The 56,792-nt window shown below is 64.7% G+C and carries 56 protein-coding genes and 1 pseudogene (1 of these 57 running past the window's edge); 40 read left to right on the forward strand and 17 right to left on the reverse strand.

Annotation, left to right across the window (positions count from 1 at the left end):
* The first annotated feature begins 247 nt into the window (after window positions 1–247).
* The 4 genes from A1D30_RS18155 to A1D30_RS18165 all read left to right on the forward strand — a co-directional run bounded on the left by A1D30_RS18155 (window position 248) and on the right by A1D30_RS18165 (window position 4,639).
* The gene (locus A1D30_RS18155) at window positions 248–1,447 is read left to right on the forward strand and encodes a threonine ammonia-lyase (protein ID WP_063462271.1); all 1,200 of its coding nucleotides are present in this window, start codon (window positions 248–250) and stop codon (window positions 1,445–1,447) included.
* 74 nt (window positions 1,448–1,521) lie between these two features.
* Window positions 1,522–1,668 carry a hypothetical protein gene (locus A1D30_RS26075; RefSeq protein WP_199866012.1) on the forward strand — a complete coding sequence of 49 codons (147 nt, stop codon included), beginning with the start codon at window positions 1,522–1,524 and terminating at the stop codon, window positions 1,666–1,668.
* Between the two features lie 98 nt (window positions 1,669–1,766).
* Window positions 1,767–2,477, forward strand: a complete 711-nt coding sequence (gene queC / locus A1D30_RS18160; protein WP_063462134.1) for a 7-cyano-7-deazaguanine synthase QueC — start codon at window positions 1,767–1,769, stop codon at window positions 2,475–2,477.
* A 290-nt stretch (window positions 2,478–2,767) separates the two neighbouring features.
* Window positions 2,768–4,639, forward strand: a complete 1,872-nt coding sequence (locus A1D30_RS18165) for a phosphoenolpyruvate carboxykinase (GTP) (RefSeq protein WP_063462135.1) — start codon at window positions 2,768–2,770, stop codon at window positions 4,637–4,639.
* Between the two features lie 196 nt (window positions 4,640–4,835).
* Here A1D30_RS18165 and A1D30_RS18170 read toward each other — a convergent pair whose 3' ends face one another.
* Entirely contained in the window at window positions 4,836–5,276 is a 441-nt protein-coding gene (locus A1D30_RS18170; RefSeq protein WP_063462136.1) for a hypothetical protein, read from the reverse strand.
* A 125-nt stretch (window positions 5,277–5,401) separates the two neighbouring features.
* Here A1D30_RS18170 and A1D30_RS18175 point away from each other — a divergent pair, with 125 nt between their 5' ends.
* The 4 genes from A1D30_RS18175 (at window position 5,402) to A1D30_RS18190 (ending at window position 8,882) form a co-directional block, all read left to right on the forward strand.
* Window positions 5,402–6,370 (forward strand): LysR family transcriptional regulator, encoded by a 969-nt coding sequence (locus A1D30_RS18175; RefSeq protein WP_063462137.1) that lies wholly within the window; start codon window positions 5,402–5,404, stop codon window positions 6,368–6,370.
* 12 nt (window positions 6,371–6,382) lie between these two features.
* The gene (locus tag A1D30_RS18180; RefSeq protein ID WP_063462138.1) at window positions 6,383–7,228 is read left to right on the forward strand and encodes a metallophosphoesterase; all 846 of its coding nucleotides are present in this window, start codon (window positions 6,383–6,385) and stop codon (window positions 7,226–7,228) included.
* A 114-nt stretch (window positions 7,229–7,342) separates the two neighbouring features.
* The gene (locus A1D30_RS18185) at window positions 7,343–7,765 is read left to right on the forward strand and encodes a universal stress protein (RefSeq protein ID WP_063462139.1); all 423 of its coding nucleotides are present in this window, start codon (window positions 7,343–7,345) and stop codon (window positions 7,763–7,765) included.
* Window positions 7,766–7,943: 178 nt separating this feature from the next.
* On the forward strand, window positions 7,944–8,882 hold the full coding sequence (locus tag A1D30_RS18190) for a fasciclin domain-containing protein (RefSeq protein ID WP_063462140.1): 939 nt from the start codon (window positions 7,944–7,946) through the stop codon (window positions 8,880–8,882).
* A gap of 88 nt (window positions 8,883–8,970) precedes the next feature.
* Here the strand turns inward: A1D30_RS18190 and A1D30_RS18195 are convergent, their stop codons facing one another.
* Together A1D30_RS18195 and A1D30_RS18200 are read right to left on the reverse strand one after the other, a co-directional pair.
* Window positions 8,971–9,585, reverse strand: coding sequence for a TetR/AcrR family transcriptional regulator (locus A1D30_RS18195; protein WP_063462141.1), 615 nt, complete (start codon window positions 9,583–9,585; stop codon window positions 8,971–8,973).
* Between the two features lie 128 nt (window positions 9,586–9,713).
* Window positions 9,714–10,625 carry a LysR family transcriptional regulator ArgP gene (locus A1D30_RS18200; protein ID WP_063462142.1) on the reverse strand — a complete coding sequence of 304 codons (912 nt, stop codon included), beginning with the start codon at window positions 10,623–10,625 and terminating at the stop codon, window positions 9,714–9,716.
* A 119-nt stretch (window positions 10,626–10,744) separates the two neighbouring features.
* Here A1D30_RS18200 and A1D30_RS18205 point away from each other — a divergent pair, with 119 nt between their 5' ends.
* Entirely contained in the window at window positions 10,745–12,082 is a 1,338-nt protein-coding gene (locus tag A1D30_RS18205; protein WP_063462143.1) for a D-amino acid dehydrogenase, read from the forward strand.
* 55 nt (window positions 12,083–12,137) lie between these two features.
* On the opposite strand, the gene A1D30_RS18210 is transcribed toward A1D30_RS18205, so the two are convergent.
* Entirely contained in the window at window positions 12,138–12,824 is a 687-nt protein-coding gene (locus A1D30_RS18210; protein ID WP_063462272.1) for a hypothetical protein, read from the reverse strand.
* Between the two features lie 92 nt (window positions 12,825–12,916).
* Between A1D30_RS18210 and A1D30_RS18215 the strand changes: the two genes are divergently transcribed.
* Window positions 12,917–13,567 carry a TetR/AcrR family transcriptional regulator gene (locus A1D30_RS18215; protein WP_063462144.1) on the forward strand — a complete coding sequence of 217 codons (651 nt, stop codon included), beginning with the start codon at window positions 12,917–12,919 and terminating at the stop codon, window positions 13,565–13,567.
* Complete coding sequence (locus A1D30_RS18220; protein WP_063462145.1) at window positions 13,564–14,139, forward strand: NAD(P)H-dependent oxidoreductase; 576 nt, start codon at window positions 13,564–13,566, stop codon at window positions 14,137–14,139. The genes A1D30_RS18215 and A1D30_RS18220 overlap by 4 nt, the downstream gene beginning before the upstream one ends.
* 167 nt (window positions 14,140–14,306) lie before the next feature.
* On the opposite strand, the gene A1D30_RS18225 is transcribed toward A1D30_RS18220, so the two are convergent.
* Both A1D30_RS18225 and A1D30_RS18230 read right to left on the reverse strand, forming a co-directional pair.
* A complete protein-coding gene (locus A1D30_RS18225) occupies window positions 14,307–15,065 on the reverse strand; it encodes a YdcF family protein (protein ID WP_063462273.1) in 759 nt (252 codons plus the stop codon).
* Window positions 15,066–15,141: 76 nt separating this feature from the next.
* A complete protein-coding gene (locus tag A1D30_RS18230; protein ID WP_063462146.1) occupies window positions 15,142–15,930 on the reverse strand; it encodes an alpha/beta hydrolase in 789 nt (262 codons plus the stop codon).
* A 109-nt stretch (window positions 15,931–16,039) separates the two neighbouring features.
* Between A1D30_RS18230 and A1D30_RS18235 the strand changes: the two genes are divergently transcribed.
* Complete coding sequence (locus tag A1D30_RS18235; protein WP_063462274.1) at window positions 16,040–16,561, forward strand: flavin reductase family protein; 522 nt, start codon at window positions 16,040–16,042, stop codon at window positions 16,559–16,561.
* Window positions 16,558–17,148: an MOSC domain-containing protein gene (locus A1D30_RS18240; RefSeq protein ID WP_082836519.1), complete on the forward strand. Its 591-nt coding sequence runs from the start codon at window positions 16,558–16,560 to the stop codon at window positions 17,146–17,148. The genes A1D30_RS18235 and A1D30_RS18240 overlap by 4 nt, the downstream gene beginning before the upstream one ends.
* 22 nt (window positions 17,149–17,170) lie before the next feature.
* Here the strand turns inward: A1D30_RS18240 and A1D30_RS18245 are convergent, their stop codons facing one another.
* The 4 genes from A1D30_RS18245 to minC all read right to left on the reverse strand — a co-directional run bounded on the left by A1D30_RS18245 (window position 17,171) and on the right by minC (window position 19,658).
* A complete protein-coding gene (locus A1D30_RS18245) occupies window positions 17,171–17,563 on the reverse strand; it encodes a VOC family protein (RefSeq protein ID WP_063462147.1) in 393 nt (130 codons plus the stop codon).
* Between the two features lie 197 nt (window positions 17,564–17,760).
* Window positions 17,761–18,027, reverse strand: a complete 267-nt coding sequence (gene minE, locus A1D30_RS18250) for a cell division topological specificity factor MinE (RefSeq protein WP_015011987.1) — start codon at window positions 18,025–18,027, stop codon at window positions 17,761–17,763.
* A gap of 3 nt (window positions 18,028–18,030) precedes the next feature.
* On the reverse strand, window positions 18,031–18,849 hold the full coding sequence (minD, locus tag A1D30_RS18255; protein WP_063462148.1) for a septum site-determining protein MinD: 819 nt from the start codon (window positions 18,847–18,849) through the stop codon (window positions 18,031–18,033).
* A gap of 44 nt (window positions 18,850–18,893) precedes the next feature.
* Window positions 18,894–19,658 carry a septum site-determining protein MinC gene (gene minC, locus A1D30_RS18260; RefSeq protein WP_063462149.1) on the reverse strand — a complete coding sequence of 255 codons (765 nt, stop codon included), beginning with the start codon at window positions 19,656–19,658 and terminating at the stop codon, window positions 18,894–18,896.
* A 170-nt stretch (window positions 19,659–19,828) separates the two neighbouring features.
* Here minC and A1D30_RS18265 point away from each other — a divergent pair, with 170 nt between their 5' ends.
* Window positions 19,829–20,752, forward strand: a complete 924-nt coding sequence (locus A1D30_RS18265) for a DMT family transporter (RefSeq protein ID WP_063462150.1) — start codon at window positions 19,829–19,831, stop codon at window positions 20,750–20,752.
* Between the two features lie 480 nt (window positions 20,753–21,232).
* Window positions 21,233–22,513: a hypothetical protein gene (locus tag A1D30_RS18270; protein WP_063462151.1), complete on the forward strand. Its 1,281-nt coding sequence runs from the start codon at window positions 21,233–21,235 to the stop codon at window positions 22,511–22,513.
* 153 nt (window positions 22,514–22,666) lie between these two features.
* On the opposite strand, the gene pssA is transcribed toward A1D30_RS18270, so the two are convergent.
* Together pssA and A1D30_RS18280 are read right to left on the reverse strand one after the other, a co-directional pair.
* The gene (gene pssA / locus A1D30_RS18275) at window positions 22,667–23,293 is read right to left on the reverse strand and encodes a CDP-diacylglycerol--serine O-phosphatidyltransferase (RefSeq protein WP_063462152.1); all 627 of its coding nucleotides are present in this window, start codon (window positions 23,291–23,293) and stop codon (window positions 22,667–22,669) included.
* A 40-nt stretch (window positions 23,294–23,333) separates the two neighbouring features.
* The gene (locus tag A1D30_RS18280) at window positions 23,334–24,251 is read right to left on the reverse strand and encodes a LysR family transcriptional regulator (RefSeq protein ID WP_063462276.1); all 918 of its coding nucleotides are present in this window, start codon (window positions 24,249–24,251) and stop codon (window positions 23,334–23,336) included.
* Window positions 24,252–24,367: 116 nt separating this feature from the next.
* Here A1D30_RS18280 and A1D30_RS18285 point away from each other — a divergent pair, with 116 nt between their 5' ends.
* A complete protein-coding gene (locus A1D30_RS18285) occupies window positions 24,368–26,332 on the forward strand; it encodes an acyl-CoA synthetase (RefSeq protein ID WP_063462153.1) in 1,965 nt (654 codons plus the stop codon).
* Between the two features lie 90 nt (window positions 26,333–26,422).
* Window positions 26,423–27,418: a tripartite tricarboxylate transporter substrate binding protein gene (locus A1D30_RS18290; RefSeq protein WP_063462154.1), complete on the forward strand. Its 996-nt coding sequence runs from the start codon at window positions 26,423–26,425 to the stop codon at window positions 27,416–27,418.
* 306 nt (window positions 27,419–27,724) lie between these two features.
* On the opposite strand, the gene A1D30_RS18295 is transcribed toward A1D30_RS18290, so the two are convergent.
* Both A1D30_RS18295 and A1D30_RS25870 read right to left on the reverse strand, forming a co-directional pair.
* Entirely contained in the window at window positions 27,725–29,833 is a 2,109-nt protein-coding gene (locus A1D30_RS18295) for an acetoacetate--CoA ligase (RefSeq protein ID WP_063462155.1), read from the reverse strand.
* Between the two features lie 151 nt (window positions 29,834–29,984).
* Window positions 29,985–30,506, reverse strand: coding sequence for a hypothetical protein (locus A1D30_RS25870; RefSeq protein WP_063462156.1), 522 nt, complete (start codon window positions 30,504–30,506; stop codon window positions 29,985–29,987).
* Window positions 30,507–30,544: 38 nt separating this feature from the next.
* Here A1D30_RS25870 and A1D30_RS25295 point away from each other — a divergent pair, with 38 nt between their 5' ends.
* From A1D30_RS25295 to ubiM, 7 genes and pseudogenes are all read left to right on the forward strand, one after another.
* Complete coding sequence (locus A1D30_RS25295; protein WP_242421935.1) at window positions 30,545–31,732, forward strand: fibronectin type III domain-containing protein; 1,188 nt, start codon at window positions 30,545–30,547, stop codon at window positions 31,730–31,732.
* Window positions 31,733–32,145: 413 nt separating this feature from the next.
* Entirely contained in the window at window positions 32,146–33,435 is a 1,290-nt protein-coding gene (locus A1D30_RS18310) for a fibronectin type III domain-containing protein (protein WP_063462158.1), read from the forward strand.
* Window positions 33,436–33,554: 119 nt separating this feature from the next.
* Complete coding sequence (locus tag A1D30_RS18315; RefSeq protein WP_063462159.1) at window positions 33,555–34,166, forward strand: TetR family transcriptional regulator; 612 nt, start codon at window positions 33,555–33,557, stop codon at window positions 34,164–34,166.
* A 238-nt stretch (window positions 34,167–34,404) separates the two neighbouring features.
* The gene (locus A1D30_RS18320) at window positions 34,405–35,385 is read left to right on the forward strand and encodes an alpha/beta hydrolase (RefSeq protein WP_063462160.1); all 981 of its coding nucleotides are present in this window, start codon (window positions 34,405–34,407) and stop codon (window positions 35,383–35,385) included.
* Window positions 35,386–35,858: 473 nt separating this feature from the next.
* Window positions 35,859–37,392 (forward strand): annotated as a pseudogene (locus A1D30_RS18325) (BCCT family transporter).
* 118 nt (window positions 37,393–37,510) lie between these two features.
* Complete coding sequence (locus A1D30_RS18330) at window positions 37,511–37,942, forward strand: hypothetical protein (RefSeq protein WP_063462161.1); 432 nt, start codon at window positions 37,511–37,513, stop codon at window positions 37,940–37,942.
* Window positions 37,943–38,186: 244 nt separating this feature from the next.
* The gene (gene ubiM, locus A1D30_RS18335) at window positions 38,187–39,503 is read left to right on the forward strand and encodes a 5-demethoxyubiquinol-8 5-hydroxylase UbiM (protein ID WP_063462162.1); all 1,317 of its coding nucleotides are present in this window, start codon (window positions 38,187–38,189) and stop codon (window positions 39,501–39,503) included.
* Window positions 39,504–39,513: 10 nt separating this feature from the next.
* Here ubiM and A1D30_RS18340 read toward each other — a convergent pair whose 3' ends face one another.
* A complete protein-coding gene (locus tag A1D30_RS18340) occupies window positions 39,514–40,317 on the reverse strand; it encodes a class I SAM-dependent methyltransferase (RefSeq protein ID WP_242421936.1) in 804 nt (267 codons plus the stop codon).
* Window positions 40,318–41,133: 816 nt separating this feature from the next.
* Here A1D30_RS18340 and A1D30_RS18345 point away from each other — a divergent pair.
* The 16 genes from A1D30_RS18345 (at window position 41,134) to A1D30_RS26230 (ending at window position 55,975) form a co-directional block, all read left to right on the forward strand.
* Window positions 41,134–45,309, forward strand: a complete 4,176-nt coding sequence (locus A1D30_RS18345) for an RHS repeat-associated core domain-containing protein (RefSeq protein ID WP_131798485.1) — start codon at window positions 41,134–41,136, stop codon at window positions 45,307–45,309.
* Window positions 45,310–45,321: 12 nt separating this feature from the next.
* Window positions 45,322–45,840: a tetratricopeptide repeat protein gene (locus A1D30_RS24895; RefSeq protein WP_082836521.1), complete on the forward strand. Its 519-nt coding sequence runs from the start codon at window positions 45,322–45,324 to the stop codon at window positions 45,838–45,840.
* 114 nt (window positions 45,841–45,954) lie between these two features.
* Complete coding sequence (locus A1D30_RS26080; RefSeq protein ID WP_063462165.1) at window positions 45,955–46,572, forward strand: hypothetical protein; 618 nt, start codon at window positions 45,955–45,957, stop codon at window positions 46,570–46,572.
* The gene (locus A1D30_RS24905; protein ID WP_199866013.1) at window positions 46,481–47,206 is read left to right on the forward strand and encodes an RHS repeat-associated core domain-containing protein; all 726 of its coding nucleotides are present in this window, start codon (window positions 46,481–46,483) and stop codon (window positions 47,204–47,206) included. The genes A1D30_RS26080 and A1D30_RS24905 overlap by 92 nt, the downstream gene beginning before the upstream one ends.
* Window positions 47,207–47,211: 5 nt before the next feature.
* On the forward strand, window positions 47,212–47,568 hold the full coding sequence (locus A1D30_RS18355; RefSeq protein WP_063462166.1) for a DUF1493 family protein: 357 nt from the start codon (window positions 47,212–47,214) through the stop codon (window positions 47,566–47,568).
* Window positions 47,569–47,641: 73 nt separating this feature from the next.
* Window positions 47,642–47,806 (forward strand): hypothetical protein, encoded by a 165-nt coding sequence (locus A1D30_RS25875; protein WP_157891345.1) that lies wholly within the window; start codon window positions 47,642–47,644, stop codon window positions 47,804–47,806.
* 77 nt (window positions 47,807–47,883) lie between these two features.
* Window positions 47,884–49,014, forward strand: coding sequence for an RHS repeat-associated core domain-containing protein (locus A1D30_RS24910; protein WP_082836524.1), 1,131 nt, complete (start codon window positions 47,884–47,886; stop codon window positions 49,012–49,014).
* Between the two features lie 3 nt (window positions 49,015–49,017).
* Window positions 49,018–49,434 (forward strand): hypothetical protein, encoded by a 417-nt coding sequence (locus tag A1D30_RS25580; RefSeq protein ID WP_131798486.1) that lies wholly within the window; start codon window positions 49,018–49,020, stop codon window positions 49,432–49,434.
* A 117-nt stretch (window positions 49,435–49,551) separates the two neighbouring features.
* Window positions 49,552–49,800 carry a hypothetical protein gene (locus A1D30_RS26225; protein WP_131798487.1) on the forward strand — a complete coding sequence of 83 codons (249 nt, stop codon included), beginning with the start codon at window positions 49,552–49,554 and terminating at the stop codon, window positions 49,798–49,800.
* 46 nt (window positions 49,801–49,846) lie between these two features.
* A complete protein-coding gene (locus A1D30_RS18360; protein ID WP_063462167.1) occupies window positions 49,847–51,154 on the forward strand; it encodes an RHS repeat-associated core domain-containing protein in 1,308 nt (435 codons plus the stop codon).
* Window positions 51,155–51,163: 9 nt separating this feature from the next.
* A complete protein-coding gene (locus A1D30_RS25590) occupies window positions 51,164–51,535 on the forward strand; it encodes a hypothetical protein (protein WP_131798488.1) in 372 nt (123 codons plus the stop codon).
* A gap of 356 nt (window positions 51,536–51,891) precedes the next feature.
* Window positions 51,892–53,049 carry an RHS repeat-associated core domain-containing protein gene (locus tag A1D30_RS18365; RefSeq protein ID WP_063462168.1) on the forward strand — a complete coding sequence of 386 codons (1,158 nt, stop codon included), beginning with the start codon at window positions 51,892–51,894 and terminating at the stop codon, window positions 53,047–53,049.
* A 10-nt stretch (window positions 53,050–53,059) separates the two neighbouring features.
* The gene (locus tag A1D30_RS25595; RefSeq protein WP_131798489.1) at window positions 53,060–53,533 is read left to right on the forward strand and encodes a hypothetical protein; all 474 of its coding nucleotides are present in this window, start codon (window positions 53,060–53,062) and stop codon (window positions 53,531–53,533) included.
* A 256-nt stretch (window positions 53,534–53,789) separates the two neighbouring features.
* Complete coding sequence (locus A1D30_RS18370; protein ID WP_063462169.1) at window positions 53,790–54,878, forward strand: RHS repeat-associated core domain-containing protein; 1,089 nt, start codon at window positions 53,790–53,792, stop codon at window positions 54,876–54,878.
* Window positions 54,879–54,900: 22 nt separating this feature from the next.
* A complete protein-coding gene (locus A1D30_RS25600; RefSeq protein WP_131798490.1) occupies window positions 54,901–55,470 on the forward strand; it encodes a hypothetical protein in 570 nt (189 codons plus the stop codon).
* 139 nt (window positions 55,471–55,609) lie between these two features.
* Window positions 55,610–55,975 (forward strand): hypothetical protein, encoded by a 366-nt coding sequence (locus tag A1D30_RS26230; RefSeq protein ID WP_063462170.1) that lies wholly within the window; start codon window positions 55,610–55,612, stop codon window positions 55,973–55,975.
* Window positions 55,976–55,995: 20 nt separating this feature from the next.
* On the opposite strand, the gene A1D30_RS18380 is transcribed toward A1D30_RS26230, so the two are convergent.
* Entirely contained in the window at window positions 55,996–56,199 is a 204-nt protein-coding gene (locus A1D30_RS18380) for a hypothetical protein (protein ID WP_063462171.1), read from the reverse strand.
* A gap of 457 nt (window positions 56,200–56,656) precedes the next feature.
* Window positions 56,657–56,792, reverse strand: partial view of a zf-TFIIB domain-containing protein gene (locus A1D30_RS18385; RefSeq protein WP_063462172.1) — the final stretch only. It continues 608 nt past the right edge of the window; the window shows 136 of its 744 coding nt (coding positions 609–744); its start codon lies off the right edge, out of view; the stop codon is at window positions 56,657–56,659.

Genomic DNA, 56,792 nt, shown 5'->3' on the forward strand with positions numbered 1-56,792 from the left:
GCTATGGCACCACCGACCACTTCATCGCCATGGCGTTCCTGATCGCTGGAAAGCTCACTCACCTGCCGGGCAGTCCTTTGCAAAAAGCAAGGGCCTGACCATGGCTATGGTGGGGAATGTGGCTTTCCACCCGAAACGGAAGAGAGCCTTTTTCTTGTACATGCACCACAAGGCCACCCCAGCGCCACGCCACGTCCTCCGTGCAACCCTGTGGCGGCCCCCCACAAGCCTGCGCCACAATGGCGCCATGCTGACCCTCCAAGACATCCGTGACGCCGCCACCCGCCTACAAGGCCAGGTGCTGGACACCCCCTGTGTCGAATCCAAGACACTCTCGCAGATCGTGGGCGCGCAGGTGTTCCTCAAGTTCGAGAACCTGCAGTTCACCGCTTCGTTCAAGGAACGGGGCGCCTGCAACCGGCTCACGCTGCTGTCTGAGGACGAACGCGCCCGGGGCGTGGTGGCCATGAGCGCAGGCAACCATGCGCAGGGCGTGGCCTACCACGCGCAGCGCCTGGGCCTGCGCGCGGTGATCGTGATGCCGCGCTTCACGCCCGCCGTGAAGGTGGAACGCACCCGTGGCTTTGGCGCCGAGGTGGTGCTGCACGGCGACACGCTGGAAGAAGCCCGCCAGCATGCCTACGCGCTGGCCGACGCGCAGCGCCTGACCTTTGTCCACCCCTATGACGACGAGGGCGTGGCTGCGGGCCAGGGCACGCTGGGCCTGGAGATGCTGCAGGCCGTGCCCGACCTGGACACGCTGGTGATCGCCGTGGGCGGCGGCGGGCTGATCTCGGGCGTGGCCACGGCCGCCAAGGCGATCAAGCCGGGCATCGAGGTCGTGGGCGTGCAGACCACACGCTTCCCGGCCATGGTCAACGCGGTGAAGGGCACGCACCACCCGCAGGGCACCTCCACCATTGCCGAAGGCATTGCCGTGGGCACGCCGGGCAAGATCACGCAGGAAATCGTCAAACGCCTGGTGGACGACCTGGTGCTGGTGGACGAAGGCGACATCGAGCAGGCCGTGCTGATGCTGCTGGAGATTGAAAAGACGTTGGTCGAAGGCGCAGGGGCTGCAGGCCTGGCGGCACTGGTGCGCTACCCCGAACGCTTCCAGGGCAAGCGCGTGGGCCTGGTGCTGTGCGGCGGCAACATCGACCCGCTGCTGCTGGCGGCCATCATCGAGCGCGGCATGGTGCGGTCGGGCCGCCTGGCGCGCATCAAGGTCAGCGCGCGCGACGTGCCGGGTGTGCTGGCGCGCATCACCGCCACCGTGGCCGACGCGGGCGCCAACATCGGCGAGGTGCACCACCAGCGCGCCTTCACCCTGCTGGCCGCACAGAACGTGGAGATCGAACTGGTGCTCCAGACCCGCAGCAAGGCCCATGTGGCCGAGGTGCTGGAGCAGCTGCGCACGGCGGGCATGGAAGCCGCGCTGATGTGAACCCCACGCCCCGCTGGCCGCCACGGCGCACAGGCGGCTAGAATTGCGCAAGTTTTCAGCATCTGGAGCCCCCCATGTCCGACCACAACACTTCTCACGCCCCTCAGACCGCAGCGCACGACCCCGTGGAAAACGTCGTGCCCATGATGCCCGTGGTGCTGCCCGTGGTCGGCGGCGTCCTGATCTTCCTGCTGGCCTTCATCGCCGTGTTCATGGCCTGATCCGCCCGCAACGCTGCCAAACGCCCCGCGCTGCGGGGCTTTTTTTTTGCCCCGCCTTTCCCGCCGTCCCCATTTCCATCTTCCGACCAGGAGCCCCCATGCGACCCGGACACGCCCTCGTTCTTTTTTCTGGAGGCCAGGACTCCACCACGTGCCTGGCCTGGGCGCTGGAACACTTTGCCCATGTGGAAACCATCGGCTTTGACTATGGCCAGCGCCACCACATCGAGCTGCAGGCACGCCAGACGGTGCTGGCATCGCTGCGCGCCCGGTTTCCGCAGTGGGATGCACGGCTGGGCGACGACCACATGCTGGACCTGGCGGTGCTGGGCCACATCAGCGACACCGCGCTGACCAGCGACACCGAGATCCAGATGACCGCCGCCGGCCTGCCCAACACCTTCGTGCCGGGGCGCAACCTGCTGTTCTTCCAGCTCGCGGCTGCGGTGGGCTACCGGCGCGGCCTGCACACCCTGGTGGGCGGCATGTGCGAGACCGACTTCTCGGGCTACCCCGACTGCCGCGACGACACGCTCAAGGCCCTGCAGGTGGCCGTGTCGCTGGGCATGGGCCAGCGCTTCACCTTCGACACCCCGCTCATGTGGCTGGACAAGGCCGAAACCTGGGAGCTGGCCCGGTCCCTGGGCGGACAGGCGCTGGTGGATCTGATCGTGAACGACTCGCACACCTGCTACCACGGCGTGCGCGACACGCTACACGCCTGGGGTTACGGCTGTGGCACCTGCCCGGCCTGCGCACTGCGCAAGAGTGGTTACGAGCGGTGGAAAGGCACCCCGTCCAACCCGTGAGGGATTGGCCCCAGTCACGCATAACCCCATGCATTTTTTGCATGGTTTTACCCCCTGTCTGACAGACAAACGGGCGGTAGATTCATAAAATTGACATCCCAGCCGACCCGCGGAATCCGTGGAATAGCCTCCACCCCGTGGGGCTGACACACGCTCCCGCCCGCCGACTGAGCAAGAAAGCCGTTTTTTCAAAGGCAGCGCTCAGCACCGCAACTGCGCCAGGCCTTGCCGCGTTCCGCCCGGTCCGCTTCCTTTGAAAAAACTGTTTTTCAACTTAGGAAGCTCCCCCGATGAACGCACCCACCATGCAGGGCCTGAATCTCAACGCCCCCAGTTACGTCAAAAACGCCCGGCTGCTCGCCTGGGTGGCCGACATGGCCGCCCTGTGCAAGCCCGAGAGCATTTACTGGTGCGACGGCACGAAGGAAGAGTACGACCGCCTGTGCCAGCAACTGGTCGATGCAGGCACCTTCAAGAAGCTCAACCCCGCCAAGCGCCCCGGCAGCTTCCTGGCTTGGTCCGACCCGTCGGACGTGGCCCGTGTGGAAGACCGCACCTACATCTGCTCGGCCGCCAAGGAAGACGCTGGCCCCACCAACAACTGGATGGCGCCCGCCGAAATGCGCGCCACGCTGCAGCCCCTGTTTGACGGCTGCATGAAGGGCCGCACCATGTACGTGGTGCCCTTCAGCATGGGCCCGCTGGGCAGCCACATTGCCCACATCGGCGTGGAGCTGACCGACAGCGCCTACGTGGCCGTGAATCAGCGCCTCATGACCCGCATGGGCAAGGCCGTGTACGACGTGCTGGGCGTGGAAGGCGAGTTCGTGCCCTGCATGCACACCGTGGGCGCCCCGCTGGCTGAAGGCGAGAAGGACACGACGAGCTGGCCCTGCAACCCCAAGGTCAAGTACATCGTCCACTACCCCGAAACACGCGAGATCTGGTCCTACGGCTCGGGCTACGGCGGCAACGCGCTGCTGGGCAAGAAGTGCCTGGCCCTGCGCATCGCCTCCACCATGGGCCGCGACCAGGGCTGGCTGGCCGAGCACATGCTCATCCTGGGCGTGACCAACCCCGCTGGCAAGAAGTACCACGTGGCAGCGGCCTTCCCCAGCGCCTGCGGCAAGACCAACTTCTCGATGCTGGTGCCGCCCGAGGCTGGTTTTGCGGGCTGGAAGGTCACCACCATCGGTGACGACATCGCCTGGATCAAGCCCAGTGCCGACGGCAAGATGGTCGCCATCAACCCCGAAGCCGGCTACTTTGGCGTGGCCCCCGGCACCAACATGCACACCAACCCCAACTGCATGCGCAGTCTGGACCGTGACGTGATCTTCACCAACGTGGCCCTGACGGACGACGGCGACGTGTGGTGGGAAGGCATGGAAAAGGACACCGGCAAGCTGCCGGACCACCTGATCGACTGGCAAGGCAAGGACTGGACGCCCCAGATCGCCAAGGAAACCGGCGCCAAGGCCGCCCACCCCAACTCGCGCTTCACCGTGGCTGCCGCCAACAACCCGGCGCTCGATGCACAGTGGGACGACGCCAATGGCGTGGCGATCGATGCGTTCATCTTCGGTGGCCGCCGCTCGACCACCGTGCCGCTGGTCACCGAAGCCCGCACCTGGACGGAAGGTGTGTACATGGCCGCGACCATGGGTTCGGAGACCACCGCCGCCGCCTTCGGCGCCCAGGGCGTGGTGCGCCGCGACCCCTTCGCCATGCTGCCATTCTGCGGCTACAACATGAGCGACTACTTCCAGCACTGGCTCAGCATGGAAGGCAAGATTGCCGCCACCGGCAAGGCCGTGCCCAAGGTGTTCTGCGTGAACTGGTTCCGCAAGGACGAGGCGGGCAAGTTCGTCTGGCCCGGTTATGGCGACAACATGCGCGTGCTCAAGTGGATGATCGACCGCATCGAAGGCCAGGCCCAAGGCCAGGAAACCATGTTCGGCGTGGCTCCACAGTACGCTGAAATCAACTGGACGGGCCTGGACTTCAGCGCCCAGAAGTTCGACGCCGTGACCAGCATCGACAAGGCCGCTTGGGCCGAAGAGTTCAAGCTGCACGATGCGCACTTCGAACAGCTGGCCTACCACCTGCCCCAGGCGCTGCTGGACACCAAGGCCGCGCTGGAAAAGCGCCTGGTAGCCTGATGCTGCCGTCCTGAGATCTGAGAAGCTTTCCCTTCAAAGCCGCTCCGCCTTCTGGCGGGGCGGCTTTTTTTTTGCGCTGGCTCGCAGTGCACGGCAAGCCCCCGCTCACCAGAAAAGGGCATAAAAAAAGCCGTGGCATGCCACGGCTTTCAATCGATTGCGCCCCCGCCGCCCACCAGCGCGGCGGGTTCAGCGGTCAGTAGTACTTGCGGATGTCGTCCACCGTGGCGATGCCCATCGCATGGTTCAGTTCGGCCATGATGCGGGGGTCCTTCATGGCGACTTGCCAGGTGCGCTCGTCTTCAGCGACGCGGCGGCGGCTTTCTGCCCAGGCCTGGACACCACTGCGCAGGGCCACACCAGCGCGGCGTGCGGGGGCGGTGAGCAGGGCCAGAGCGGCAAACGCCACCAGCCACAGCACCATCCAGGCGGCCAGCAGGTGGCCTTCGCTCCAGGTGTCGATCACCTGGTTGGCCACCACCAGCAGTGCGGACACCACGGCCGCCAGCAGGAGGGAGGCAGCGCCACGGGCGCCATCAAAGCGGGCGGCAGCGCCCTTCAGGGCTGCGGCGGCGTTTTCGGCGCGGACAACGCCGGGGTGTTCGGTGGGGTATTCAACGTGTGCAAAGGCGGTCATTTCGGTTTCCCTTTTCTAACGCTTGTGGCGAGATTGCCGGGCGATGGGGTGATATTAGGGTTTACCCTTTGCGTGTTCAAGTTTATATTTTGAATCATGGATATTCATAACGGTGATAACCAGCCATGACACCCCTGAACTTCCGCTCCCTCGACCTGAACCTGCTGCGCGTTTTTGACGAGGTGATGGCGGAGCGCAGCCTCACGCGTGCGGCACACAAGCTTTCGATCACCCAGCCCGCCGTGAGCAACGCCATGCGGCGCCTGCGCGAGGTGCTGGGGGATGAGCTGCTGGTGCGCAGCGGCCAGGGGGTAGAGCCCACCCCCCGGGCGCTGGCGCTGTGGCCGCCAGTGCGCGAGGCTCTGGCCCATTTACAGGATTCCCTGGCCCCGGGCCTGTTCGACCCGGCCACCGCCGAATCCACCTTTGTGCTGGCCATGGCCGACGCCACGGCCGCCACGCTGGTGCCTGCCCTGGTCGAAATCATCGAGCGCGAAGCGCCCGGCATCGCCATCCGCGTGCTGCCGCTGACCACGCGCGACCCGCGCCGCCTGCTGGACGAAGAGGCCGCCGACATGGCCGTGGGCTACTTCCCGGCAGCGCTGGCCGACCTGACAGCCCGCGCCCAGTCGGGCGGCGTGGTGGCGTTTGAGAGCCGCCGCCTCTACGACGGCGAATATGTGTGTGTGATGCGCCAGGGCCATCCGCTGGCGGATGCCCCCCTCACGCTGGACGCCTACTGCCAGGCACGCCATATGCTGGTCAGCTTCTCGGGCCGACCCTTCGGTTTCATTGACGAGGCCCTGGCCTCGCTGGGGCGTGAGCGCAAGGTGGTGATCACCGTGAACCAGTTCTTCACGGCGGGGCGGGTGGTGTCGGGCTCGGACCTGCTCACCGTGCTGCCGCGCCACTTTGTGCCCGTGACCGGCATTGCCGACAAGCTGGTGCAACGGGCCCTGCCGCTGGATGTGCCCCCGGTGCACGTGGACGCGCTGTGGCGCCGCCGGGGCCCGCAGCAAGCGGCCATGACCTGGCTGCTGCACGCGCTGGCACGTTCCGCGCGGCGCACCTTCCCGGAACAGGAGAGCCCGTAGACTGTGTGCTGCATGAACATCCAGCTCCTGTCCGACCTCCACCTGGAGGCCCATCCCCACTTTGTTCCCGAACCCGCCCCCGGTGCCGACGTGCTGGTGCTGGCGGGGGACGTGGGCTCCTACCAGCCTGGCTCGCAGTTGGCCGACGACGATTTTGGCCTGACCCGTTTTTCGCCCCTGCCCCAGCACGCGGGCTGGCCCACCCCGGTGCTGTTTGTGCCCGGCAACCACGAGTACGACGCGCAGGACTTCGACGCCGCGCACCTGCGGCTGCGCCAGACCTGCGACCGCCTGGGCATCGTCTGGCTGGAGCGCGAAACCCTGGTGCTGCAAGGCATCCGTTTCGTGGGCACCACGCTCTGGAGCGACTTTGACGCCCTGGCCGACCACGAGGGCTGCACCGACCTGGGACGGCGGCTGAAGCTGCGCGACAAAGCCTTCCGCGCCGCCAACTTCTACCTGCGCAAGACCGGCGGCACCCGACATGGCGAGCCGTTCCTGGCCGAACCCCTGCGCGAGCAGGCCCTGGCCTGCCAGGAGTGGCTGGCCGCCGCCCTGCAGCAGCCGTTTGACGGCCCCACCGTGGCCGTCACTCACTTTGCGCCCAGCCTGAAAAGTGCTGACCCGCGCTATGGCCTCGTGCCCGGCACGGCAGGCTTCTGCAACGCCCTGGACCACCTGCTGCCCCACGCGCAGCTGTGGCTGCATGGCCACCTGCATGCGCCCAGCGACTATCTGGCCCAGGGCCAGCGTAGCGATGGTTCGGCATGGCAATGCCGCGTGGCGGCCAACCCGCTGGGCTATGCCCGCAAGGGGGAGCAGGCCACCTTCCGGCCCTGCTGGACGGTCACCGTATGATCAAACGCGCGGTTCTTGTGAATTCGCCACGCGCCGGACAAAAAAGCATGACCCAGGTCAAGACAACAGGCACCTGCGCAGAGTAGTCTGCCTTATCCCTTCTCGGAGAACACCATGAACATCCTGCTTGCTGTCGATGGCAGCGCCTACACCAAGAAAATGCTGGCCTACCTGGCCACCCACGAAGAACTGCTGGGCGGCACCCACACCTACACCGTGCTGACCGTGCAAGCCCCCCTGCCCGCCCGCGCCCGCGCGGCCCTGGGCAAGGAAGTGGTGGACACCTACCACGCCGAAGAAGCCGAAAAAATCCTCGCGCCCGTGTGCAAGTTCCTGGGCCGCCATGGCGTGGATGCCAAGCGCAGCGTCAAGGTGGGCACCGTGGGCGAAACCATTGCCAAGGTGGCCGACACCGGCAAGTTCGACCTGCTGGTCATGGGCTCGCACGGCCACGGCGCGATTGCCACCCTGGTGATGGGCTCGGTCACCACCCAGGTGCTGGCCCACAGCAAGGTGCCGTTGCTGATCGTGCGCTAACTCCCGGCGCCTTCGTGCGCATCGCACCAAGCCCTGCCTCTGCAGGGCTTTTTTTTCACCCATCATTACCGAATGGTCTTTGAATGACCAGTTGGTTTACTTTTATACCAATTGGTTATACATTCGCGCCACGCCCATCCTGGCGTGTCATTTCCATCGATACCGAGAGGAGCGACCCATGAACACCGCATTCAACCGCCGCACCGTCCTGATGGCCGCCGCCCTGGGCGCGAGCACCACCCTGCTGCAAGCCTGTGGGGGCAGCGACGACGAACCCCAGCGCAACATCGTCGAGCTGGCGCAGAACACCCCCGACCTGAGCATCCTGGTCGAAGCCGTCACGGCTGCCGGGCTGGCCAACACCCTGAGCACCGGCACGCTCACCGTGTTCGCTCCCACCAACGCCGCCTTTGCTGCGCTGCTGGCCGAGCTGGGCGTGACCAAGGACGCGCTGCTGGCCAACAAGCCGCTGCTGACCGCCGTGCTGACCTACCACGTACTCGGCAGCAAGGTGATGCGGGCCGATGTGCCGCTGGGCAAGGCGATCACGCCGGTGTCCGGCGGATTCTTCAAGATCGAATCGAACAACGGCCTCAAGATCACCGACGGCCGCAACCGCGTGAGCACCATCACCAGCACCGACATCCAGGCCAGCAACGGCGTGGTGCATCTGGTAGACAAGGTGCTGCTGCCCGCTGACAAGGACATCGTGGCCACGGCCTCGGCCCTGCCGGATTTCAGCATCCTGGTCGAGGCCGTGGTGGCCGCAGGGCTGGTGGGCACCTTGCAGGGCACCGGCCCGTTCACGGTGTTTGCCCCCACCAACGCCGCCTTTGCCGCCCTGCTGACCGAGCTGGGGGTGAGCAAGGCCGACCTGCTGGCCAACACCGCGCTGCTGACCAAGGTGCTGACCTACCACGTGGTGCCTGCGCGCGTGCTCAAGGCCGAGGTGCCTACCAACACCGCCATCACCACGGTACAGGGCCAGAGCTTCACCGTGAGCACCAGCCTCGTGATCACCGACCAGAACATGCGCACCAGCAACATCACGGCCGCCGATGTATTCACCAGCAATGGCGTGATCCACGTGGTGGACAAGGTGATCCTGCCCAAGTAACTACCGAAAAGGACGGCCCCCACGCAAGAAAGCCCGGCATGCCGGGCTTTCTTTTTGATCGGATCCAGGAAAAAACCGGGGGGACTTCCTAGCGGGCCGCCAATCCGTCAAAACAGGTGCGCACCACCAGGTCAACAATCTCCGCGTCCGAGTACTGGCCACTTTCCTTGAGAAAACTCACCACCGGGTCGCAGGCGCGGGCATACAGGGTGTACAGCACCACGATGGGCGGCAGACTGGGGCTGATCACGCCCTGGGCCTGGGCTTCGGTGATCCATTCGCCGATCTGGTCGCTCACGCCCACCAGGCCGTTGAGGTAGTCCTTGTTGGCCATCAGCACCGCGCGCAGCGTGGAGTTGCGGCTGGGCAGCAGCGGCATTTCGTTGGTCAGCAGGCGCTCCAGCGACCAGCGCACCAGCGAGCGCAGCTTGTCCAGCGGCGGCATGTCGGCGGGCAGGCCCGCCAAGTAAGCCTGCACGCGCCCCAGGATTTGCACCATGGCGGCGCTGCACAGCTCTTCCTTGCTGCAGAAGTGCTTGTACAGGCTGGCCTTCGCAATGCCCACGGCATTGGCGACGTCGTCCATGGTCATGGCGTCAAAGGCCTTTTCGCCCAGCAGACGGCAGGCCGACTGGAGGATGGCCTCCTCGCGCGCCTGGTGCATCTGCTCCTTGAACGAGACTTTGGGGGGCTGGGTTTGCATGGCCTATATTTTATACATTACGGTAAAAAAATAAATGACTAAGTTGCAATGCAACTACGTCGTTCACGTTTTAACCAGCACAAAGCGTGCCTTCCACCGTGCGCCCCGGGAGTGCACGCGGGGTGTGTTCAGGACACCAGCGACTGGGCGGCGGCGCCGGTCAGCGCGGCCGACAAGGCATCGAGCAGCTCGGATTCCAGGTTCCAGCAATGCCAGTACAGCTGGATGGGCAGGGAGCGGCCGGGCGCCAGGTCCACCATGCTGCCGTCGGCGATCGGGCCGCGCGCCAGCAGCTCGGGCACCACGCCCACCGCCCAGCCCGCCGCCACGGCGCGCATCTGCGCCTCGGAACCGGGCACAAACAGGTGGTTCAGCGCCACACGCTTGAGCCCGAAGGCACGCGCCACAAACTCGGCCGCCATGTCGTCCTTGCGGTTGAACGACAGGAACGACACGTCACGGAAGTTGTGCGGCGTGAGCCCATGCGGCAGATGCTGCTCTGCATAGCTGGCCGAGGCCACAGCCACGTAGTGCATGGCCCCCAGCGGCACCATCTTGCAGCCGCGCAGCGCCTGCTTGAGCGTGGTCACGCAGCCCAGCACCTGGCCCGAGCGCAGCCATTCCTGTGTGAAGTCCTGGTCGTCCACGATGATTTCGAGCGGCAGGCGCTCGCGCACCAGATCGTGCAATGCGCCCATGGCCCAGGTGGCGATACTGTCGGCGTTGATGGCGATCGAGATGCGCTCGTCCTCGCGCGTGCCGCCGGGGGCGCTGGGCGCCAGCTCCTGCAAGTCGCGCTCCAGGTCGGCGCGCAACAGGCGCATCTGCTTGGTGTGCTTGAGCAGCAATTGCCCCGCCGACGTGGGCCGCAGCGGCCGGCTGCGCACGATGAGCACCGAGCCCACCTGCGCTTCGAGCGCGCGCAGGCGCTGAGACACGGCCGACTGCGTGACATTGAGGCGCTGCGCTGCGCGCTCGAAACCGCCCTCTTCAACGATGGCGGCAAGGCATTCGAGGGCGGCAGGGTCGTAGGTGCTCATGGTTCTGGTCTCCGGCAAGGCAACGGCAGCAGGGGTCTTTGCATTAGACGTCCTGATGTTTTTGGAGTAAGTTTAATTTTGCTTTTAGTAGAACGCAATGTCGCGCACACTGCGCCCTCATGAAAACCATTGTTTTGGGCGCCGGCATCATCGGCATCAGCACCGCGTGGCACCTGCTGGAGCGGGGCCATGAGGTCATCGTGATCGACCGCCAGCCCGATGCGGCGCTCGAAACCAGTTTTGCCAACGCGGCGCAGATCTCGGTGAGCTACTGCGAGCCCTGGGCCAACCGTGAGGCGCCGCTGAAGGCGCTGAAGTGGATGTTCGACAAAGAGGCGCCGCTGCTGTTCCGCCCGCAGATGGACTGGCAGCAATGGCGCTGGGGCCTGCAGTTCCTGGCGCAGTGCAACGACACGGCGTTCGAGCGCAATGTGCAGCAGATCGTGGCGCTGGGCGCCTACAGCCATGCAGCGCTGAAGGACCTGGTGGGCACCACCGGCATCGAATACAACCGGCTCGAACGCGGCATCGCCCACTTCTACACCGACCAGAAATCGTTTGACGCCGCAGGCCATGCCGTGGAGCTGATGCGCAAGCACGGCGTGCAGCGCCGCCTGGTCAGCCGCGACGAGCTGCTGCAGATCGAGCCCGCCTTCAGGGCCTATGGCGACAAGATCACCGGCGGCACCTACACCAGCACCGACGAAAGCGGCGATGCGCGTGTCTTCACGCAAGAGCTGGCACGCCGCTGCATCGCACGGGGCGCACAGTTCCTCTACGGCCACGACGTGCTGCGCCTGAACAAGATTGGCAATGCTATTGATTCTGTAGCTGTTATGGCACGCCAGCCGGGCGGTGGAGGCAAAAAAGACTTCATATTGAAGGCCGATGCCGTCGTGGTGGCCTGCGGTTCCTACAGCGCGCCGCTGCTGCGCAGCGTGGGCGTGGATCTGCCGATCTACCCCGGCAAGGGCTACAGCGCGACTTTCCCGCTGCTGCGGCCCGAGGGCGCGCCCATGGTCTCCACCATCGACGACGGCAAGAAGATCGCCATGAGCCGCCTGGGCAACCACCTGCGCGTGGCAGGCACCATCGAACTCAACGGCTGGGACCTGACACTCGACAGCTCCCTGGCCCGCGCCCGCTGCCACATGCTTTCGCGCCGCATCGAGGCCATCCTGCCCGGCGTGTGCGACACCCGCACGCCCGAAGAAGGCGGCGACCCGCAGTACTGGACCGGCCTGCGCCCGGCCACGCCTACCAACATCCCGTTCATCGGCCGCACGCGCGTGGGCAAGCTGTGGGTGAATGCGGGCCACGGCACGCTGGGCTGGACCCACGGCGCGGGTTCGGGCAAGGCGCTGGCCGAACTGATCAGCGGCCAGGTGCCTGCGATGAACTTCGGCTTCTGCGGCATGGAACAGGGCAACCGCACCTTGACGGCCAAGGTGGCCTGAGCCACATCCACGCTGCCGCCCCGGCGTCCGGGGTGCCACCGGTGCTAGGCCTCCCTCAACCAGCCACCGGCACCACGCCGGGCCCGGTGGCCAACAGGATTTCCAGACCCTGGAAGCCCCCCGCCAGCATCACCACCAGCGTGGCCGCCAGCACCACCCCCACCCCCAGGGCCGCCGCCAGAACCGGGGCGCGCTGCCTGGGGGGCAGGTTCCAGTACAGCGCACAGCCCACATGGGTGCACAGCGCCAGCACCGCCAGAAAGTAGTACGGCCCGAAGAACCACTGCCAGGGCGGCGTGTGCATGCCCGCCGCCGCAAACTGCAGATTGGTGTCCACCCCTTGCTGGCGCGCTGCCAGCACGGCCGCCACATGGATCAGCAGGAACAGCGACAGGTACGCACCCGACACCGCCTGTGCCCACGCCACGGCACCCCGGCGCTGGCGCCAGCCGCGCCACAGCAGCGTGAGCCCGCTGCCCGCCTGGAACAGCACCCCCGCCAGCAGCAAGCCCTCGACCACAGGTTGCCGGTACACACTGCGCAGCGCCTCCAGCACCGCCTGATGCGCAGCCGCCCCCGCCAGGCCCGCAAGATGGCCCAACACATGCGCCACCAGGAACAGCGCCAGCGCCATGGCACTGGCCCGGTGCAGCGTGCGCAGGGCCGGGCGCTGGCGCCACACCCAGGTGCCCGCCAGGCCAATGGCGGCGGCGCCCAGGGCGAGCTGGCTGGTGTCATTCATGGCGGGGTTCTCCGGGTGGCGGGTTGCGTGGATGGCGGCAGAATAGGCCGCCCCGGCCTTGCCGCCTACTCGCATTGCGCTCAGGTTTGCCCATGTCCAAAGCCGTTTCACCCCCCCGACGCACACCCCGGCAGGAGCGCTCGCAGTTCACGGTGGATGCCATCTTTGAGGCCGTGGCCCGCATCGTGGCCACGCAGGGCGAAGGCGCCCTGACCACCAACCGCATTGCCGAGGTGGCGGGTGTGTCCGTGGGCTCGCTCTACCAGTACTTTCCGAGCAAGGAGGCCATCCTGGTGGCCATGCTGGACCAACACTGCGACCGCGTGATGCTGGCGCTGGATGCACTGCTGGCCCAGGCCCGCACCGAGGGCTGGCCCCCCGAGCAGCAGGTGCGCCACTATGTGCGCCACTACCTGCAGGCGTTTGGCGGGGGGCCGCAGGAGCTGCGGGCCCTCGCCCGCCTGTCGTGGAAACAGGACTACCGCGCAACCATGCTGGTGTCGGTGCGGGGCACCAGCGAACGCATTGCCCTGCACCTGCAGCGCATGGCCGACGAGCACCATCTGCAACCGCCATCGGCCGCGCAGCTGTTCGTGCTCACGCGCGCCTTCATGGGGGCGGTGCGCGCCGCGTCGCTGGAGCAGTCGCCGCTGCTGGACAGCGCCGAGTTTGAGGATGCGCTGGTCGCGCTGTGCCTGGCGTACCTGCGGCCTGCGCAGGCCAGCGCTACGATGGCACCATGACCACGCCCACCGCACCTCACTACCTGTTCCTCACCACCTCCACCCGCGAGCCGGGCCATGTCGGCAACACCGAATGGCTGGCCCGCCAGGCCGCCGCCGCGCTGCCTGCGGGCACCCCACAAACCTGGCACCACCTGGCCCGCATGGACCTGCCGCCTTTTGTGGACCAGCGCCACACCACCGGCACCTACGCGCCGCCCGAGGGCGACATGAAGACCCTGCTCGACGCCACCCTGGCGGCCACACACATTGTGTTTGTCGCTCCGGTCTACTGGTACAGCATCCCCTCGCCGCTCAAGACCTACCTGGACCACTGGAGCGCCTGGATGCGCGTGCCGGGCCTGGCCTTCAAGGAGCCCATGGGCGCCAAGACGCTGGCACTCATCACCACCAGCGGCGACCGCACCAAGGCCCAGCCCATGATCGATTCGGTGGCACTGTGCGCGCAGTTCTTGTCGATGACCTGGGGCGGCGCCCTGTGGGGCAAGGGCGGGCCACCGGGGGCCGTGCAGTCTGATGCACAGGCCGTGGCAGCGGCCAGCGGTTTCCTCAGCGCCCCCTCCGCCGCGTAGCGCGCTCAGAAGGTGTGAATGAATCCGGCGTGCCCGAGCAGGCCGCCACAACGCGCCCGATCTAGGCGCAAAGCGCAGCCATAGCTCGGGCTATGGCGAGCATTGGCAACGACGAGCGGGTGTGTTTTGGCGGGATGAGCGGGCATGGCGGGTTCGTTCACACCTTCTCAAGAATCCAGCGACCAGTGCTGGGCCAGGATGCCCAGCCATTCATGCAGCGCCAGGCTGCTGTCGGCCAGCGCAGAGGCCCGGGGCAGCAGCCGGTACAGCTTGCGCGCCTGCCCACCCTTGAAGCCCGTGGGTGCAGGCAGCACCTGCAGCCCCGCGCGCTCGAAGTCCCGCGTGGCGCGCACCATGTGCCAGGCATGGGTGACCAGCGCAATGCGCTCGATGCCTGCGGCCTTGAGCTGCGCCGCCGATTTTTCGGCGTTGTTGCGGGTGTCGAGCGATTCCACCTCGGTCCAGCGCACCCGGCCCTTGAACTCGCGCTCCACCACGTCCTTCATCACCAGCGCTTCGGCGCGCATGCCACCCGTCGAGCCCCCCGTGGCCAGAATGGGCAGCCCCGTCTGCTGCTGCAGGTACACGGCGTAGCGCACCCGCTCACGGGCGCCCCGGCTGAGCACGTCCACCCCGTATTCAGGGGCAACCGTGTCGGCCCCGCCCCCCAGCACCACAATGGCCTGGATCTGCGCCTGGGGCAATTGCTTGGGAGCCACGGCAGGGTGACGCTCCAGGCTGCGCACCAGCGCATCGGCCACGGGCGGCCACGACAGCGCCAGCACGGACAACAACGACAGCACCACCACGGCCAAGCCCGTGCGGCGGTGGTAGCGCGCGAGCCACAGGCCCACAAACGCGAGCAGGATGCTGAACACCGGCGGCATCAGCAGCGCAGACAGGATTTTCTTGAGGGCAAACAGCATAGGGGTCACATCCGAGGCGGCGATCATGCCAGCACACAGCGGCCGGTCCCGGCCCTGGGCGGCTGCCGTGCGCCGGTCAGTGCAGCCAGCGGCGCCGGGCCAGAAAGTCCAGCAGCGCGGCGTCAAACCCCTCGGGGTCCTCCAGCTGCGGCCAGTGCCCGACATGGGGCAGCTGCAGGGTTGCCGCATCGGGCAGCACCTGGGCCAATGCCTCAAGGGCCACCGGCGGCGTGCAGCGGTCCAATTCGCCCCCCACCAGCAGCGTGGGCATGGTCAGCTGCGACAGGGCGGCGGCACCCCGGTCGAACGTGGGCAGGGCCGCCAGCGCGCGCCGGTAGGCCCCTGGGTAGACCTGGGCCAGCGCATGGCTGGCCAGCCGCACGCCTTCGGGCAGCGCGCCGGTGCCAATGAACTGGGGCACCAGCGTCTGCGCCAGCTGCTCCATGCTGCCACCGGCGTCCAGTGCCGTGAGCGCGCGCAGGCGGGGCGCCACCCAGTCCTCCACCGCCTGCGCATCCAGCGCAGGCCCGCCCGCGCACAGCACCAGGCGGCGCACCTTGGACGGGTCGCGCACGGCGGCCTCCAATGCCACCATGGCGCCCATGCCGTGGCCCACCAGCGCCACGGGGCCGCCCTGTAGCGCGTCGATCAAGGCCAGGCAGCTCTGCGCCAGCGCCTTGAAGGTGTAGGGCTCCACCGGGGCGCTGCGGCCATAGCCGGGCATGTCCCAGGCCACGGCACGGTAACCGGCGGTGGCCAGGGTCTCCACCTGCGGGGCAAACGTGAGGTGATCGCCGTCGGCGTCGTGCAGCATGAGCACGGTGGGGCCCGCGCCCAGGGTGGTGAAGGTAGGAAGGACGGCCATGCGGTGGAAAAAGGCAGTAAACCCCGCAACAGCGCGGTAGTGGGAGCCGCCTGATAATAGTTGCTCCCTTCCATTGCCCCCACTGCCGCCCCTGCGGGCGCCGCCCTTCGTGAACCCCTCGCCCCCCCGCCCCGCCCTTGCCCTGCCTCCGAGCTTTTCCACGCGCGAGTTCCGCAATGCGCTGGGCATGTTTGCCACGGGCGTGACCATCGTGACTGCCCGCAACGCGGCGGGTGAGCTGGTGGGGCTCACGGCTAGCTCGTTCAATTCGGTGTCGCTGAAGCCCCCGCTGGTGCTGTGGAGCCTGTCGCACGGCGCCAGCTCCATGCCCGCGTTTGCCGATGGCTCGCACTACGCCATCCATGTGCTGGCCGCAGACCAACGAACGCTGGCCGAGCGGTTCGCCACACGCGGCATCGACCGCTGGGCCGGGCTGGAGCACCGCCCCGGCATCAGCGGCGCCCCGTTGCTGGCCGGTGCCGCCGCCACCTTCGAGTGCTTCAACCGCAGCCAGTACAAGGAGGGTGACCACACCATCTTTGTGGGCGAGGTGGAGCGCTGCGAGCACCGCGAAGGCGCATCGCCCCTGCTGTACCACGGCGGCAAGTTCTACACCGAGCACCCGCTGTGACCACCGCCTCCGTGGTGGTGCGCCACGTGAACATCGGCGCAGCCCGGCGCCTGAAAATGGGCGAGCGTTCCATCCTCAGCGCCATCGGCAAAACACCCGTGACCGGCCCCGTGGCCGTGGGCCCGCTGGGCCTGGCAGGGGACGAGCAGGCCGACCTGAGCGTGCACGGCGGCCTGGCCAAGGCGGTGTATGCCTACCCGGCCGCGCACTACGCGTTCTGGCAGGCCCAGCGCCGCGAGCGTGGGGTGAGCCTGTTCGACGAGGCACTGCCGCCGGGTTTCCTGGGCGAGAACCTCACCATCGACGGCCCGCTGGAGCACGCGGTGTTTGTGGGCGACGAATGGCATTTTCCCGACTGCGTGCTGCGCGTGACGGCCCCACGCGAGCCCTGTTTCAAGTTCGCTGCGGTGATGGGGTTTGCCCAGGCGGGCCGCGCCATGGCGCTGGCAGGCTGCTGCGGCTACTACCTGGCGGTGGACCGGCCCGGCACCCTGGCCGCCGGGCAGACCGCCACGGTGGTGCCCGGGCAGCGCGGGCTGAGCATCGCCCAGGCGTTTGCGGGCAAGTTCGCCAAACACGCGCGCTGACGACAACAGCTGCCGCGCAGGCTCAGGCGTCGCCGTGGCAGCAGACGCAGAGCTTGTTGCCCTCCGGGTCGCGGAAATACGCCCCGTAATAGTTCGCGTGGTACTCGGGCCGCAGGCCCGGCGGGCCTTGGCAACGGCCGCCGTGCTGCAGGGCCAGCGCGTGCACGGCGTCCACCGTGGCGCGGTCGGCAGCCAGCAGCGCGTTCATGGCGCCGTTGCCCGGCGCGGCAGGCCGGCCATCAAAGGGCCGACCGATGAGGAACAGCGGGCGGGCCACCCCGGGGGTCTGCCACCCAGCCCAGGGGCGGGCGGGCTCGGTAAAACGCGGCACCAAGCCCAGACGCTCCAGCACCGGGCTGTAGAACGCCACCGCCCGGTCAAAGTCGTTCACGCCGATGAACACATGGGACAGCATGGCTTGCGATCCTCCGAAGATTCATTGTCATACGCTCGGCCGATGAAACTGGCGCTGCCGAGACCAGCGCCCCCGCGCAAGGGCCGCCCCGCCGCGAAGGCGGCGCTTCGCTTGCGTGCGCTGGGGGCGTCCCCCTCCCCGCATTGCGCAGCAATGCGAGAGAGAGGGGTGAAGGCGCGAAGCGACTCAGGGGGTGTTCACCTGACCGTGTCCGGCAGCTCGATCTTGACTTCGAGCACTTCCAGGTTGTCCTGGCGCTCCAGGTGCACCTTGAGGTCGTCGGGGTTGATCTTCACGTACTTCGAGATCACGGCCACCAGTTCGCGCTGCAGCGCGGGCAGGTAGTCGGGCTCGGAGGCATTGCGACCGTTGCGTTCGTGCGCCAGGATAATCTGCAAACGCTCTTTGGCGACGCTGGCGGTTTTTTTCTTCTCGCCGAGCAGGAAGGAGAGGAAAGAAGCCATGGCTTATTTGCTCCCGAACAGGCGTTTGAAGAAACCGGGTTTTTCCGCCTCGATGAAGCGCAGCGGCTTGTCGGTGGCGCCCAGGAAACGGTCGATCACATCCTTGTAGGCCTCGCTCACATCGCTGCCCTGCGAGTGGATCGCGGGCGTGCCCTGGTTGGACGATTGCAGCACCACTTCCGATTCCGGAATCACACCGATCAGCTTGATGCGCAGGATGTCCTGGATGTCTTCCAGGCTCAGCATCTGGCCGTCTTCCACGCGGCTGGGGTTGTAGCGCGTGATGAGCAGGTGCTCCTTGATCGGCTCGCCGCCTTCAATCGCACGCTTGGTCTTGCTGCCCAGCATGCCCAGGATGCGGTCGGAGTCGCGCACACTGGACACCTCGGGGTTGGTCACCAGCAGCGCCTCGTCGGCAAAGTGCATGGCCATGAGCGCGCCGCTCTCGATGCCGGCGGGCGAGTCGCAGACGATGTACTCGAAACCCATCTCGGCCAGGTCCTTGAGGATCTTCTCCACGCCGTCCTGGGTCAGGGCGTCCTTGTCGCGCGTCTGGCTGGCGGCCAGCACGAACAGGTTGTCGCACTGCTTGTCCTTGATGAGGGCCTGGTTCAGGTTGGCCTCGCCCTGGATCACGTTGATCAGGTCATACACCACGCGGCGTTCGCAGCCCATGATGAGGTCCAGGTTGCGCAGGCCGACGTCAAAGTCGATCACGGCAGTCTTGTGGCCGCGCAGGGCGAGGCCGGAGGCGAAGCTGGCGCTGGTGGTGGTCTTGCCCACGCCACCCTTGCCGGAGGTCACGACGACGATTTTGGCCATGTGTTGCTGATTCTCTGTGGGGTTGGTACGAATGAAATGGGGGCTCAGGCCAGCGGCTCGATGAGGAGCTTCTCGCCGTCAAGCCGCACCTGGGCGGGTTTGCCACGCACATCGGCGGGCAGCTCGGTCTCGGTGGTGCGGTAGATGCCTGCGATGGAGACCAGCTGGGGCTCCAGGCAGGTCGAAAAAATGCGGGCTTCGGTGTTGCCCCGCGCACCGGCAATCGCGCGGCCACGCAGCGGGGCATAGACGTGGATGTTGCCGTCGGCAATCACCTCGGCGCCGAAGCTCACCACGGCCATCACCACCAGGTCGGCGCCACGCGCATACACCTGCTGGCCGGAGCGCAAGGGTTTGTCCACCACCACGGTGCCGGGGCCGGGCATGGGCACTTCGCGCACCACCTCCACCTCGACTTCGCGGATCACCTCGCGTACCACTTCCTGGACTGGTGCGGGTGTCTCGGCACGTGCGGGGGGCGCATCGGGCGCTGCTGCCAGGCCCGCGGCGCGCGCCGCCTCCATCTGGGCAGGGCTGCCGCCGCGCACTGCCACGGGCAGGGTGCTGTGGCGGCGCAACTCGGCCACGATGGCGACAAAGTCAATGGTGTCTTCGGACTCGCGCACGGGGGCCAGGTCAATCAGCACCGGGTCGTTGTCGAAAAAGCCCGGGGCATCGGCCACGCGCTCGGCCAGGTCGGCCGCAAACTGCGCGGCGTCGGTGGTCTTGAGCAACACCGCCACCACGGGCAGCGAGGCGCTCTTGAGGTCAAAGCTGGTGCGGGCCTGGGCCGCCGTCGTAAGGGCCATGAATGAGGGGCGTGGAAAGGGGCGCGGGAAGCTGTTTCAGAAGGCGCAAAGTGTACCGTGGGCCCGTGTAAGCGCCTGTTCCTGCACTATGGGCGCACAGAAGCGGTGTTGCAATCGGCCGCGCCACACAGGCGACCGCCCACGCGCACCACCCCTTTGATAATCCCCCGATGCCTTCCACCCGCAAAACCCATATCGACGCCCTCGCCATCTCCGTGCTGCTCGCCTGCTGCATGTTCTGGGGCTTCCAGCAGGTGCTGGTCAAGGCCACGGTGGCCGAGGTGGCGCCGGTGTTCCAGGCCTTTGTGCGCTTTGCGCTGGCCACGGTGGCCGTGGCCGCCTGGTGCCTGTGGCGGGGCGTGCGGCTGTCGGCTGCAGGTGAGCCCGCCGGGGCCGCACGCGCCGGGCTGCTGGCCGGGGCGCTGTTTGCGGGCGAATTCGCGTGCATCTACCTGGGCCTGCAGTACACCACCGCATCCCGGCTCACCGTCTTTCTGTATGCCTCGCCTTTCTGGGTGGCGCTGCTGCTGCCGCGCTTCATCCCGGGCGAGCGCCTGCAGGGCTGGCAGTGGCTGGGCCTGGCCGCCGCGTTTGTGGGCGTGGGGCTGGCCCTGGGCGATGGGCTGCTGGGCCCCGCCAATGCCGCCCTGCCCCAGGCCTGGCTGGGCGACCTGCTGGGGCTGGCGGCCGGGCTGATGTGGGCGCTGACCACGGTGGTCATCCGCACCACCCCGCTGGCGCGCGTGGCGCCTGCCAAGCAACTTTTCTATCAAGTGGCGGTGAGCACGGCGGTGTTGCCGGTGCTGTCGCTGGGCCTGGGCGAGGCCTGGGTCTGGCAGTTCAGCGCGTTTGCCTGGGGCTCGCTGCTGGTGCAGGCGCTGGTGGGCGCGTTTGTGAGCTATCTGGCCTGGATGTGGATGCTGGCGCACTACCCGGCGACCAAGATCTCGGTGTTCGTTTTTCTCACACCCGTGTTCGCATTGCTGTTTGGCGCGCTGTGGCTGAGCGAACCGGTCACGCCGGGGCTGGTGGCGGCACTGGTGCTGGTGGCGGCGGGCATTGTGCTGGTGAACCGGCGGGCGACTGCAACGTAGCGATGCAACCCATGGACCAAGAGGCATGCGAGCGATTGAGCCAGAGCCCGACCAGCAGGTGTCGAAAGGAGCCTTTTGGCAGCCCCTCACCCCAGGCCGTACAGCCCTCGGTCCAGCCCCGGCGACCCGGCAACGCCAGGGCAGGGCGTAACAAAAAATTTCATGGGTAGCGAACCCCCACTGTCTCGCTAAAGTACACCGCACGCGGCCGCCAAAACGGCCTTCCTTTGTTGACCCAAAGAAAGAGCATGCATGACTGACAGCGCCTTCTTCCGTTCTTCTCCCGACCGATCACGACAAGACCTCCGCCCCGCCAAAGCCGCACTGGCTTTGGGGGTTGCCACGCTAATCCTCGCGGGCTGCGGAGGGGGTTCTGACTCTGCAGAGACACCGACCACACCAACGCCTCCACCCTCCGCGCTCGCAGCGCCCGAAAACTTCGCCGTAGGCCAGTCCTTGTCCTTTTCCTGGACCCCCACGGTGGCTGCAACCCGCTATGAACTGTTCGTAGACCCGGACGGCACGGGACCCCTTCCGGAATCGCAGGTCGAGCCACAACGGTTTAGCTATTCCGCAGCCCCCAACGGGGGTTCATTCAATGGCTCGCTCGGCACCACCGTCAATGTGGCCGACGTGATCAATGCCAGTTACCGCCTGCGCGCTTGCAACGCCAGCGGATGCGGGGCCTTCACGGACGCCAAGGCATTCGATGTCACCAAAGGCATCAGCTACGAATTTGCGTCGGGGTATGCGCCCCTCGTCAATTACTTTTCCGCAGGCGGTCAGCTGCGCACGGGCATGTTGTCCAAGGATGGGCTCACCTTGGCGTTGCGCGGAGTAAGTTATGGCGCCAACACCACGACACTCGTTTTCGCGCGCAGCAGCAAGAATCAGCCATGGCAGCAACAAGCCTCGCTGCGCTCCGGTGACTACTACATCGATCAGTCCATGCTGTCGGCAGACGGGAATACCTTGGCCGTACGGGCCCTGAAGCAGATCAGGACCAGCACAAGTTCCCTCGTCGTCACAGACGCGGTGTATGTCTACCAGCGCAGTGGCGGCGCATGGAGCCAGCAAGCCCGCCTGGACAGCACCTCTGCACCATCCGCGTGCCCACAGCCCTGCCAGGCTGAAATTGCCGACCACATGGCGCTGTCCGCCGATGGCAACCTGCTGGCTGTCTCTGCGGTGGTCTCCTCCGGCACCACCACTTCCAGCGCAGTGTTCACCTACACCCGCACGGGTACTGCCTGGGCCCCCCAGACTTCGTTGAGCGGCGAAGGTACCTTTATCGCGAACATGGCTCTGTCGGGCGATGGCCGCACTTTGGCCGTGACCGATCGCGATTTACTCAAGACTTCTGCCACCCCCCTGGTCCTTGTGTTCTCACAAGATGGCAGCGGTGCCTGGACGCAGCAGGAAAGGATTCCAGCTACGTTGTACGTATACACCCCATCGATCTCGGGAGGGCCTGAGTACGGGGCCATGGTGTTGTCTGGCGACGGCAGCACGCTCGCCGTCAATACCGCCAAGGTACCCGGACAAGTGGCGTGCGGTGCTTCTGCGGCTGACAACGGGGAAACCCAACGCATTGCGCTGTATGCGCGTACCAGTGGTGCATGGAACCTGCAAGGGCAGGCCGTCGTGAACACAGGCACATCGCGGCCATCGACCCTTTGGGCCCTTGCCAACGATGGCAGTGCGCTGATCTACGGCAGCACACGCTTCACACGCAGCAGCGGAACCTGGGCTTGTAATTGATCCGCCGTCTGGCGGCCCATCCATGACGGTGGCTGCGGGCAGTGTGGGAGCCTTGCATGCCTGCAGCCACCTGCGACATGGATGCGGACAATTCGTACACCCATGTGAATGAAGTCCGTGTTTAGCGCTTACTCCGAAAAGCGCTCAACACCATCAAAACTTCGGAATCTTGATCCGGCTGATCATGAGCGACCCCGACACCGCAAACACCAGCACCAGCGGGTGCAACGTGAAGCCGCCAATCAGCACCTTGCCAAACCACAGCTGCTCGCGCACCGCACCCATCGCGCCGGCCACGGCCATCAGGCCCACCAGCACGATGGAGGTGGGGATGGGCGTGCCCTCGAAATACTTCACCTTGCCCGTGCCTTCGGACAGCGTTTCGGCGGTGACGTTGTAGCGCGCCAGGCGCGACACGCCGCAGGCCACGAAGTAGGCGAGCACGATGCGGTCGTACAGGCCCTGCATGCCGCAGCCGTAGGCAATGATGGCCGGGGCGACGCCGAACGAGATCACGTCGGCCAGAGAGTCCAGCTCGCGGCCCATGGCCGAGCTTTTCTGGCGCCAGCGGGCGATGCGGCCGTCCAGCACGTCAAACACCAGCGCGGCCAGCACCAGGGCGCAGGCAAAGTAGATGTGCACGATGTCGCCTGTCTCCAGGTACGACATCACCGAGAACAACGCCCCCACGCCACAGAACGCGTTGCCCAGCGTGAACCAGTCCGCCAGGTGGAACTCACGGATCATCGAAAAACGCTTGGGGGGGTTGGGTGTGTTCATGAAAGGGGCGCTGTGGTGCGCGCAGTGGACATCAACGGCATTATGGGCGCGCCGCCGGGGGGGCCACGCCGCCTTCGCCCACCTTGGCCAGGATGAAATCGATCAGCGTGCGCACCGAGCTGGTCTGGTAGCGGTTGGGCATGTAGAGCAGAAACATCTGCGTGCCGAACACGCTCAGGCGGTAGTCGTCGAGCGCGGTCACCAGCGGGCCCTGGTCCACCAGGTCCTGCACCACGTAGTCGGGCATCAGGCCCACGCCCAGGCCCGCCAGCACGGCGTCGCGCAAGAACAGCATGTTCTCGGACAGCAGCGTGGGCCGGGGCAGCACCTCTTCGCGCTGGCCGTTGCGGTAGGCGGCCACGCGCAGCTCGCGGCCAATAAAACCTGCGGAGATGAGGGGCACCGCCCCCAGGTCACTGAGCTGCCGGGGCAGGCCCTGGGCCTCTGCATAGCCGCTGGAGGCGCAGACCACATAGCGCACGGCCCCCAGCGGGCGGGCCACCAGCGTGGGCGGGGGCTCGGTCATGATGCGGATGGCGATGTCCACGTCCTCGCGCACCAGGTCGCTCACGCGGTTTTCGAACATCACCTCCAGCAGGATGCCGGGGTACAGGCGCTTGAACTCGATCAGCCACCCGGCCATGACCACCTGGCCATAGCCCACGGGCATGCTCAGCCCCACGCGGCCCTGCAGGCTCTTGCCCAGGGTGGCGATGGTCTCTTGTGCAGCCAGGATCTCGTTGACGATGCTGCGGCCATGGTCGTACAGGCGCAGCCCCACCTCGGTGGGCTCCACACGCCGGGTGGTGCGGCGCACCAGCTGCACGCCCACCGATTTTTCGAGCTGGGCGAGGTGGTAGCTCACGTTGGCGCGGCTCATCTTGAGCTTGCGCGCCGCCAGGCTGAGGTTGCCTGCGTCCAGGATCTCCACCAGCAGGGTCAAAGCCGAGAGGTCCAAGCGGTCGGCAGCCGGCGGCTTGTCAAAATTTTTCATACAGAGTGTCAATGCTTCATGGGATTGTCAAGAAATCCTGTCGCTACAACAATGGCTGTTCTGCTCCCCCTGATGCGTCCATGGCCACGACCCCTGCTCAGCAACCGCTCCCGCCCCTCCACCCCCCGTTCACCCGGTCCGCCCCCATCCGCAGCCTGCAGGACGTGCAGCGGCTCGAAGCCCGGCCCCTGGCCGAGGCGCTGCCGGTGCAAAGCACCTACGAGATTTTTGTGAACGCGGCGGCGGCGTTTGGCGACAAGACGGCGCTCACCTTTCTGCCCACGGCCGACCCGGCGGCCGAGCCCATCCGCTGGTCGTATGCGCAGCTGCTCACAGGCATCCACCAGACGGCCAACCTGCTGCACCACCTGGACGTGGGGCCGCAGGATGCCGTAGCTGTGCTGCTGCCCGGCTGCCTGGAATACCACCTGGCCCTGTGGGGCGGCGAGGCGGCGGGCATCGTGCAGCCGCTCAACCCCATGCTCACCGACGAGAAGATCGCGGCCATGATGACCCTGGCGCGCGCCAAGGTGCTGATTGCCTACGGCGCCGAGGGTGACCTGGGCTACTGGAGCAAGGCGCTGCGCCTGCGTGCGCTGGTACCCACGCTGACCACCGTGCTGCGCGTGGCCCCGCACGACGAAGCGCCCGACGCAGCGGGCACGCTGCCCGCTGGCGTGCTGGACCTGGCCGCGCGCCACCAGCACCCTGGCGACCACCTGGTGAGCGGCCGCCGCATTGCGGCCAGCGACATCGCCGCCTACTTCCACACCGGCGGCACCACGGGCGCGCCCAAGCTGGCACGCCACAGCCACGGAGCACAGGTGTTCACGGCCTGGGGCAGCGTGCAGATGCAGGGCATCACCCCCGAGGACGTGGGCATCAACGGCTACCCGTTGTTCCATGTGGCGGGCGTGCTGCCGGGCTCGCTGGCGGCGCTGTCGGCGGGGGTAGAGACCATCATCCCCACCACCGGCCTGTTCCGCAACCGCGAGGTGATTGCGAACTACTGGCGGCTGGTGGAGCGCTACCGCTGCACCTACCTGTCGGCCGTGCCTACGGTGCTGGCGGCGCTGGCCAACGTGCCGCTGGACGGGGCCGACATTTCCACCCTGCGCTACTGCCGCACCGGCGCGGCCATCCTGGCGCCCGAGCTGGCCGCGCGGTTCGAGCGCCTGTTTGGCCTGCACATCCACGAAAGCCTGGGCATGACGGAGATGGCGGGCATCTCCACCATCACCCCGCCCGGCGTGCACGCGCCCGCAGGCTGCGTGGGCTGGCGGCTGCCGTACACGCAGCTGCGCGTGGTGGCGCTGGATGCGCAGGGCAATGCGTCGGACCAGGACCTGCCACCTGGCCAGCCGGGCATGGTGCTGTTCCAGTCCCCCAACCTGTTCTCCGGCTTTTTGGACGCGGCCGACACCGCCAAGGCCTTCACGCAGGACGGCTGGCTGGCCACGGGCGACCTGGGCTTTGTGGACGACCAGGGCCGCCTGCACCTGAGCGGCCGCTCCAAGGACCTCATCATCCGCAGCGGCCACAACATCGACCCCAAGGTGATCGAGGACGCGCTGGGCGCCCACCCCGCCGTGCAGCTGTGCGCCGCCGTGGGCGCGCCCGATGCCTATGCGGGCGAGCTGCCCGTGGTCTACGCCACCCTGCGGCCGGGCGAGCAGGTGACCGAGGCCGAGCTGCTGGCCTTCACCGCCGAACGGGTGGACGAGGCCGTGGCCCGCCCGCGCTGGGTGCAGGTGATCGAGACCATGCCCGTGACCAACGTGGGCAAGATCTACAAGCCCGAGCTGCGCCAGCGCGCCGCCTGCCACACGGTGCAGGCGCTGGTGGATGGTGTGTGCGCCGCCGAAGCCCCGGGCCAGCCCCGCCCCCAGGTGCAGCCCGAAGGCGACAACGCGGTGCGCGTGGCCGTGGCCCCCGGCCCGGGCGCTGACGCGCTGGCCACCCGCCTGCGCGAACTGCTCGCGCCCCTGCCCCTCACCGTGCGCATCACCACCGCCCCCGCCGCAGGGAGCCCCCAGACCCCATAAGCCCATGGCGTGACAGCCAGGCACCGGCCCGCCACCATGCACGCGGAGCCCGCTGAGTACGTTTCTATAACCATGACAGGAGACAAACCGATGCCCTTCCACCCCCTGATGTCCCGCCGCACCTGGCTCGGCGCCGCTGCGCTGGCCGCTGCCTTCACCGGCACGTCGGCCTTTGCGCAGGCCTACCCCCACAAGCCCATCAAGATCGTCGTGCCCTTTGCCGCAGGCGGCGCCACCGACGTGCTGGCGCGCGTGCTGGCCGAGAAGATGGCCGTGGGCCTGGGCCAGCCCATGGTCATCGACAACAAGCCCGGCGCGGCCGGCATCATCGGCACCGACGCGGTGGCCAAGGCCGCGCCCGACGGCTACACCCTGCTGCTGGGCCTGAGCAACTCCATGCTCACCAACCAGTTCCTCTACACCAAGCTGCCCTACAGCCCCGAGAAGGACATTGCGCCCATCTACCAGATCGCGATTGCCCCGCTGGTGCTGGTGGCCCACCCCAGCGTGCCCGTGGCCACCGGCCCTGAGCTGCTGAAATACGTGGCCGCGAACAAGGGCAAGGTGGCCTATGGCTCGTACGGCACGGGCGCCTACCCGCACCTGGCCGGGGCCTACATGAGCCTCACACAGAACGCCGACATGAGCCATGTGGCCTACCGGGGCGAGGCACCCATGGTGCAGGACCTGCTGGGCGGCCAGATCCAGATCGCGTTTGCCAGCGCACTGCAGGCCAAGCCCCACATCGAGGCGGGCAAGCTCAAGGCCATTGGCGTGAGCGGCGAGCGCCGCATGGGCACCCTGCCCAATGTGCCCAGCCTGGCCGAACAGGGCCTGAACGACGAGGCCTACCGCGTGGCGGGCTGGCTGGCTTTTGGTGCGCCCGCAGGCACGCCGCCCGCCATCCTGGAGCGCATTGCCGAGGAGGTGCGCAAGGCCACGCAGCTGCCCGATGTGGCGCAGCGCATCGCGGCCATGGGGTTTGATGTGCAGAACAGCTCGCCTGCGCTCTTCTCCGCCGCGATTGCGAAGGAACGGCCGGTGTGGGAGCGACTGATAAAGGCGTCCGGCGCGAAGCTGGATTGACGGACGGGTTGATGGACGGATTGAGGGATTGAGGGATTGAGGGGCGGGGCAGCCGTCTACCGCCGCTCCGGTCATCGCGCCCCTGAACACTCCCTCTCCCCTCGCGGGAGAGGGCCGGGGAGAGGGGGTGATAAGGCATCGCCCTTGGCACAGGCCCCCTCTCCCCCACCCTCTCCCACGGGGGGAGAGGGAGTCACACCACAGCGCCGCTGGTGCTCAAGCGGTTTGGGCCTGTACCAGCAGGGCTGGCCATGCAAAAATTCAAGCAAAAATGGCCGCTACCGCGCGTCCAGCATGCCTGAGTAGCTATGCATTTCGCAGCATTCCAGCCCGCTCGGCCGCAAACGCCACATACCAGTCCAGGCACCCCGGGTTGGCCATCGCGTCCTTGTTCACCACCTTCTCGATGGGCTGGCCCAGCAACAGCTTTTTGATGGGCAGCTCCTGCTTCTTGCCGCTCAGGGTACGCGGCACCTCGGCCACGGCAAAGATGTCGTCGGGCACAAAGCGTGGGCTCAGCGCCGTGCGCACCGCACCGTTGATGCGCGCGCGCAGGGCGTCGTCGAGCGCGTAGCCAGGGCGCAGCACCACAAACAGCGGCATGTAGCTCTCGCGGCCCAGGTACTCCAGGTCCACCACCAGGCTGTCGAGCACCTCGGGCAGGGATTCGACCGCGCTGTAGATCTCGCTCGTGCCCATGCGCAGGCCGTGGCGGTTGATGGTGGCGTCGCTGCGGCCATAGATCACGCAGCCGCCGTTGGCGCCGATCTTGAGCCAGTCGCCATGGCGCCAGACCGCACCCATCGCGGCGGGGCCGTCTCCACCGCCGGGCTGGCGGCCGTGGCCTGCGGGGTACATGTCGAAGTAGCTCGACAGATAACGGCTGCCGTCCTTGTCGCCCCACAGGTAGAGCGGCATCGACGGAATCGGCTGCGCGCAGACCAGCTCGCCCACCGCGTCCTGCACGGGGCGGCCCTCGGCGTCCCACGACTCCACGGCCGCGCCCAGCATGCGGCACTGCATCTCGCCCGGCACCTGGGGCATCTCGCGGTGGCCGCCGATGAAGGCGCCGCAGAAGTCGGTGCCCCCGGAGATGTTGTTCCACCAGATATCGGATGTGCCCAGCGCCTCGAACTGCGCCGTGCCCCACTCCTGCACCTCGGGCGACAGCGGCGAACCCGTGGTGCCCAGCGCGCGGATGCGTGTCAGGTCGCCATAGTCCGCGAGCGTGATACCCGCTTTCATGCAGTTGGCAAAAAACGCCGCGCCCGCGCCGAAGAAGGTCACGCCCGTCTCGGCCGCAAAACGCCACAGCACGCCCCAGTCGGGGTTGTCTTTGCTGCCACCAGGGTTGCCGTCGTAGATCACGCAGGTGGTACCCGAGAGCAGGCCGCTGAGCTGTGCGTTCCACATCACCCAGCCCGTGGAGCTGTACCAGTGGTAGCGCTCGCCGAAGCTGTTGGGCTCGTAGCTGCAGCCGATGTCGTTGTGCAGCACCTTGAGCTGCAGCGCCACCAGCACCGTGCCACCGTGGCCGTGCACGATGGGCTTGGGCAGGCCGGTGGTGCCGCTGGAATAGACGATCCACAGCGGGTGGTCAAACGGCAGCCACAGGGGCTCGAAGGCCGTGGTTTCAGCATCACTTCGGGCCGTTGCGCCCGTCCAGCTTGCCCAACCAGCTATCGAAACAGAAGCATCCAGATTGCCCAGCAGCACCGCGTGCTGCACGCTGGGCAGGGCCTCGCGCAGCTCGGCCAGCACGGGGCGGCGGTCGTGGTCGCGGCCCCCGTAGCTCACGCCGTCCACGCCGATCAGCACCTTGGGTGCGATCTGGCGGAAGCGGTCGAGCACCGCATGCGTGCCCATGTCGGGCGCGCAGATGCTCCACACGCCGCCAATGCTCACCGTGGCCAGGAAGGCGATCATGGCCTCGGGCACGTTGGGCAGGTAGGCGGCCACGCGGTCGCCGGGCATCACACCCTGGGCCTTGAGGTGCAGCGCCAGCGACGCGACCTGGCGGCGCAGCTCGGGCCAGCTCAGCTCACGGTGCTGGCCTTTTTCATTGCGGCTGATGATGGCGGGCAGGCCTGCGGCGTGGGCGGCATCGACATGCCGCAGCGCCTGGCGTGCGTAATTGACCTGGGCGCCGGGGAACCACTGGGCGCCGGGCATGGTGTTTTTGCCCAGCACGGCGGTGTGGGGCGTGGGCGATTCGATCTGGAAGTAGTCCCACACGCTTTGCCAGAACGCATCCAGCTCGGTGGTGGACCAGCGCCACAGCGCGTCGTAGCTGTCCCACTGCAGGCCACGCTCGTCTCGCAGCCAGTTCTGGTACAGGCGGATCTGGGGGATGTAGGGGGGCTGGGGGCCTGTGGCCGGTGGGCCGGGGCGGTGCGGTGGGGGGTTTGTCTCCATGCCCGGCAAGGTAGCAGCGCTCACAGCAAAAAGCCATCTTTGGCAGTCATGTGGTTGACAGACATGTGGGCGGACGCTGCCGCGCCGCTCGCCGTGACATTCGGCAGGCGCCAATAATTACAAGAATTAACAAATTTCGGGACGACCCCTATCACATACGACGTCTGACCACTTCAGAATTCGCGGCGAGAGGGAGTCGCATCGCTGTGCGGCAGCCTACAAAACGCCCGGCGCAAAGCTGGGCACCACACAACACCACAGGCCCGAAGGATCTGCGCGCGATGCTGCCCCACACCTTGCCCACACCCACACCCGCGCCCACGCTGGCGCCGGCCCCCCAACAACGCGTGGCACGCGCCCTGGTCGCATGGACACTGGCAGCCGGTCTGGCCGCCTGCGGCGGCTCGGAGGAGCCTGCGGCCCCCACGGGAGCATCAGCCACGCCCACACCCTCGGCACCCACTGGTCCGACCCCAGCACCAGCACCCAGCACCAGCACCAGCACCAGCACCAGCACCAGCACCAGCACCAGCACCAGCACCAGCACCAGCACCAGCACCAGCACCAGCACCAGCACCAGCACCAGCTCCGACACCGACACCGACACCGACACCGACACCAGCTCCAGCCCCAGCTCCGGCCCCAGCAGCAGACACCACGCCCCCGACCACACCCACAGCCCTCACCGCCACGGTGGCAGGCGCCGCCAGCGTGCAGCTTCAATGGGCGGCCAGCTCGGACAACGTGGCTGTTACGGGATATCGGGTCTATCGCAACGGCACTCCTGTGGCCATAGCCACCACCACCCAGTTCACGGCCACAGGCCTCGCCCCTTCCACCAGCTACACCTTCCACCTGGTGGCCGTGGATGCTGCAGGCAACCTGTCGGGGGCCAGCAGCTCAGCCACCGCCACCACGCCGGGCACCCAGGCCATCGTGGACTACGACTTCCCGAGGGGCGACACCCTTGCCGCCAAGAATGGATGGGCTTTTGCCAGCACCAGCTGGAGCCTGGCGCCCACACCCGACGGTTCAGGCCTGGGGCTACCGTTTACCTACCCAGGCGTGTTGCCGGGCAACTACGGGATGAGCGAGATGCGCTTCACGATGCCGCCCCAGGACGAGTTCTGGCTGCGGGTGCGCTGGCACATTCCGGCCCACTACGCGCACCGGCACGACACCGAGCTGCAGATCGCCAACGCAGCCGCTGCCGGCTGGCAAGTGGGAGACCGGGTGCGCGGCACCGATGGCGTCTCCGAAGGGGTGATCTCGCGGGTGGACACCAGCACCGTGTTTCTGCGCTTTGCCGCCAAGGCAGCATTCAACTCCGTCTGGGTCGGCACGCTCACAAACACCACGCGCAACAGCGCGCTCGCCAGCACGGGGCGCATGCAATGGGGCGCCAACAACAAGCTGCTGGCGATCTGGGCCGACGGCTATTCCTCCGCAGGCCTGGGTTCCACCATGGTCTGGCAGACGGACAGCGACTGGTACTTTTCAGGCAGCACCCACAGCGTTGTCACGGTTGGCTATTCAAAGGGGGGCAACACGGTCACCGGCGCCGTCGCCAATGGGGGCACGCTGATCACCCCGGCCGACCACGGCAAGCACATGGACATCATCTTCCACGGCAAGTTCTCCACGGCCCCCGGTGCCAAGAACGGCGTGATCCGGACCTTCGCGCGCAAGCAAGGCGAGACGGCCTACACGATGCACCACAACATCACCAACGCTGACATGGACAAGCGCAGCGATGTGGCAGCCCATCTGCGGCAGTGGCGCGCTGGCTATCTGATGGGCTGGGCCAACTCTGGCTTTGATGCAGCAAGCACGTTCCACATCTCCAAGATCGAAGTCTTCGCCCAGCGCCCCGCAGACCTTGCGGGTGTGTCGCCATGACCCACGGCGCCCAGGGCGCCCGCGCAATCCACCCCACCACCCCGACCTTCTGCCCGCACCGCGCCATGCAAAACCCCCTGCACGCCCCCCAGCCCCTCCCGGTGCCGCTGGTATCTGTACTTCCGGCCAACCCCCCTCGCCAGGCACAACGCCTGACCGCGATTTCGCTGATGTTGTGCGCCGTGGGCACAGGGCTGGCCGCCTGTGGCGGCAGCGCCGGGGACACGGAGGCCACGGCGAACCCGTCCCCCGCAGCCGTGCAACCGATAGCGCCCCCGGCGGCGACTTCTCCTTCTCCTTCTCCTTCTCCTTCTCCTTCTCCTTCTCCTTCTCCTGCTCCTGCTCCTTCTCCTGCTCCTTCTCCTGCTCCTGCTCCTGCTCCTGCTCCTGCTCCTGCTCCTGCCACCGACACGGTGCCTCCCAGCATTCCCACGGCACTGCAAGCAACGGCCGCTGCACCGGGCAGCGTGGAACTGCGCTGGACCGCCAGCGCCGACAACCGGGGCGTGACCAGCTACCGCGTCTATCTGAACGGCACGCACGTCGCCACGCCCACCACAACCCTCCACACCTTCACGGGCCTGGCGCCCGCCACCAACTACACGCTGCAGGTGCAGGCACTCGACGCTGCGGGCAATGCCTCTCCCATCGCATCCCTGGAATGGACGGCGGCAACGGTGTACCGCCACGGCGAGACGATCAGCATCATGGGCAGCTTGGGAGCGCCCAACGTGACCCAGACGTTCTTGGGCGGCAGCAACGGCCCGATCGAGATGCAGGCCGTGGGCGCGCGCATGACCAACGGCAACGGCTGGGCCTTCAGCGAGCTGGGCCGCCCCACGCAGATTGCGCTGGACGCGCAGCGCGGCAAGGTGCTTTTTACGCCCGAAGATTCCAGCAACTACAACGCCACGCGCCGTTTCGACCCGGGTTTCGCCATTGCCGAGAAGCGCTACTTCTACAAGGCGCACTGGGTGCGCAACGTGATGCTGCTGGACGGCCAGCCCTACGCCAAGAGCTACCAGTGGAAACACGAGCGTGTGAACTGGGAGAACTCCATCGTCGATGGCGACACCGAGATCAAGGTGCACAACCAGATCAAGGTGGCGGGCCTGGTGACCTACGTCAACCGCTCCCGCACGGACAAGAGCACCTACTGGGACAGCCACAAAGCACCGGACAGCAACGGCGGCTGGGCGCTGATGGAGATCATGGTCTACACCGGCACACAGGGCCAGAACGACGGCAGGCTGATCACGCGCCTGCACAAGGACGGCAAGACCTGGGTCAACCAGAACCGCCAGGCCGAACGTATCTATGCCGACCCCACCATGCGGCTGCGTTACTTCATCGAGCAAAACTACTTCGGCAACTTCGGGCAGCGTGAAGACGGTGTGGACAACAAACTGCCCAAGCCGCAGGTGCGCGAGCTGTACTCCGACGACAGCCGTGTCATCGTGGGCAACGATGCGACATCGGGCTGGCAGCGCATAGAACTGCGCGACGCCGTGGACTTGCAGTCCGCCACGGTGCGTGAACTGCAAAGTTGGACGTCCTGGAACGGCCGCGTGGATCTCACGCTCAATACAGGCGGGCTGGCACGGGGCGTGCACGACCTGTTCCTGGTGGTCATCTCGGGCGCAGACGCCAATGGCTGGGATGTGGTGAGCCACTCTGTACCGGTGCGCGTACAAGTGGACTGAGCGGACGCCTCAGCACCGCCATTGGCCATCTCCCGCGAGATGCGCAAAGACACCGGAGTTCCTCAGCGCTCCCAGGAGGGTCTTTTTGCATTTCGCACATTCGTGCTAAATTTCGCCCCATGGACGCCAAAACCCAGAAAGCCGAACTCACCCGCGCCGCCATCGTCGGCGCGGCGCTGGACCTGGCTGCGGCCGAAGGGCTGGAGTCGATCACGCTGCAGGCCGTGGCCGACCGCGTGGGGCTGTCCAAGAGCGGCGTGTTCTCGCGTGCCGGCTCGCGCGAGGCGCTGCAGAAGGCGGTGATCGAGGAGTTTGGCCGCCGCTTTCTGGCCGATGTGTTTGTGCCCGCCATGCAGCACCCCAAGGGCCTGCCGCGCCTGCAGGAGATCATGCGCCGCTGGATTGCCCGCACGCGCGACGTGGAGGCCTTCACCGGCTGCATCTACACCGCTGGCGCGTTCGAGCTGGACGACCGCGAGGGCGAGCTGCGCGACCTGCTGCATTCCGAAATCACCCGCTGGCGTGCCGCCCTGCGCCGCACGGTGCTGCAGGCCATCGAGGCCGGGCACCTGCCTCCCGACACGCCGCCCGATCAGCTGGTGGGTGAAATCTATGGCCTGATCATGGGCTTGTTGCACGATGTTCGCTTCCTGCGCGATCCGCAGGCAGTGGCACGCACCGAGGCGTCCTGGGCGCGCCTCGTCAAGAGCTACCTCCCTCTCCCCGCCTGACATCTGGTGGTGTGCCATGGAGACCTCTTGTTTTTTTATGCCCCAATTTCGCACAACCGTGCGAAGAAAGGAAACGCCATGTTGATCATCCTGGGCATTGCCGCCATTGCGGCCGCAGCGGGCGCCATCCGGGCGCTGCGCAGCACCCTCACCAGCCTCCCGCGCAGCAACCGGGACTGGGTCTTTTTCTGAGGCGCGCGCCGCGCTCGCCCCACTCCACCCCTTCAGGAGCCCCACCATGACCGCCTCTTCATCCTCCTCCACCGCGCTGCAGGCCACCGCTGGCTACTACGGCGAACACCCCGGCATGCGCCTGCTGCGCCTGGCGCTGGGCACCACCGAGCGCCTGTGGCCCGCGCTGGCCGTGCGCGTGGCCTCGCGCCTGTTTGGCACGCCTCTGCCCCTGCGCAAACCCGGCCGCCTTGCCGTGCCGCCCGGCCACTGGCGCACCGAGCGGTGGGCGTTTGAAGACGCCGAAATCACGCTCTACCTGCCCCAGGCCCAGCCACATGGCCCCACGGTGCTGCTGCTGCACGGCTGGGGCGGCCATGCGCGCCAGATGCTGCCGCTGGCCGACGCCCTGACTGCGCGCGGCCTGCGCCCGGTGCTGGTGGACCTGCCCGCCCACGGCGGCAGCCGGGGCCGCGTGAGCAACCTGCCGCAGTTCGCCCGCGCCATCGAATACACCACCGCCCGCCTGCACGCGCAGGACGCGGCGCCCCACGCCGTCGTAGCGCATTCGCTGGCAGCCAACGCAGCCGCGCACGCGGCCAGCCGGGGCCTGGCCACCGGGCGGCTGGTGCTGCTGGCGCCGCCTGCCTCGCCGCACGAATACACGCGCCTGTTCGCGCAGGTGTTCGGCCTGTCCGAGCGCACGCGCGCCGCCATGCAGCGGCGCATCGAGGCGCGCGAAGGCATCCTGATGCGCCAGTTCGAGCCCCCGGCCGTGGGCCCGCGCATCGCCCTGCCCACGCTGGTGGTGCACGACCGGAGCGACCGCATCAACCGCTTTGCCGACGGCGAGGCCTACCGCGACCACATCCCGGGCGCCACGCTGCTGGCGACCGAGGGGCTGGGGCACCGCAAGATCCTGCAGCAGGCCGAGGTGCTGCAGGCCGTGGCGGACTTTGTGGCCGTGCCAGCGCTTGCACCAGCACATGCACAGGCGCCCGCCAACGCAGGCCCTGCGCCATCACACCGCCCACAACCCCTGGCTTGACTGCGGTATTGCCAGCGCCGTAGCGCAGCCATTGCCTACACTGGCGCCCTTTTTTCCCGTTTGCGCCATCCCTCTGGTGCCGTCCACGGACGGTGCCGCGCAAATGCCCTGCCTTGCCGCGCCGCTGGTTCCCACGCGCGCATCGGCCCCGGGCCCGGCCCTCTCTTCATCCTTGCGATGCGGCGTTGTGGCGAGCCACCCCTGCGGGTGTGCCTGCCATCCGCCAGGCTGGCCCGTCTTTCCTTCCGAGATGTGCGGCCATCGCAGCGGTCGGCACCTGCACACCTGCACACCTGCGCTTCATTCGCGCACGGCGCACAGGTGCCACAGGCGCATTGACCGCCGGGCGTGCCCGGTGGCACGCTGCTGCAGCGCCGATGCGGCATGGCGTGTCTCGCACGCTGCACGCCAGGCAAAGCCAGGCAAAAGGCGCCGCGCATCTCCTTGTCGATTCAGCAGAAGAAAGGTGATCCATGGAACTTCTCATCTCGGCGGGGCTGATCCTCGCCATCGTGCTCTGGGGCGTGGCGGCGCCGGACTCGCTCGGCGCCGTGTTCGACACGGCCCTGGCGGCCATCACGCGCAACTTTGGCTGGTTCTACCTGTGGGTGGTGCTGGGCCTGGTGGTGATGGCGCTCATCCTGGCGTTCAGCCGCTACGGCGACCTGAAGCTGGGCCAGGAAGACGACGAGCCCGAGTTCTCCATCGGCGCGTGGTTTGCCATGCTGTTTGCGGCGGGCATGGGCATTGGCCTGGTGTTCTGGGGCGTGGCCGAGCCCATCTCGCACTACGGCACGCCGCCGCCCGGCATCGCGCCGCACACGCCCGAAGCCGCCAACGCGGCCATGCGCTACAGCTTCTTCCACTGGGGGCTGCACCCCTGGGCGGTGTACAGCATCGTGGCACTGGCGATTGCGTTTTTTCAGTTCCGCAAAGGCGGCTCGGCGCTGGTCAGCACCGCCGTGATGGCCCTGCCCTGGGCGCCGCTGCAGCGCATCGGCCCGGTGGTCAATGTGCTCGCGGTGATCGCCACCGCGTTCGGAGTGGCGGCATCGCTGGGCATGGGGGCGCTACAGATCAACAGCGGCCTGCACGCCACGCTGGGTCTGCCGGTCAGTGAGGCCTGGCAGGTCGGCATCATCGGGGTGACCACGGTGCTGTTCCTCGCCTCGGCCGTGTCGGGCGTGGCGCGGGGCATCAAGTGGCTGTCCACCTTCAACCTCATCATTGCGGGGCTGCTGGCGCTGGCGGTGTTCACGCTGGGGCCCACGGTGGTCATCATCGACACCTTCACCAACACGCTGGGCAGCTACCTGAGCGAGTTTGTGCGCATGAGCCTGCGCATGACGCCCTTCCGCGACAGCGGCTGGGTGAGCGGCTGGACGGTGTTCTATTGGGCCTGGTGGGTGAGCTGGTCGCCGTTTGTGGGCCTGTTCATCGCGCGCGTCTCGCGGGCGCACCATCCGCGAGTTCATCCTGGGCACGGTGCTGGCGCCCACGCTGGCGGCGTTTGTGTGGTTCTCGGTGTTTGGCGGCACGGCGCTGCACCTGCAGATCATGCAGGGCGTGCCCATTGCAGATGCGGTCAACGCCGATGTCTCCACCGCACTGTTCTCGCTGTTCCACGCGCTGCCCTGGGGCGCGCTGATGTCGGGGGTGGCCACGGTGCTGGTGCTGGTGTTCTTTGTCACCTCGGGCGACTCGGCCGTGCTGGTGCTGGGCATGATGAGCACCCGGGGCAACGAGAACCCGTCCGCACGCGTCAAGGTGGTCTGGGGCCTGCTGATCTCGGGCATTGCGGTGAGCCTGCTGCTGGCCGGGGGCGTGAAGGCGGTGCAGACCGCCACCATCGTGTTCGCCCTGCCCTTCACCGCCGTGATCCTGCTCATGGCGCTGGCGCTGTGGCGCGGCGTGAAGGCCGACTGGGAGGCCGAAGACCGCCGCGACCGCGCCCTGCGCCGCCGCCTGCGCGAGATGGCGGGCCCGGCCACACCGCCGCAGCCATAGACCGGCGCCATGGGGGCGAGGGGCGGTGTGCATGCGTCTATCATCCGCAGCCACACCTGCCCCCTGCGTCCCTCTGTCTCCTCTCCTTGCTTCGCGGCTGATACCGGTATCGACTCCCATGCCCCTGCTCCTGTCCGCCTGGCCCGCCGTGGTCCTTGTGCTGCCCGCCCTGGTGCTGGTGTCGGCCATTGTTTTTCTGGCCAAGGGCAACCGCCGGGCCTTTGCGCAGCTGCTGGCGCTGGCGGCGTGTTTTCTGATCGGTGCGCTGCTCATGGAGTTTTTCACCTTCATGGGCGCGCTCATGGCGCGCTCGGGCAGCCAGCACACCACGCCCGAGGTGGGCACAGGCACGCGCCAGCTGCTGGCCACCATTGCCAACCCGCGCTCCATCACCGCACCGCCGCTGTCGCTGGCCGCCTTTGCCGCGTACAGCATCCCCGCGTCTTACCTGTGGCTGCTGGTGACCTGGGGGCTGCACCTGCGCGGCAAGAAGGCGGGCACGGCCAAGAAGAAACCGGCCAGGGGCACGCGCAAGGCTGCCAAGGACTGATCGCCTGAGCGGTGGTGACGGTGACGGTGGGGACGAGCCCACCGTGCGCAGCGCAGGGCCAGGGGCCAGTAATTTGAAGGTTTTTTGGCCGTTACCGCGCACTGGCATTGCCTTGATAGCTATCATTTACATAGCAAACACCTGTACAGCCGCTTGACCCAGGGCAAACCCCGCCGCGCAGGCCGCGCCCACAATGACAGGCGCTTGGGCCGCCTTGTTCGGCCCCGTTAGGTTTTCCCCTGCCATGACCACCACCCACCACAGCGACGTGCTCATCGTCGGCGCAGGCCCGGCGGGCCTGTCGCTGGCCATCTCCCTGGCGCAGGCCGGTTTCACCGCCACGGTGGTGGAGCAGCAGAGCGACAGCGCCCTGGCCCAGCCCGCGCCCGATGGCCGCGAGATCGCCCTCACCCACCCCAGCCGCGCCACGCTGCAGCGGCTGGGCAGCTGGGCCCACCTGGCCGACCACGAGGTAGGCCAGATTGCCGAGGCCCAGGTGCACGACGGCCCGCTGGGCCGCCACAGTGCGCTGCAGCTGAACGCGGCCAGCGGCGCCCAGGGTGGCACGTCTGCGGCAACCCCCGGCGCCCTGGGCTTTATCGTGCCCAACCACGCACTGCGCCGCACGGCCCACACCGTGGCGGCACACACGCCGGGCGTGCGCCTGCTCACCGGCACCCAGGTCACCCGCGTGGCCACGCTGCCCGGCCATGCCGAGCTGGACTGCGTGCCTGCCAATACAGCCCCCGGCGCCAACACCACGCCCCAGCGCCTGACGGCCCCGCTGCTGGTGGCCGCCGACAGCCGCTTCTCGGCCACGCGCCGCCAGCTCGGCCTGGGCGCGCAGATGACCGACTTTGGCCGCACCGTCATCGTCTGCCGCATGCGCCACGCAAAGCCCCATGGCGGCGTGGCGCACGAGTGTTTTGGCTACGACCGCACCCTGGCCGTGCTGCCCCTGCCGGACGACCCACACGAAGGGCATGCGCTGTGTTCGGTGGTGGTCACCGCCGGTGCGGCCGACGCCGCCGCGCTGATGGCCCAAGGCCCCGAGGCGTTTGCCGCCCAGGTGCAGGCCCAGTTCAACGACCGGCTGGGCCCCATGGCCCTGGTGGGCGAGCGTTATGCCTACCCGCTGGTGGCCGTGTACGCCCAGCGCTTTGCGGGCCACCGCTGCGCGCTGCTGGGCGACGCCGCCGTGGGCATGCACCCCGTGACGGCCCACGGCTACAACCTGGGCCTGGCCGGGGTGGAGCGGCTCACCGCCGCACTGGTCAGCGCGCGCCAGCGCGGGCAGGACATTGGCAGCACCGACGCACTCGCGCCCTACGCCCAGGGCCACCACCGCCACGCCTGGCCCATCTACCAGGGCACCAACGCCATCGTGCGCCTGTACACCGACGCCCGCCCGGTGCCGCGCCTGCTGCGCCAGCTGGTGCTGCAGGGCGCGCGGCGCCTGCCGCCGCTGCAGGCGGCCATCGTGGGGCAACTCACGGGCCAGGCCCCCGCGTGGGTGCGGGTGCTGGCGCCCGGTCAGTTGGCAGAATTGCGAAAAAACTAGCTACTGCGGCTCAGGGGAAGCCATCCCTTACCCCCAGCGTTGCCACCCCATACGGCGGTGCCCCCAGCCAGTGCTGCCACAGCGCATCTAAACCGAGCCCCGCCCAACCATAAGCCTCGGCCACGCTCTGCGCGCGCAGCAGCTTTAGGCGCGGGTGCACGGCAGCCAGCTCGGCCATGCGGCCCACGCCCCAGCAGAATTCGGCCCCCGTGGGCCCCACGCTGGGGTGCCGGGCGGCCCGGCCCACGGCCTGGCGCGTGAGCACATCCAGCACCATGCGCGAGCCCGGGGGCGCACGCTGCGCAAACTCGGCCAGCACGGCCTGCACCTGCGCGGGCTGCAGGTACATCAGCACGCCTTCGCATACCAGCAGCACCGGCTGTGCGCTGCTGCGCGGCGGCAGCCCCAGCCGCTGCCACCAGCCAGGCTGGGCAAGGTCCACCTCGGCCTGCCGCATGCGCGGGCCCAACACCGGCAGCAGCTGCTGGCGCAGCGCCATCACCTCGGGCAGGTCGGCATCGAGCCACTGGTTGGCACCCCCGTCCAGCCACTGGAAATGCTGCGTGAGCCCACACCCCAGGTTGGCCCCCAGGCCCTGCGGGTGCGCCGCAAAAAAGGCGCGCCCCGCCGCCTTGACCGCCCCGGTGCGCCACAGCACCTGGAACACCGTGGGCAGGTCGTCCAGCAGCGCATCCACATCGGCGCCCAGGCGCTGCAGCAACTCGCCCGCCACGGCATCACGGCAGTCCAGCCAGGGAAAGTAGCGCGCCCCCCGCGCCCGCGCCGCCAGCGGGATCAGCAGGGTGCTGGGCACGGGGGGCAGGTGGGCGCTCTGCAGCAGGTTATTGGCAGGAGGGCAGCTTGCCGGGGCCGCATGCAGTGCGGGGCTGCGCCGCGGTCGAACACGGCGTCGGGCGGGGGTCTGCGGCACGGGCGCTCCTCCTGTGGCAGCAGGCGCCACGGTGGGGTGGGATGCGGGAGGCCCGGGGCACAGGCCTGCGCCATTGTGAACGGATTGTGGCTGGGCGCGGTGGCCCGCAGCGTTACACGGGCTTACAACGCCGCAGGCCGGAATCCCTTGCCGCATGGCTGCGCGCTCTCTACAGTCTGGCGCACCAAAGGGAGAGAAGAAAAAATGCAACGTCTTGAAAAAAGACGCGGTGGCTTGCGTGCGCTCGCAGCCATTGCAGGGAGCTGTTTCGCGGTTGTGGGCGCTGTGGCGGTTGTCACGCCAGCAGCCTTCGCGCAGACCCGTTCACTCGCAGCGCCAGTTCCATCGGGTGCAGCGTCCGCGCCAATGCCACCACATCTCCTGTCTGGCTCTGCCCGCTTGAGAAATGTCACACGCAATGGCTCGTTTGAGGTGGTGTATTCCAACACTACGCTTACTGCGTGCCCTAATGAGGAAAGGCTGAAGTACTTCTTCTATTGGCAGGACTCCCCCGAATTTCGCAGCTCAACTTGGTGTGGTGCGGCACAAGCCAACATTGACTGGTCCAATGCCACGGATCCCGTCACCTCGCGCATTCCGTACCAACTGGAGCAGTGTGTTGCCGGAAGCTATTGGACATACTCCCACGCGTTTCCCGACGGGACTCGCTACTACAGTCCAGAGTACGGCGGTATTTCCATGGTCTGCACCAGGGAGCTGGATCCGCCAGAATCCACCCCACCACCGCCTCCAGAGCCGCCATCACCTCCGCCGCCCACTCCGCCGAACAATTCCGGGCCTGCGGGTCCATCGAATCCTCCCACGTGCCCAGAAGGTGACTACTCGGGCAACAGCACCCCCAACCCGATCATTCCTGCAACGGGCGACAAGAACCAACCCTTCAGTGACGTCATCGGACAGGGCCCCCATGCCCTGAACTGGTCGCGCACCTACCGCAGCCTCTACGCCAACAGCCGTGCGACCTACGTACTGCCACTGGTGGGCATGGCCCCCGGGTGGGGCCACAACCACAGCGCCAGGCTCAACCCCGCTGGCAGTGCCCTCAATTGGAGCGACGGCACCGCACAGACCCTCGTCATGGGCAATGGTGACCTGCAGCGGTTCACCTATTCCGCATCCACCGCCACCTGGCAGAACCAGAACGGCAGCAAGAGGCTGCAGACCAATGCCAGCGGCTGGCTCTACACCGATCTGGACGCAGACCGCAAACTGCAGTTTTCTGCCACGGGGCTGCTGCAAAGCGTCACAGGCCGCAACGGCTGGGTGACCACCTATGGCTATGTGGCGATCAACAGCATTCCCATGCTGAAAACGGTGACCAACCAGTTTGGCCGCAAACTGCAGCTCAACTACAACACCAAGGGCCAGCTGGTCTCGGTCGCTGCGGGCAGCAAGGTGCAGGTGAGCTACGAATACGACACATCCGATCGTTTGTTGACGGCGCGCTATGCCGACAACACCACCAACACCTACCTCTACGAGCACCCCAGCTACCCGCACGCCCTGACCGGCATCGTGGACGAAAACAACCAGCGTTTCGCCACCTACGCCTATGACGACGTGGGCCGGGCCGTCAGCACCGAGCATGCCGGTGCGGTCGAGCGCTACCAGGTCGGCTACCCCGCCAGCAGCGGTGGGGCCACCACCATCACCGACCCTCTGGGCACGGTGCGCGCTTTCAACTACAGCGCCAGCCTGGGCCAACTCGCGGTTACCGGCGCAGACAAGCCCGACGGCCTGGGCCTGCGCGACGCCGCCAGCCGCGTGCAAAGCCCCCTGGGCCTGGTCACCGCAGAAACCGACTTCCTGGGCACCACCACCAGCTACGCCTGGGACACCGCCCGCCGCCTGCCCACCGCCGTCACCGAAGCCGCAGGCAAACCCGAAGAGCGCACCACCGTCACCAGCTGGCACCCCCAGTGGCGCCTGCCGGTCACTGTGAGTGAGCCCGGCCGTACCACCAGCTACACCTACGACAGTGCAGGCAACCCCCTCACCCAGACCATCACCGACACCGGTGCTGGCATGGGCAGCGGCATCGCCCGCACCACCAGCTGGACGTACCACCCCTCGGGCCTGGTCGCTACCGAAACCGCCCCCAATGGCGCGGTCACCAGCTACCAGTACGACAGTGCCGGCAACCTCACCAGCACCACCAACGCCCTGGGCCATGTAGACACCTACACCCACGACACCAACGGCCGCGTGCTCACCCACACCGCGCCCACCGGCCTCCTCACCACCTACACCTATGACGCCCGGGGCCGCATGCTCACCGCCAACCGGGGTGGGCAGACGACCCGGTTCACCTACCGCCCCTCGGGGCAGGTGGCCACCGTCAGGTTGCCCTACGGCCACACCATCACCTACACCTACGACACCGCCCAGCGCATGACCGGCTGGAGCGACAACCGCAACAACAGCGGCACCTACACCCTGGACGCCATGGGCAACCGCACCCGCGAGGAGGTGCGCAACGCCCAGGGGCAACTGGTGTGGCTGCTGGCACGCAGCATCAACAGCCTGAACCGCGTGGAAAGCACCACCGTGGGCGGCCAGCAAACCACCACCCACGGCTTTGACGCCAACGGCGAGACCGTGCGCAGCACCAACGGCGCCAACGAATCCACCCACCTGGGCCTGGACGCCCTGCGCCGCGTCAAGACCATCACCAACGCCGCCAACGCCACGGCATCCCTGACCTACAACGCCCTGGATGCCGTCACCCAGGCCAGCGACTTCAAAGGCGTAGGCACCACCTACGCCCGCGACGCCCTGGGCAACGCCACCGGCGAATCCAGCCCCGACAGCGGCCTGCAAAGCACCCAGTACGACGCCCTGGGCCTGCCCAGCACCGTGACCGATGCCCTGGGCCAGGCCACCCACATCGACCGCGACCTGCTGGGCCGCCCCACGCTCATCACCCAGCCGGGCGGCGCCACCACCACCCTGCGCTACGACCTGGCAGGCCCCGCCTACAACCAGACCGACCAGCCCAACGCCAGCAAGGGCGCCTTGAGCGAAATCGTGGACGCCAGCGGCACCACCACCTACCAGCGCGACCACTTCGGCCGCGTCACCGCCAAGACCCAGACCCTGCTCAGCGGCACCGCCCGCAGCGTGGGCTATGCCTACGCCGCCAGCGGCCTGCTGGCCAGCACCACCTACCCTGGCGGGCAAGTGCTGCAGCATGTCTACAACAGCACCGGCTTGCTCACCGGCCTGACCTGGGCGGGCCAAAGCCTGGTGAGCAACATCACCTGGAACCCCCTGGGCCAGCCCACCGGCTGGCGCTGGAACCTGCCCGGCGCCACGGCCGCCATCCCGGCCACCCGCAGCTACAACACCGCAGGCCAGCTCACCGCCACCGAGTTCAGCAGCTACCAGTACAACAGCGCAGGCCGCATCACCAGCCTCACGCAAAACCTGTGGAAGCCCGGCAGCACCGACCCGCTGCAAAGCACCCTGGCCCGCGCCGACACCACCTGGACCGTGCAGTACGACACCCTGGGCCGCATCACCCAGATGGGCGACAACGTGCGCACCACCACCTACCAGTACGACGCCAACGGCAACCGCACGGCCAGCGTGCAGACCACCACCACGGGCACACCCGCCGCCACCAGCAGCATCAGCCGCGCCTACGGCACAGCCGCAGGCCACAACCGGCTGTTGGGCTTTGAGCAAACTGCCGCTGCTGGCGGCAACAGCGCCACCACCAGCGTCAGCTACCAGTACAACGCCGCAGGCGACTTGCTGGGCGACGGCCTGCGCAGCTACGCCTACGACAGCCAGGGCCGCATGGAAAGCGCCACCACCGGCGAAGGGGCCGACGCCCCCAAAACCAAATACGCCCACAACGCCCTGGGCCAGCGCGTGTTCAAGACCGAGCCGCTGTACAGCGCCGCAGGCAAACCCGCCAGCACCAAGAACCTGAACAACCTGCTGGCCGATGACGGCGACGAAGGCAAGGACACCCAGGGCGAACAACCCGGCCTCATCCAGCAACTGCTCAACTTCTTCTTCAGCAAACTCTGGAGCCCCGCCACCAGCGATGCCGAGAAGCTGGGCTGGACCTATGTGTACGCAGAAGACGGCAGCCTGCTGGCCGAGTACGGAGAAGGCAGCGCCGCCACCTCAGGCAGCGCGCAATACCTGTGGCTGCCCACGGCCAATGGCCCCATGCCCATTGCGGCAGTGGTCAACGGCCAGACCTACGCCGTGCACAGCGACCACCTGAACACCCCCAGAAAACTCACCCAGGCCAATGGGCAGGCGGTGTGGCAGTGGGCGTACAGTGCGTTTGGGGATGAACAGCCGACCACGGCGGCCAAGCGGTTTACGAGTGAGATGACAAACCCGACGACGGGGGCGACCAGCACCCCCGAAGTCACGTTCAACCTGCGGTATCCGGGGCAATACTTTGATAGGGAGACGGGGCTCCATTACAACTACTTCCGGACGTATGCGCCGGGCACGGGAAGGTATACGCAGGCCGACCCGATTGGGTTGGATGGGGGGTGGAATCGGTTTGGGTATGTGGATGGAAATCCTCTATCGCATGCTGATCCAGATGGACTTGCGCCTAAATATGAGAAGCCTCCGAATCCAAATAAGAAACCCCCTCCAGTCCATCGTGTTCCAGACAATGCTCGAGAGAGAAACGTGGCTCATCCAAATGCGGAAGAACACTCGCGCACAAGCAAAGGACAGCGTGGCAACAGAGGAGCCCGTGGAGCACGCGGTGTAGGTGGGCTTTTCATTTGGGATTTAATAAACAACGTCTGTGCAGAGAACCCAGGACTGGCGGGTTGCGAGCCCTTAAAGCCACCTGAGCAGCCCTGCCAAAATTGATCAAGGGGTGCAATGAGCGTTTCTTTTGAAGATCCATTTTCAGCAATCCATCATTTGATGAAAAGGGAAGAGTTTGCGGAGGCAATCCTCGCATTAATAGATGCTCGAACTGGACGTATCAATCTGAAGTTCAGGGTGGATATTAACCATGCTTGGTACTGCGTCGCAGACAGCAAATACAAAATAGGAGATTTTTCTGGGGCGCTCTCATCATTTAAGAAGGCCTTGAAAGATAATCCCAATGATGTTGAAAGTCTTCTGGCGATTGCCAATTGCTACGATGAGTTGAAGAAACCAAAATTGGCCGAAAGATTCCTCCGAAAAGCACTTGCACTCAATCCAAAAGGGCGTATCAAAGCCGCAGCTCTAGTAAATCTAGGCAATGCGCTTATGGACCAAAATAGATGGACTGATGCTATTGATCACTTTGGCGAACTATGCAAACGAAAAGATGACATCGGGACAATTGCCCGCAAAAACCGGTCCTTGGCTCTTGATTTAAGAAATCGCCACAAGCGTCTTCAGATCTGAAGCTGAGGGCTTGGCTCAGGTCTTGCCTTTTATCTAAATCTCGAAACGGAGGATTCAAACTGAAGTGCAACCCGCCCCACGCATGCCTGCTTGTAGTTGCCTCAGACTACTAAATTGATAGCTGCCAGCGCATACCCATCAGGCGGAAACGCCCAATTTGACTCCAAACCCAGCAAGACCAACTGCCTGCTGGGCTTTGAGCAGCCCGCAGCCGCTGGATGCAACAGCGCCACAGGCAAACCCGCCAGCACCAAGAACCTGAACAACCTGCTGGCCGATGACGGCGACGACGGAGACAGCGACAAGGCCCCCCAGGGCGAACAGCCCGGCCTTATCCAGCAACTGCTCAACTTCTTCTTCAGCAAACTCTGGAGCCCCGCCACCAGCGATGCCGAGAAACTGGGCTGGACCTATGTGTACGCAGAAGACGGCAGCCTGCTGGCCGAGTACGGGGAAGGCAGCGCCGCCACCTCAGGCAGCGCGCAATACCTGTGGCTGCCCACGGCCAATGGCCCCATGCCCATTGCGGCAGTGGTCAACGGCCAGACCTACGCCGTGCACAGCGACCACCTGAACACCCCCAGAAAACTCACCCAGGCCAATGCCCATTGCGGCAGTGGTCAACGGCCAGACCTACGCCGTGCACAGCGACCACCTGAACACCCCCAGAAAACTCACCCAGGCCAATGGGCAGGCGGTGTGGCAGTGGGCGTACAGTGCGTTTGGGGATGAACAGCCGACCACGGCGGCCAAGCGGTTTACGAGTGAGATGACAAACCCGACGACGGGGGCGACCAGCACCCCCGAAGTCACGTTCAACCTGCGGTATCCGGGGCAGTATTTCGACAAGGAGACGAATCTCCATTACAACTACTTCCGGACGTATGCGCCGGGTACGGGGCGGTATACGCAGGGGGATCCGATTGGGCTGGGTGGGGGATTCAACAGGTTTGCCTATGTGGAAGGCAACCCTCTCTCGATGACTGATCCGACAGGAGAGATCGCGTTTCTTCCGATCCTGATTGGCATCGGCGCGGGGTACGCTTTTGACTACGCTCTGGAGCAATACAAGAAAGAGCACTGTACGTGCAAGGAGACACCGGCTGGTCCGGTTGTCAACGCGGCGGCGGGTGGTGCTGTTGGCGGATCCGGTCCGTTTGCCAGCAAGCCGAGAGGTGGTGTTGCTGGTGGTGGGCCTGCAGGCAGAGCAACTTCATCTTTTAGCCAGATAAACCATGCGGCGGCAAGTAGTGGCCGGTACTCTGTTGCTACCCGAAACTGGATTACCAAGGTTCTTCGGAGGTTGCCATATGCTGGTGCCGCCTTGGCGGGCTATGAACTCTACGACGCCTTTACTTGCGATTAATATCTATGGAAAGCGAACTGTCAATCGAGCTACGTGAATACCTTAAGCGTTGCGGCCTATCAGAAAACAAAATCGCGCAATGCAGAGGCAGCACGCGCATGTATCACGACCTTGGCCTCTATGGCGACATCGCGGAGGCGGACATGGAGGTGTTGGCTGATCACTATCTCGTCGATCTGAGCGGCTTCGAGTTCGAGAGATTCTTTCCACCAGAATTTGCGGGTAAGAGCCCACTGACTCGTGCGCTGCTTTGGATGGTACCTTTCGCTGAAAAGGCAACAAGGAAAGATTATGAGTATTTACCATTAACTCTTGAAATGATTGAGCGTGCGATGCGAACCAAGCAGTGGCACGTGGATTAATTGGTTTGCTTATGTGGATGGGGTCAGACCTCAATACTGTTCGGTTAGTGAATCACCTTCTGCTGGAATTTTCATGAAATCACTATTTTCAGTTCTCAAACTGCAGTTCTGGATTGGCTTTATTGGCACTTTGTTACTTTCTCCCGTTTTGTACATCGTAGAGATACTTGGAGGATCCATCCAGCGGTTTGGACCATTCATGAGCGAGCAATGGGGTCAGGTCTTGCCTTTTGCCTGAATCACCAAACGGAGGATCCAAACTGAAGTGCAACCCGCCCCACGCATGCCTGCTTGTAGTTGCCCCAGACTACTAAATTGATAGCTGCCAGCGCATACCCATCAGGCGGAAACGCCCAATTTGACTCAAAACCCAGCAAGGCCAACCGCCTGCTGGTCTTTGAGCAGCCCGCTGCCGCTGGGTGCAACAGCGCCGCAGGCAAACCCGCCAGCACCAAGAACCTCAACAACCTGCTGGCCAACGATGGCGACGAAGACAGGGAGCCCCAGGGCGAACAGCCCGGCCTTATCCAGCAACTGCTCAACTTCTTCTTCAGCAAACTCTGGGGCCCAGCCACCAGCGACGCCGAGAAACTGGGCTGGACCTATGTGTACGCAGAAGACGGCAGCCTGCTGGCCGAATATGGGGAAGGCAGCGCCACCACGTCAGGCAGCGCGCAATACCTCTGGCTGCCCACGGCCAACGGGCCCATGCCCATTGCGGCAGTGGTCAACGGCCAAACCTATGCCGTGCACAGTGACCACCTGAACACCCCCAGAAAACTCACCCAGGCCAATGGGCAGGCGGTGTGGCAGTGGGCGTACAGTGCGTTTGGGGATGAGCAGCCCACCACGGCGGCCAAGCGGTTTACGAGTGAGATGACAAACCCGACGACGGGCGCGACCAGCACCCCGGATGTCACGTTCAACCTGCGGTATCCGGGGCAGTACTTTGATAAGGAGACGGGGCTCCATTACAACTACTTCCGGACTTATGCGCCCGGTACGGGAAGGTATACGCAGGGGGATCCGATTGGGTTGGATGGGGGGTGGAATCGGTTTAGTTATGTGGGGGGGAATCCACTTAGTAAGAGTGATCCACTAGGTCTCACTGAAACATGCAGTGGTACAGATTGTGCAAATCCCCCATTTGACCCATCTCCAAATGGACCAACTCCCGGTGGTGGACCGAAAACTCCATCTAGTCGGAATGACAACTCGGCTTCAGGCGCGTTGTGCGAAAGATTTGAAGAGAAGCCCTTCAAGAAATGGATTTGCGAGAAATGTGTATCTGCTGCATGTTCGGCGGGCATTGTTTCCAGTGCTCTTTGCTGCGGTGAAGCTCACCGGCAATGCGTCATAAGAGAGAAGTCCGAGAGCAGGGATGGGGCAGAATGTGCAGCTCAATTGATGACTTGTAACGCATTCGGTGGGAGAGGGAGTAAGTAAAAAATGAAGTCGGATCACCAAGCGATTTGGTTCTGTCTTGCCTGCTTTGCAGGATTCATCGGAGTCAATCTAGTTGCTCCGATAGTTCTTTCTGTGGAGTTGCTTCCAAGTGGATATGCGTATCTTTTGACAAAAAACGTAGCATACGCGGCAATCGTTGGTACTCTGGCCGCATGGTTGCTCAAGTCCTTTATGCCCTCCAAGGTTTTGATGTGGATTGGTATCGGTAATTTTGTGTTGCCTATGGTTTTTTCTTTGGGGGGGTTGTGGTTGTTCACGGACGCACTTTCCCACGTCTCCACTCACACCATAGGTGGTTTTTTTGTCGAAGGAGCTATTTATGGCGCATTTGCAGCCATTTGGTGGACTCTTCTGCGAGTATTTATCTTCAGATCAAACGATGAAGAATCGAAAAAATAACGTTGTGAAGCAACAGGGTCAGGTCTTGCCTTTTGCCTAAATCACAGAATGCAGGATTCAAACTGAAGTGAAACCCGCCCCAGGCATGCCTGCTTGTAGCTGCCTCAGACTACTAAATTGATAGCTGCCAGCGCATGCCCATCAGGCGGAAACGCCCAATTTGGCTCCAAACCCAGCAAGGCCAACCGCCTGCTGGGCCTTGCGCAGCCCGCAGCCGCTGGATGCAATAGCGCCGCAGGCAAACCCGCCAACACCAAGAACCTGAACAACCTGCTGGCCGATGACGGCGATGACGGCAATAAGAGCAACGGGGTCAGGTCTTGCCTTTTGCCTAAATCACAGAAGGCAGGATTCAAACCGAAGTGAAATCCACCCCACACATGCCTGCTTGTAGTTGCCCCAGACTACTAAATTGATAGCTGCCAGCGCATACCCATCAGGCGGAAACGCCCAATTTGGCTCTAAACCCAGCAAGGCCAACCGCCTGCTGGGCTTTGAGCAGCCCGCTGCCGCTGGGTGCAACAGCGCCGCAGGCAAACCCGCCAGCACCAAGAACCTGAACAACCTGCTGGCCGATGATGGCGATGACGGAGACAGCGACAAGGCTCCCCAGGGCGAACAGCCCGGCCTTATCCAGCAACTGCTCAACTTCTTCTTCAGCAAACTCTGGAGCCCCGCCACCAGCGATGCCGAGAAACTGGGCTGGACCTATGTGTACGCAGAAGACGGCAGCCTGCTGGCCGAATACGGTGAAGGCAGCGCCGCCACCTCGGGCAGCGCGCAATACCTGTGGCTGCCCACGGCCAATGGCCCCATGCCCATTGCGGCAGTGGTCAACGGCCAGACCTACGCCGTGCACAGCGACCACCTGAACACCCCCAGAAAACTCACCCAGGCCAATGGGCAGGCGGTGTGGCAGTGGCCCACGGCCAATGGCCCCATGCCCATTGCGGCAGTGGTCAACGGCCAGACCTACGCCGTGCACAGCGACCACCTGAACACCCCCAGAAAACTCACCCAGGCCAATGGGCAGGCGGTGTGGCAGTGGGCGTACAGTGCGTTTGGGGATGAGCAGCCGACCACGGCGGCCAAGCGGTTTACGAGTGAGATGACTGTCCCGACGACGGGGGCGACCAGCATTCCTGATGTCACATTCAACCTGCGCTATCCGGGGCAGTACTTTGATAAGGAGACGGGGCTCCATTACAACTACTTCCGCACGTATGCGCCGGGTACGGGGCGGTATACGCAGGGGGATCCGATTGGGTTGGATGGGGGGTGGAATCGGTTTGGGTATGTCGGGGGGAATCCGCTGAGCTTCGTGGATCCCTTCGGATTGACTTGGGAGGACGTTATTAAGGCAATGGCAGCGTTGAGTTGCGATTCTGCAAGATACAACTCAAATGCGAATGTCAGGTTTGGTGACCCGGGCAAGGGAAATTTTGGAGCTACTGATTTTTGGACTGGCCACATTACGCTCAGCTCTAAGGACTTCGAGGGGGCCCTGACAGATTCGATGCGCCTGCATTTGCTTAGAAATCTGGCCCACGAATATATGCATTCCAACCAGAGTCGCCCATCAAGAGCTGCAATGAATCTGGACGACCTCCTCGGTGAGCCACTGGGGTTGCATGATGTATTGGGTCGCAAAGCGTATGACATTCCAGACAATGTCTGGAATGCATGGAACAACAAGAACACTTGTACTTGTTCAAAGTAGGATTATCTTGTGACGTTAAATCGCACCTTCTTTGTTTTTCTGCTTGTAGTTGTCTGTGCGGGCTGGGCAATCTTCACCATGAGGCCAGAGGCATTGCTTATGGCGTTTTTCCTGGTATTGGGCTTTGCACACAAGCATTTCAGACGCAGCAATCGAGCGGTGATCTCTGCGGCTGCGCTTGTCGCATTGGCACCGTTTTCACCGATCGGGATAACGCTGTCGCACTCTCCGGCTGGGCCGAAGCTCGTTGAATGCTGTCCGGACAGATTTTTATCCCCTGAACATAATCAGTCTGCTAAAGAATCTGCAAAACGCGGTGAGTGCCATCTGTGTAGCGATGTAGTTACTGGGTTTGAGCCGAAGCGTTACATCGTCTGGTAGCTACCGTGCCTTCAAGTTACCGGGAAATTGGTAATTGATGGGGTCGGGTCTTGCCTTCTTAACCCGCGCTGCACCGCGAGGCCTTGAGCGCGCGCACTGAGCCATGACACACCAGGGTGTAGCGGCCTCAGCCATTCGCTGAAGCCGTGGCTTGTTCAAACACAAACCCCAGCGCGCGGATCTCGTCCTCGCTCATATGCACCTCTAGGGATTCTCTGCACGAATCCCCAAGCGATGTGATTGGGTCCGTAACGGGGTCAGGTCTTGTCTTTTGCCTAAATCACAGGATGCAGGATTCAAACTGAAGTGAAACCCGCCCCAGGCATGCCTGCTTGTAGCTGCCTCAGACTACTAAATTGATAGCTGCCAGCGCATACCCATCAGGCGGAAACGCCCAATTTGACTCAAAACCCAGCAAGGCCAACCGCCTGCAGGGCTTTGAGCAGCCCGCAGCCGCTGGATGCAACAGCCCCACAGGCAAACCCGCCAGCACCAAGAACCTGAACAACCTGCTGGCCGATGACGGCGATGACGACAAGAACCCCCAGGGCGAACAGCCCGGTCTCATCCAGCAACTGCTCAACTTCTTCTTCAGCAAACTCTGGAGCCCTGCCACCAGCGATGCCGAGAAGCTGGGCTGGACCTATGTGTACGCAGAAGACGGCAGCCTGCTGGCCGAGTACGGTGAAGGCAGCGCCGCCACCTCAGGCAGCGCGCAATACCTGTGGCTGCCCACGGCCAATGGCCCCATGCCCATTGCGGCAGTGCTCAACGGCCAGACCTATGCCGTGCACAGCGACCACCTGAACACCCCCAGAAAACTCACCCAGGCCAATGGACAGGCGGTATGGCAGTGGGCGTACAGTGCGTTTGGGGATGAGCAGCCGACGACGGCGGCCAAGCGGTTTACGAGTGAGATGACTGTCCCGACTACGGGTGCGACCAGCACCCCAGACGTCACGTTCAACCTGCGGTATCCGGGGCAGTACTTTGATAAGGAGACGGGGCTCCATTACAACTACTTCCGGACGTATGCGCCGGGTACGGGGCGGTATACGCAGGCTGATCCGATTGGGCTGGATGGGGGATTCAACCGATTTAGCTATGTGGGGGGGAATCCGCTGAGTCGCATTGATCCACTTGGTTTGCAAGCGATCATTGTTCCCAGCCCAGGTAGGCCACCTAGGACAGTTGATCCTAACTTTCCCCCTGGAGTAGGACCCAACCAGCAAAGCGATTCGGCCCTGCAGGAGCTCATTGAGCGCGAAGCGAACAGGAGAGAGTACAAGAATGCCTGTAACGAGCCACCACCACCTGGGTTGAACTCGTGCGAGCGTGCAAAGTGGGAATTGAAAAAATGGCAGAGCTGCAAGGACCTCCGCGAGGCGAATACCAATAGATGGTGGGGTGGCCAAGACATGCGACATGATCCTCAAACAATGACGGACATTGATACCAACATTTTTTATGCTAAGCGAGCGATCAGAAGGATTTGCAAAGAGGAATGCCCTTGAGATGTGCATCATGCAATTAATAGATCGCATTGACCGCGGCTTCAAGGCTGCCAACTTTCCTCGGAAAGGTGGTCTCGTCGATGGCTCTCTGTCGCAGCAAGATTGTGGGTTTGAAGTGGCTGCCGATTTAGAGTACTGGCGTGATAGAGATCCAGACGAGCGCTTGCTGCGTGAGATGCACCAGGAACTTCGCAAGCTATCTCCAGATGCGACACGATGGATCCTGCCGCACTATCTCCGGTACTCTCTCACCGAGAAGGCAAAATACACTCGGATGGAGACTTCATTCTTTGTTCTGAGTCTGGTTTCTCGCAGCGATGGAGATTTTCAACAAATCGCAAAAAGATTATCTTCAATGAGTGGTGAGCAAATAGAGTGCTTGGCAAAAGTACTTGAGCACTTGAATTCTGAATCGGACTGGTCAGAATATATGGGGGAAAGCATTGAGGCCGCGCTCGCCACTTTGAAAAGTCTTGAGCGTTGACAGTCAGAAAAATTCTGAATCTCGCACTCCTCTTAGGATGTCCGAGCAATGGGATCAGGTCTCAATACTGTTCGGTTAGATCCAATTTCCATGAACCGGCAATCCTGTAAGTCATTGATTTATATGGTTGCAGAACCATAAACCGAACAGTATTGGATCAGGTCTTGTCTTTTGCCTAGATATCGAAGCAAAGGATTCAAACTGAAGTGAAACCCGCCCCAGGCATGCCTGCTTGTTGCTGCCTCATACTACTAAATTGATAGCTGCCAGCGCATACCCATCAGGCGGAAACGCCCAATTTGACTCAAAACCCAGCAAGGCCAACCGCCTGCTGGGCTTTGAGCAGCCCGCAGCCGATGGATGCAACAGCGCCACAGGCAAACCCGCCAGTACCAAGAACCTCAACAACCTGCTGGCCGACGATGGCGACGACGACAAGGCCCCCCAGGGCGAACAACCCGGCCTCATCCAGCAACTGCTCAACTTCTTCTTCAGCAAACTCTGGAGCCCCGCCACCAGCGACGCCGAGAAGCTGGGCTGGACCTATGTGTACGCAGAAGACGGCAGCCTGCTGGCCGAATACGGTGAAGGCAGCGCCGCCACCTCAGGCAGCGCGCAGTACCTGTGGCTGCCCACGGCCAACGGGCCCATGCCCATTGCGGCTGTGGTCAACGGCCAGACGTATGCCGTGCACAGCGACCACCTGAACACCCCCAGAAAACTCACCCAGGCCAATGGGCAGGCCGTGTGGCAGTGGGCGTACAGTGCGTTTGGGGATGAACAGCCGACCACGGCGGCCAAGCGGTTTACGAGTGAGATGACTAACCCGACGACGGGGGCGACCAGCATTCCTGATGTCACATTCAACCTGCGGTATCCGGGGCAGTACTTTGATAAGGAGACGGGGCTCCACTACAACTACTTCCGGACTTATGCGCCGGGTACGGGGCGGTATACGCAGGGGGATCCGATTGGGTTGGATGGGGGGTGGAATCGGTTTAACTATGCGGAGGGAGATCCGCTCATTTTTACGGATCCACTCGGTCTTTTCAAAATCCCCCTCATCGACGACTTCTATACAGGAAAGACCATTGCCTGCCTCGAATTGGAAAAGGAGCAGTGGGGCAAGTGGCTCCGAGAAGCTCACTCTACGCCTATGGCTGAATTGAGTCCTAGTCAGTGGTATGTAATGCAAAATGCAACCAGTGAGATGAGTCGAATAATAGTTCAACAGGGCAATTTGATGGGAGCAACTGTTGGAGCGGAACCTTTGAAATTGCCTAGAAAACCCATTCCTGCAAAATCTATAGCAATGGGACTAGGCATGACATGCGGGTGCAAGTAAGTTGCTCAGAAGGGATGTCTAAATGTCAGATTGGGTTGAGGTACTTATTTGGTGCTTGGGATTTGTTTTGCTGCACGAAGGCATTGCGCGCAGTGTGCAGAGAATTAATGATCGGAAAACATTTTCTGCCGTCTCATTGGGTGTGTTGACACTTCTTTCTGGTACTATTTTCTGGTACCAGAGTGCTCGAGGATATGAGCAGCTATACGATACCCAACTGCTTCATAAATCCGAAAAAGAACTGAAAATCAGAATAGAGAAATTTGAAGAACTTGAACCACCTCAACGTAGCGAAGCAAGTGTCAAATTGGCCAGGCTGGCATTTGCAAATGGCGAGGACGATTTAAAAGTTTTTTCTGAAGAGGGTGGGTGGACGCCCTTCAAACCCGACGTGCAAGACTGGAAGGAGCGAGACCTCAGACACAAAATGCTGACAGAGATGAATCAGCGGCGACAAGACTTGCTTTTGGGTTTAGTAACTGCAGAGCGAGATTGGAAAAAGTGGTTTGCTAGTTTGTTGATCGGAATCCTGACTGGGCTTATGGGAGGCTACTCCCGTAGAAAGACCATCGACATATTTAGGATCCGATAGTGGATCGGCAGCCGAGCCAGCCCTGAGTGGTGATGGGTTCATGGCTTGCCTTTTGCCTAAATCACAAAAAATGCAGGATTCAAGCTGAAATGTGACCCGCCCCACATATGTCGGCTTGTAGCTATTGAGTAGTCCTAAATTGATAGCTATCAGAGCTTGTCCATCAGGCGGAAACGCCCAATTTGGCTCCAAACCCAGCAAGACCAACGGCCTGCTGGGCCTTGCGCAACCCGCAGCCGCTGGATGCAACAGCGCCGCAGGCAAACCCGCCAGCACCAAGAACCTGAACAACCTGCTGGCCGATGACGGCGATGACGGAGACAGCGACAAGGCCTCCCAGGGCGAACAGCCCGGCCTTATCCAGCAATTGCTCAACTTCTTCTTCAGCAAACTCTGGAGCCCCGCCACCAGCGATGCCGAGAAGCTGGGCTGGACCTTCAGGCATTCGAGGCGCTGCTCAACCCGCGCTGCACTGCGAGGCCTTGGCACGCGCATTGAGCCGTGACACAACAGGGTGTACCGGCCTCAGCCGTTCGCTGTAGCCGTGGTTTGTTCAAACACAAACCCCAGAGCGCGGATCTCGTCCTCGCTCATGTGCACCTCTATCAGCTCTGGCTGTCTCGCTTCGACTGCGCGGCGGCGCTCATAGTTGGTGGGAGGGCCATTGTCGATCTGGCGGCGATCTTTGCCGCTGCGCCGCTCCGCGCCTCTTCTGTGTTCGACGGTCATGCTGCTGGTGGGTTGATTGGGATGAATGTTTGGATGTGTTTTGGAGACTCCCCTTTGCGCCATTTGGCTGAACCCCATGCAACGCGTTGTCGCTTTTTGACTGCCTGCAAAGGATCGGGAAGTGCGATTTGAAAGATACCGCTGCCCAACACCTGTGAGAAGGAGGCATGACATTTGTTGACGATCCGCGCCGCCGGAACATGTCAAAGATGTGAAGGTAGCGGTCGCATCCCGAAGCGGAGGATGCAAGCTGAAGTGCAGCCCGCCCCGCATGTGCGGGCTTTCAGCTGTCCAAGACTTCAAAATTGATAGCTATCAGCGCTTATCCATAGCGCGGAAACGCCCAATTTGGCTCCAAACCCAGCAAGGCCAACCGGCCTGCCAGCACGCCGCGCATCCTTCCTCACACGCCCTGGCTCTGACCAGTCCCGGCTTGCCTGCCAAGCCCTGGTGCCCACTAATCCTTCACCAGCGCCCACACCAGCGCCACCCCCGCCGCCACCAGGTCGCCCGTGAATGAGCTGTCGGCAGCATCGCTGCTGCTGGTGAACGCGCGCTTTTGCCGCTCGCGCTCGGCACGGCTGCGGTCGCGT

Source organism: Acidovorax sp. GW101-3H11 (assembly GCF_001633105.1).
In the GTDB taxonomy this organism is placed as follows: Bacteria; Pseudomonadota; Gammaproteobacteria; order Burkholderiales; family Burkholderiaceae_C; genus Acidovorax.

Coding starts and splice junctions, on each gene's coding strand:
- A1D30_RS18155 (WP_063462271.1), top strand. CDS start 248: ATGCTGACCCTCCAAGACATCCGTGACGCCGCCACCCGCCTACAAGGC.
- A1D30_RS26075 (WP_199866012.1), top strand. CDS start 1,522: ATGTCCGACCACAACACTTCTCACGCCCCTCAGACCGCAGCGCACGAC.
- queC (WP_063462134.1), top strand. CDS start 1,767: ATGCGACCCGGACACGCCCTCGTTCTTTTTTCTGGAGGCCAGGACTCC.
- A1D30_RS18165 (WP_063462135.1), top strand. CDS start 2,768: ATGAACGCACCCACCATGCAGGGCCTGAATCTCAACGCCCCCAGTTAC.
- A1D30_RS18170 (WP_063462136.1), bottom strand. CDS start 5,276: ATGACCGCCTTTGCACACGTTGAATACCCCACCGAACACCCCGGCGTT.
- A1D30_RS18175 (WP_063462137.1), top strand. CDS start 5,402: ATGACACCCCTGAACTTCCGCTCCCTCGACCTGAACCTGCTGCGCGTT.
- A1D30_RS18180 (WP_063462138.1), top strand. CDS start 6,383: ATGAACATCCAGCTCCTGTCCGACCTCCACCTGGAGGCCCATCCCCAC.
- A1D30_RS18185 (WP_063462139.1), top strand. CDS start 7,343: ATGAACATCCTGCTTGCTGTCGATGGCAGCGCCTACACCAAGAAAATG.
- A1D30_RS18190 (WP_063462140.1), top strand. CDS start 7,944: ATGAACACCGCATTCAACCGCCGCACCGTCCTGATGGCCGCCGCCCTG.
- A1D30_RS18195 (WP_063462141.1), bottom strand. CDS start 9,585: ATGCAAACCCAGCCCCCCAAAGTCTCGTTCAAGGAGCAGATGCACCAG.
- A1D30_RS18200 (WP_063462142.1), bottom strand. CDS start 10,625: ATGAGCACCTACGACCCTGCCGCCCTCGAATGCCTTGCCGCCATCGTT.
- A1D30_RS18205 (WP_063462143.1), top strand. CDS start 10,745: ATGAAAACCATTGTTTTGGGCGCCGGCATCATCGGCATCAGCACCGCG.
- A1D30_RS18210 (WP_063462272.1), bottom strand. CDS start 12,824: ATGAATGACACCAGCCAGCTCGCCCTGGGCGCCGCCGCCATTGGCCTG.
- A1D30_RS18215 (WP_063462144.1), top strand. CDS start 12,917: ATGTCCAAAGCCGTTTCACCCCCCCGACGCACACCCCGGCAGGAGCGC.
- A1D30_RS18220 (WP_063462145.1), top strand. CDS start 13,564: ATGACCACGCCCACCGCACCTCACTACCTGTTCCTCACCACCTCCACC.
- A1D30_RS18225 (WP_063462273.1), bottom strand. CDS start 15,065: ATGCTGTTTGCCCTCAAGAAAATCCTGTCTGCGCTGCTGATGCCGCCG.
- A1D30_RS18230 (WP_063462146.1), bottom strand. CDS start 15,930: ATGGCCGTCCTTCCTACCTTCACCACCCTGGGCGCGGGCCCCACCGTG.
- A1D30_RS18245 (WP_063462147.1), bottom strand. CDS start 17,563: ATGCTGTCCCATGTGTTCATCGGCGTGAACGACTTTGACCGGGCGGTG.
- minE (WP_015011987.1), bottom strand. CDS start 18,027: ATGGCTTCTTTCCTCTCCTTCCTGCTCGGCGAGAAGAAAAAAACCGCC.
- minD (WP_063462148.1), bottom strand. CDS start 18,849: ATGGCCAAAATCGTCGTCGTGACCTCCGGCAAGGGTGGCGTGGGCAAG.
- minC (WP_063462149.1), bottom strand. CDS start 19,658: ATGGCCCTTACGACGGCGGCCCAGGCCCGCACCAGCTTTGACCTCAAG.
- A1D30_RS18265 (WP_063462150.1), top strand. CDS start 19,829: ATGCCTTCCACCCGCAAAACCCATATCGACGCCCTCGCCATCTCCGTG.
- pssA (WP_063462152.1), bottom strand. CDS start 23,293: ATGAACACACCCAACCCCCCCAAGCGTTTTTCGATGATCCGTGAGTTC.
- A1D30_RS18285 (WP_063462153.1), top strand. CDS start 24,368: ATGGCCACGACCCCTGCTCAGCAACCGCTCCCGCCCCTCCACCCCCCG.
- A1D30_RS18290 (WP_063462154.1), top strand. CDS start 26,423: ATGCCCTTCCACCCCCTGATGTCCCGCCGCACCTGGCTCGGCGCCGCT.
- A1D30_RS18295 (WP_063462155.1), bottom strand. CDS start 29,833: ATGGAGACAAACCCCCCACCGCACCGCCCCGGCCCACCGGCCACAGGC.
- A1D30_RS18315 (WP_063462159.1), top strand. CDS start 33,555: ATGGACGCCAAAACCCAGAAAGCCGAACTCACCCGCGCCGCCATCGTC.
- A1D30_RS18320 (WP_063462160.1), top strand. CDS start 34,405: ATGACCGCCTCTTCATCCTCCTCCACCGCGCTGCAGGCCACCGCTGGC.
- A1D30_RS18330 (WP_063462161.1), top strand. CDS start 37,511: ATGCCCCTGCTCCTGTCCGCCTGGCCCGCCGTGGTCCTTGTGCTGCCC.
- ubiM (WP_063462162.1), top strand. CDS start 38,187: ATGACCACCACCCACCACAGCGACGTGCTCATCGTCGGCGCAGGCCCG.
- A1D30_RS18345 (WP_131798485.1), top strand. CDS start 41,134: ATGGTCTGCACCAGGGAGCTGGATCCGCCAGAATCCACCCCACCACCG.
- A1D30_RS24895 (WP_082836521.1), top strand. CDS start 45,322: ATGAGCGTTTCTTTTGAAGATCCATTTTCAGCAATCCATCATTTGATG.
- A1D30_RS18355 (WP_063462166.1), top strand. CDS start 47,212: ATGGAAAGCGAACTGTCAATCGAGCTACGTGAATACCTTAAGCGTTGC.
- A1D30_RS25875 (WP_157891345.1), top strand. CDS start 47,642: ATGAAATCACTATTTTCAGTTCTCAAACTGCAGTTCTGGATTGGCTTT.
- A1D30_RS25580 (WP_131798486.1), top strand. CDS start 49,018: ATGAAGTCGGATCACCAAGCGATTTGGTTCTGTCTTGCCTGCTTTGCA.
- A1D30_RS25595 (WP_131798489.1), top strand. CDS start 53,060: ATGCAATTAATAGATCGCATTGACCGCGGCTTCAAGGCTGCCAACTTT.
- A1D30_RS25600 (WP_131798490.1), top strand. CDS start 54,901: ATGTCAGATTGGGTTGAGGTACTTATTTGGTGCTTGGGATTTGTTTTG.
- A1D30_RS18380 (WP_063462171.1), bottom strand. CDS start 56,199: ATGACCGTCGAACACAGAAGAGGCGCGGAGCGGCGCAGCGGCAAAGAT.